Origin of the sequence: Flavobacterium sp. ABG (assembly GCF_001027725.1) — a bacterium.
Classification (GTDB): Bacteria; Bacteroidota; Bacteroidia; order Flavobacteriales; family Flavobacteriaceae; genus Flavobacterium; species Flavobacterium cupriresistens.
Genome location: NZ_LEKS01000016.1, coordinates 1 through 57,671 on the forward strand (window position 1 = coordinate 1; position 57,671 = coordinate 57,671).

Genomic DNA, 57,671 nt, shown 5'->3' on the forward strand with positions numbered 1-57,671 from the left:
CCTAAAACGGCTTTTCGGATTAATTTATCACTCCAGGTTACTTTTTCTACCAACCAAGGTCTGTTGATTCGCGTTAGTTTTGAAGACGCTTCTTTGTCTAAAACAAAAACAGCATTATTGTGTTCCTGTAAAAACGAAGCCGGAATCTGATTGGTCACCTCATCTTCAACTGATTTTTTGATCACATTAGATTTTCCTTCACCCCAAGCCATCAAAATAACTTGTTTGGCTTCCATGATTTTTTTAACTCCAAGTGTAATTGCAGTTCTAGGCGTATTACTTAAACCGGAAAAATCTTTACTTGCGGCAACTCTTGTAATATGATCTAGAGCTACCAAACGCGTTTTTGAGTTTTGAAGTGAACCCGATTCATTAAAACCAATATGTCCGTTTCCTCCAATTCCAAGAATCTGTAAATCGATTCCACCTAAGGCTTCAATTTTAGCTTCGTAATCGTGGCAGTAATCTGCAATTTGTTCTTTGGTTAAAAGTCCATCGGGAACATGGAAGTTTTCAGGTAAAATATCGACATGGTCAAACAGTAATTCTTTCATAAAACGAACATAACTGTTGATAGAATTAGGTTCCATTGGATAATATTCATCCAAATTAAAACTAATTACGTTTTTAAAACTCAAACCTTCCTCTTTATGAAGACGTACTAACTCTGCATACAATCCTTTTGGTGAAGAACCGGTTGCCAGACCTAAAATACAAGGTTTATTTTCTTTTTGTTTGGATTGAATTAAAGCTGCAATTTCCTGAGCAACCGCTTTAGAAGCCTCATTAGAATTTTCAAAAACTACTGTATTGATGTTTTCAAATCGTTTTTCGAAGCCTGTTGCTTTGTCTACTATACTTTTTATCATTTTATATTTTTTGGATCAAGGAATAATAAACTAGTTTTCATTAGATGGTTTTCCTATAGTAGCCAGAATTCCTCCATCAACATAAACAATATGACCATTAACAAAATCACTTGCCTTTGAACTTAAAAATATTGCAGCACCTTGCAGATCATCAGGATTTCCCCAGCGTCCTGCAGGTGTTCGCTGCATGATAAATTCATTAAATGGATGTCCGTTTACTCTAATCGGAGCCGTTTGGCTGGTAGCAAAATAGCCGGGACCAATTCCGTTGATTTGAATATTGTGTTTGGCCCATTCTGTAGCCATATTTTTGGTCAGCATTTTTAAACCTCCTTTAGCAGCTGCATATGCGCTAACGGAATCTCTCCCAAGTTCACTCATCATAGAGCACATGTTTATAATTTTACCACCTCCTCGGGTTATCATTCCTTTGGCAATATTTTTAGAAACTATAAACGGTCCGGTTAAATCTACTTTAATAACAGCTTCAAAATCGGAAACTTCCATATCAATTATTGGAGTTCTTTTGATAATTCCGGCATTGTTTATTAAGATATCGATTGGACCAACTTCCGTTTCGATTTTATTAATAGCGTCTATAACCGCCTTTTCATCGGTTACATCAAATAGATACCCATAGGCTTCGATACCTTCTGCTTTATATTCGGCAATTGCATGATCAACCGCTGCTTGCGAAGAATGATCGTTTACAACAATTTTTGCACCGGCCTGTCCAAGACCTTTGGCCATTGCCATTCCCAAGCCATGAACTCCTCCCGTAATGAGAGCTGTCTTTCCTGTTAAATCAAATAAATTAAATGACATTTTTTATATTTTATAGTTAGTAATTATTGTTTGTTTTGGCGAATAGTAATGGTCAACGGATTTTTTAATTGTTCTTGAAAATTATTTAAGTAGTCAAACCATTGCTTCGAATTAGTGATTTCTTGCGCCTTATCCCAACAGGCACCGGTATAATAGACAATTGGACTGTTATTTGTAACGGTGGTTTTGGCTAATATTTGGGTTTTATCGATCCACATGGTGGCGGTTGGATTGCTTAATATGGAACCTACCCCTGTAGTACCATCCTGAGCAAAAGTAGGTTCCCAATAGGCAAGAATACCTTGTTGTTCGTTTAAAGAAATTACACCCGCCTCAGCTCTTTTTATGATTCCTATTACAACAGGAATTGGTTTATTATCTTCAAAAGTGTAGACGTTTTCTATTCGGTTAAGCTGTGATCCGGCATCTATGGAAATGGTTTTTGTAACTTTAATTTTAATTTTGCCCGCATCCCAAGTATCGTAAATAAGTTGAAAAGTGGAGCGTAAAGGACCATTGTCTAAAACTTTGTATTGGTGGTAATTTGCCGAATAACGAATCGTATCGTTTATGTAGGGCGCCATATTGCCTGCGCCTAAGGAATAGCCGACATGATAATAATCCATTCCGTTGCCGCTGTCTACATGATAATTTCCTGTTTTATAGCGTTCATTAAGAATCATTTTTTTGGTTCGTTTTACCCAAACATCAAATCCATAGGCATCTTCATTTGATTTTTCTATTGCTTTTCCATAAGCGCGAAAAGCAATTTTATCGTTCTCCCATGCAAAGTCGTCTTTGCGTTCCGGCACATAACGGGCATAGGTTTTGGTTTCAAATAAATTGGGTTTGCCTTTTTGGAGCATAAGATTTAGAGATGATTTTGGCTTCACATCGATTTGAATCAATACATTTTGAATTGAAGATTTACCAAGATGTTCCAACTGGTATGGAACCTGTTTTTTTGTATTTTGATTAATAATCACAAAATTTGCGGTGTCTATTTCGGGAAATGCAGTTGTAATGTTTTCCCATTTAATGGCGGTCACAGCTTCTTGTCTTGCTATAGCCGAATTGTTTTGAATCGTAATAATTGCCTTTGTTTGCCCAAAAAAGAGCGTAGGAAAAAGGAAGATCAGGCCTATCAATTGAATGGATTTCATATGGTTTGTTTTTATTTATTTTTAAGTTTTTTAAATGAAAATCACTTCTTTAGTAGTTCAAATAGAGCACGAGAGAGGGTACTCGTTTCCAAATGATTTGCCATTTGGACGAGATTAAACTTCGATAAATTTGAATTTATAATTAAACGCTTCGTTGCCGGAAAGTGTTTAATGACGAAGGGAATAGTATATTATTTTTTTATGTTTTTAGTCACTTTCATTTATGTCATCTGTTTTTGCTAAATATTCGCTTGGCATGCATCCATAGTGCTGTTTAAAGGCTGTCGAAAAGTAAGAAGGAGAATTAAAACCACACATGTAGGTAACCTGAGCAATGGTATAACGCCTGCTTTCCATTAATTCTACCGCTTTTTTGAAACGGATTCTTTTTATAAAATCGATTGCTGACTCTCCTGTAATAGCTTTGAATTTAAGATACAGGTTGGAACGGCTCATCCCTATTTCCCTGCTGAACTGATCTACCGAAAATTCTGAATTGGCCAGATGTTCTTCGACGATGTTGATCGCTTGTTTTAGAAATTCTTCATCAAGAGGGTTAAAGGCAATGTTTTCCGGAATCATTTCTTTACCAATTGAATAGTGTTCTTTCAACCTTTTACGGGAACGAAGCAGGTTTGTTATTTTTGCGGCTAATAAAGGAGTTGAAAAAGGTTTTGTTACATAATCATCTGCGCCCATTTCTAATCCTTTGATTTGTTGACTGGTTTCGGTACGTGCTGTTAATAAAATCAATGGAATATGAGAGGTATTGATGTTCTGTTTTACTCTCTTGCAAAAATGCAGACCATCAAGTTCATGCATCATAATATCACTTATAATCAAATCAAAAGGATGTATTTCCAGTAATTCTAAGGCGGCTTGACCATTTGAGGCTGTACTTACTTCATAGATTGTACTAAAATAGTCCCGCAGATAATCTAAGATTTCGTCGTTATCATCAACAATCAATAATTTTATAAGCTGTCCGCTTTCCTTGATTTCATTTTCCTCCGGAAAAGTATCATCTTCACCATCAACTTCACTATCATTGGTTATTGATAATTGATATAAGGAATCCTCCGCCTGCGAGTCGTTTTTATAAATGAAATCTGCTGTAGGTATAGAAACTGTAAAAGTACTGCCTTTGTCTTCTGCACTTTCGACCGTAATTTTACCGTGATGCAGTTCTACCAGACGTTTGGTAAAAGCCAAGCCAACGCCGGAACCCAGATTCATTTCGCGATTGTTTACCTGATAAAAGCGATCAAAAACTTTAGATAAATCCTGCTCACTTATACCAACACCGGTATCGGTAACTTTTATGGCTATACTATCAGTAACTTTTAAAAGTTCTATCTGTATAGTTTGGTTGCTTTTGGTGTATTTGAAGGCATTAGACAAGAGGTTAAATAAAATTTTCTCCATTGCATCCTTATCAAAGAAAAAGGTAAGGTTGGTTTCGTTGGTATGAAAAGTATAATGAATGTGGTTTTTTTCTGAAAGTGGTTTGAAGGACTGATAAATTTCATGGGTAAAACTTACAATATCACTTTTGCTTACTTTAAGTTGTTTTGTCCCCATTTCGGTTTTTCTAAACTCAAAAAGTTGATCTACTAAATTGTACAATCGTTTTGCATTGATAAACATCAATTCGTGTTTCTTTTTTGTGATTTTATCGGTAAAAGGCATCTTTAATAATTCTTCTAAAGGAGCCAAAATCAAGGTTAAAGGTGTTCTAAGTTCGTGTGATACATTGGTGAAAAAATCCATTTTAACCTGATTAATGTAATTGGCTTTTTCCTTATCAATGCGCTCTAATTTTAACTGCTGTAAGGCTTTTATCCTTTCTTTTAATATTCGAAAAGCGATATAAGCGGCTGCGGATAATACTAATAACAGTAATAAAGAAAACCAGAATGTTTTATACCAAGGTGGTAATATTTTAATTTTTAAAGTTCTAATCGAACTCATTTCTCCATTTGGACCAACGGCTTTAATTTGTAATTTATAATCGCCGGCAGGTAAGTTGCTATAGCTGATTTTTAATTCTTCCGTTCGTTGCCAATCTTTATCCTGACCTTCTAACTTGTAATAATAGTAAGTACGATTAGAAGAGATATAATTAAAAGTATTGAAAAAGATGCTGAATTGCTTGTATTCAGGTCCAATTTCCAGCACATTTACCTGATCGATATGCTTTTCCAGAATGTCAGTTTCATCTGCTACTGCAACAACTTTATTTAAAACTTCCAGGGCGGTAAAACTAAGTTTAAGAGGAAGCGGACGTTGTTTGATCTTTTTAGGATAGAAGTAGGAAATCCCCTTTATACCTCCAAAGAGCATCATTCCATCTTTGGCTTTGCAAAATGAATATTCATTAAATTGTTTGTTTTGCAGTCCATCACTTTCGTCAAAATTTTGAACAGTGCCCTTATCCGGATTGAATTTTACCAGTCCGCGATTGGTAGAAATCCAAAGATTTCCATCATCATCTGAAAGTATTCCGTAGATTGTTTCTTCGGTAAAATCTTTTCTTGTTTTAAAACTGGTGAAGGTTTCTTGTGCTTCATTGTATAATAAAAGTCCTTCCCGGGTTCCAATCCAGATTCGGTGTTTTTGATCTTCAGTAATACAATTTATAATATCATCACTGGGTTTGCCGTGTCCTACAACTCCAAACAAAAAATTATCGGGATAAAATAGGGTCACTCCATTTGTGGTACCAATCCAGATGCGATGTTTGCTGTCTTCAAAAAGGAAATTAATATTGTCTGAAACAAGTCGTTTTCCTGCTTTATCAAGAAGGATATGGGTAAATGATTTTTTTTCTATATGAAATTGATCCAGTCCGGATTTTGTACCTACCCAAATACGATTTTTAGAGTCTTTAAGAATGCTGTACACCAAATCTCCTGCAATAGAATTTGGATTGTTCTCATCATGACGAAAACGCTCTACCATCCCGCTGTTGGGATTAAGTAAATTTAAGCCTCCATTATGCGTACCGGCTAGTACATTTCCGTTATCATCAAATGCAATTGCTTTAATGTTATTAGAACTTAAACTTTTTGGATTGTTTTCACTGTTAGAAAAATAGGTAATGGTATTGGTCGTTTTATTCCAATAATTTATTCCTTTATCGTTGGTTCCAATCCAAAAGTTGCCTTTTGGATCTTGTTTAATGACACCTATAACTTCGTCATTTAAAGAAGGTTTACCTGAGTTTTGACTTAAAAGATTAAAATTAATATCATTTTTATGGTAGTAGTTTAATCCCGCATAATACGTTCCGAGCCAGATACCGTTTTGTTTGTCTTTGAAAAAACAGCGCACAGAATTCTGGCTAATCGTAAAAGGCTGTGCTATTTGATGGTAATAATTTTTAAAAGTAGAATTGTTGGGATTAAAAATAGTAAGGCCTTTAAAAGTGCCCAGCCAAATATTTCCTTCTGTATCTTTGCCAACACATCTAATATTGTTATCTGCGGCACTGTTTGGGTTGGTCGTATGCAGTAACGAACTAATCTGTTTGGTCTGCGTGTTGTATGTTAATACTCCGTCACCTTCCGTTGCAATCCAGAGTTTGTTTTTATCAATGTATACATCATTTATATAAGGCTTTTTTTTGCCTAAATCAATTTTTACCAATTGATGCACTGCAGGTTTCAGTTTAAACAGACCAACATCTGTACCTAAAATAATTTGCTGCTGCCAAATCCCGACATAGTTGATTTTTTTTATCTCATGAGAAGAAGCATTGAATTTTACAGGTGTGAAATTTTTGCTTTGTGGACTTAATAAAAAAACATCTCCGGCATTAGAAACTGCCCATATTTGATGTAAATGATCTTCTGCTATAGAAGAAATAAACCATTCTCCTAAGCTGCCGGGAAGTTTATAATTTACAAAGCTGTCTGTGTTATAGTTGTAGATGCTGACTCCTTTATTTCCTCCAATCCATAATTGTCCTTTGTGGTCTAGGAATAAACTGCGGATATAATAGGACTGCAGACTGTTCTTTTGACTTTTTAAAGGGCGATATACTTTAAATCGTTTACTATCGTAGCGATTTAACCCATCTTGAGTTCCAACCCAAATAAATCCCAGTTTATCCTGCTGTATGGCAAATACAGAGCTTTGTGACAAACCTTTGTCTACGGAGATATTACGGAAATTACGATCCGGTAATTGTGCATAATTCTTAGATGTAAAAAGAACAATGCACAGTATAGCGAGGATGGTAAGTTTTTTTCTCATAAGGGGTATTTGTCGGTTCCGTTTTTTTAAAATAGCGCTCTATTGCGAGTCTGTCTAAAAGTCAATTTGGAAAACTAATTTACAGAAAAATAAGAGTGGTTTCTAATCTAATTTTTTATCGTATTTGACCACATCCGGCAGTTCATCAACGGCTTCTGTGATATCCCATTTTTTGCTGTCCATTTCTAATAATACAGAGCTGCCGGCAATTTTTGGGATATAGTTTTTGCCTTCAAAATTAATCGGAACATTGCCATAACTGAATAGGGATTGTATCGTTTTATTGGAAACTTGAAAGGCACTGGCTTGATCTCCGTCTAATTGCGCTTGTATTTCCCAGTTTCCTACTTGAAAATGTGCTAATCCATTATTACTATTGAGCCTTTTTATAATTTCCGTTTTTCCGTCTTTAATTTGAATGATCGTTAGAAATCTAAATTTTTGTTTTGCTTCTGAGGTGATTCCGGCGTGCCATTGTTCTTTAAAATCCTTTATCTGGCCTTCATCATTGGTTACCTTATTCCAATTGACAGCCGGCTCAAAAAATTTGTTGTGCACTTGCATTTTCAAGGGACTGTTTGCGATTACTTTAGCGCTTACATTTCCTAAGTCACTATTGACAATAAAGTTTTGTTCTGCCGCATTTTCAGTATTTTGCGCTTCGATTGTATAATAAGGACACTGAAACTGTGTGGTCCATTTGACAGGAGTTTTTGCTTCTAATTCATCATACAAAACAATATAACCTCCTTCTAACTGTAGCATATGTCGACGGTAAACGGTAACTCCGGATTCGCCATAACCATTTGTTTTATTAGGGACTACATTAATTTGTTTAAAACGATTTAACCAAAAATCACTTTTAATTTCGCCATAAGCATTACCGGCATCTCCCAGTGCATATTGGATATGTTTTCCCGAAATAGCCCTTGGAATCCAACCGTAACCTTCTTCTCCGATTTTTTGATTTAAACTGTCGGCCAATATAGTATTATAAGCCTTAGAAGTACGATAATCCAGAAGATTGTGTTTATCACTAAAGTTGCTGTAATACCCGGTGCCTCCAAAAATTACTTTTCCTTTAAAATTAATGGTAAAAGCATTTTGAGAAGCATGTCCGTGTCCCGAAGAACCAAACGGACTGCTAATAAGATAACTGCTCAGTGTTTTATTAGCATCCTTCAGATTTTCATGCATTGCAACCACCCCGATATCGGCAAACTTTCGCGTTTTAGGCAAGTCGGCAGGTGAGGAAACGGCTAAGGTTTTGTTTGGTTTATAATTCAATAAACGGAAAAGCAAATAATCATCGGATCCTTTAAAGTAATCCGGATGTTCTTTTTTTATTTGTTCAACATACCAATTTAAATAAGGATTATTCATTTTATAAGTAAGTGCTTCAGCAAACCAGGCTTCTCCTTTTACGATATAAGGAATGTTCTCCCACATATCTCCCGTTGCTGTACTTGCAGCGTCGGTGGGATGTGTGTATAACAGATAATACGGCAGGTTTTCCATCCATGGTAATTTAAAATAATCAACACCACTAAAATCACCAAACATCTGTGATAAGTAAATGATGGATTTAAAATTCACTCTAAAATACCCGTTTCCTTCGTGCCAGCCGCCATCTGTGGTGCCTAATACAGGAAAACGTGCCGACCAGACTTCGTACATATAGGTGAGCCATTCTTTGGCTTCCGGAACATCATTAATTACTGCAACGGTGGCTATCGCTAAGTTGCGAAGCGTAATCTGCCAAACATGATTGTCGCTGACATGCAGCTCAAAACGATTTGGTAAATGACTGTAAACCCGTTTAGCTCTAATGGTAATTATATTTTTAAAAATTTCTTTTTCCTGCGGGTTCAGAAAGTCATAACCTGCATCATAAAACCATCCTAAGGCCTCGAGCACGGCACCGCTGGTAAAATCATCACCTGTCGCCAATCCATTTGGGTTCATATTGGCAATATTCAGGGCTCTGCGTTTGGCATCAAGAATAAAACGTTTGTCTTTAGTCAATTGATAAGCAATACATAAGTTTCTAACGGGAGTACCTACTGCATCACCAAAACCATGATACATTCGCTCGACAATAATCTTTTTTTCTAATTTATTTTTACCGGTGGTATCAATGACACGTTGGGGTTTTTCGGTAGGAAGAGGAGCCAGCATTAGTTTTTCTGCGAAAGCAATAAATTTCTTAGCCTCCGGATTTTCTAAATTATTCTTATAAAAATCCGCTCCGATGCGATTCATATCCCATAAAAGGGGATGTGCTCCTTGGTTTCTTTTTAAAACGGCGCTTATTGGAGGCGATACTTTTTCGTTAGCATATTTAGGATCAATTACGAAATCATAAACCGGTGACCAGGTCCATTGGTTGCTTCCTTTTAATGCATAAGCGTATTTCCAGTACCATTTTCCGGGTTTTAAAGGCTGGTGTAAAGGATAAACTGCCCAAGCTTGTTCTGAACCGGTAAGCAAATCTTTGGTGAAATTCTTATCACTGGCCAGCATTACTTTGTAACGGACTTTACCAATATTTGGATCTTCAGGCACTTCGCTTCCGCTTTCCATTGGTTTTACCATTGTTTGGCCATTAGTAGCAGGCCAAAGTAAAGCCGGAGCATTGGTTGGCACCGTTATTCCATTTACGGGATAAGGCCATTCTCTGACTCTGGAATGCAATTTTTCAGCATTCAATTTAATTATAGCCGGTTGCTGTTGACCGAAAGTATGTAAGGTAAGAAGTAAAAGCGATACTATAATTATTCCTTTTTTTATCATTTTTTCTACTAGTTTATTTTCTAAATCTTTTATAATCCGGAAACGAATTGGTCTCCATTGTTTTTGCACCATTGTCTCAAATAGCGGCGCATTGCGATAAGTTCTTTTTTGTAGACTTTATCTACTGCCAGATTTGTTATTTCTCCCTGGTCTTTGGTTAAATCAAAAAGTTGTTCTTTGATAGCTCCTTTATTATAAACAATGTATTTGAAATTTTTAGTGATTACGGCACGGCCACTAATACCCAAAAGTTCTTCATTATCGGCAAAATCAGTTTCTATTACCAAAGTATCACGAAGATTTAGGCTAGGATTTGCTATTTTTTTACTCAGGTCAACACCTTTCAAATAGGCAGGTTTTTTAACGCCTGTAAAACCGCAAATTGTTGGAATAATATCGGTGCCATTACAAACTAACATTTCATCGGTGCGTGGTTTCCATTCGCCAATTTTTGAAATAATAAAAGGTATTTTGGCCGCTTCTTCGTATAAAATTTGTTTTTGATTCCAGCTGTGGCCTGCGTAACCATCACCATGGTCGGCTGTAAAAACGATAATGGTATTTTTTTCAATATTATATTTTTTCAAGGAAGCCAGCACCATTTCAATATAAACATCAACTTTTTCAACCAAGCGGTTGTATGCCCAGCGATATTGACGCCATTGGTCGCCATTCCAATTAACGGTAGGATAGGTGCGAAAACTTACTTTTTGCTGTTCGCGTACAATTTTAGGTTCAAAGTCCGGAATTTTCCAGTTTTCCGGAAGTGCAGGACACAAATCTGGCGGTGGTGCTTTTTCCAACAGATCCATTTTTAAATCCTCGTCTCGTGCCCATTCACAAATATCATGTGGATTTAAAAAAGATGCGACTAATAAAAAAGGAGTGTTTTTATTTTCTTTTATAAAACGAGCACAGAAAGAAGGCGTTGCGGCATCATTATAATCTTGAAAATCGGTATTCTCGATATATTCAAATCCATGTTGGCTTTTTTTGGCAGTTGGAACTGGTAAATGCCATTTGCCTACATAACCTGTTTTGTAACCTCCATTTTGAAAAATTTTACCCATCATTAACAAATCCTCAGGCCATTGTCCGTCTTTTTCAGGTGCATTACCTATAAAACCGGTTTCATGAGGCATTTTTCCACTCATAATTGCACTCCGTGAGGGAGAACATAAGGGCTGCGCGCAATAGGCTTTGGTAAAACGAACTCCATTTTGTGCTAGTTTATCCATAGCCGGAGTATGCAAATCTTTGTTACCGACAATGCTCATTGCATCAGCGGTTTGCTGATCTGTCATTATAATTAGAATATTCGGACGCTCTGTTGTTTGTCCATTAATGATTAATGGAATGCTTAAAAATAACAATAGACATACAACCAGACTGTTTTTTTGAAATAACATAATATCTCTTTATAAGATTATTTATTTGATTTGAGAGCACTCAAACACAAAACGAATTTAATTAGCAATAGGTTAATAACGTTTTGAATTTGTACAAAATGATATTAAATTTAGCTAAAATCTTTTATGAATAGTAGCTATGGTTTTGAATAGATTTTATAGTTCTTTGGAATATTAATGCAGCACATTAAGCACTGCATTAACGTCCAAAAAAAGAACAATTCTAAAAACGATTGCTCTATTTCTGTTTTATCGTATTGAAAATGCAAGTGCCGGAACATTTTTTCCAACCAGATCTTTGGGCAAGGAGACTTCTATCTTATCTCCCGTTTGTTTCCATTTTAAGGTTTTACCTGTTGAAAGCAATTTTAAGGTGCTTTTAGTAGGTATAATTCCTTTCCATTGAAGACTAACGGGAACTGAAGTATCTTCCTTTAGGCAAGCAATAGCATATTTAACTTTGCCATCTTTGGATTGTGTAAACCAAATATTTTCATCGTTATAAATAGCTGAGGTTCGCGTTGCATAAATCGCTTCTCCATTTTGTTTGAGCCATTGTCCCACTTTCTCTAAACATGTAGTCACTTCTTCAGGAAATTCTCCTTCCGGTGTAGGACCAACATTCAACAAAAAATTCCCTCCTTTAGCGACAACTTCTGTCAATTTATGAATGATATAGGTAGCGGATTTTATTTTATCGTTTTTTCTATACCCCCAGCCTTTACCAAGTGTCATGCAGGTCTCCCAAGGGTCATTAATTTGTTCTTTTGGGATAGATTGTTCCGGTGTTCTGTAATTTTCATAGGGTCCGTGTACCGTTCTGTCCACCATCAAAATGCCAGGCTGTGCCTCACGTGACATACGGGTTATTTCAGGCATATTTATATCTTGGCTGAAATCAGGGTATAAAGAAAAACCTTCGGGTCTTTTTTTACCTTGTTCCAATGGGCGAACCCAGCCGCCATCCAGCCATAAAACATCGATCGCTCCATAATGATGCATTAGTTCGCTAATTTGGTTATAGGTGAAATCCTGAAATTTTTTCCAGCGCCAAGGGTTTTTATTTCCATCATAATTTACATTTCTGTCCGTTGTGGCGTAACGAGGCCACCAAAAATATTCGGAATGCCAATCGGGTTTAGAAAAATAGGCCCCGATCATCATTCCTTTTTTGCGATACGCTTCAAAAATAAATTTGGTTACATCTGCTTTTGGATTTTTGGCAAAAGGTCCTTTAGTTATTCCATAATCGGACTCTTTGGTATCAAACATATTAAAACCATCGTGGTGTTTGGTGGTAAAAACAACGTATTTCATTCCAGCCTTCTGAGAAATTTCTGCCCACTTATCGGGATCAAATTTTGTAGGATTCATTTTTTCAGATAAACTCCAATACCACTTTTTATAATCTTCATAAACGACATTACTGTCTCGTACAAATCGTGGTTCGTTGCACAAGAGCCATGATTCACGAATTCCTTCTACACTGTAAATTCCCCAATGCATCATGATACCAAACTTTTGATCCCGCCATTTTTCTAATTTTTTTAATACCAGAGGGTCAGTTGGGTATTCATACACTTTCGAAGCCTCATAAATATCTGCAGGTCTTTGCGGTTGCTGCGCAAATGATACTATAGAAAGAAGCGCTATAAAAAAGGTTAGAATGTTTACTTTCATGGTTTAAAATTTTAATACCCCGGATTTTGACGTGTTATATTTTTATTTACGTCAGTTTCATTTTGTGGATAAGGATAGAGTTCGTGTTTTCCTTTTACAAAATTGGTAACCGCCGGATAGAAATAGTTGGAGCGAATGGCTTTAACTGCGGTACTGGTTTCTGTTATTTTATCGGATAAAATTCCCCATCTAATCAGATCAGATCGATGCATTCCTTCACCGGAAAGTTCCCAAGCTCTTTCCTGTTGTAATGCTTTTAAGAAATTATCTTTATTTAATCCGGCAGGAAGATGTATTTGTGTTGTTGTGGGTTTTGTCAAAAGTGTCGCTGTAGCTGTGGCTCCTGAGCCTTTTCCGTCAGTACTTGTAATGGTTATTGTGGGTGCCGATGTATAACCATCGCCTGAACGAAGCATTGCAATGGTACCTATTGTTCCGTTAGCAAGTGCGACTACTGCTGCAGCTGCATCTGTACCTCCGCCGCCAGTGATTTGAATTAGAACATTACCAGCCGCTGAATATCCTGTTCCTTTGTTGCCTAAGGTGATATTTATTCCGCTTCCTGTAATGTCTGCGCCAAAGCCTCTTCTTCTCACTTGATTAATAGCATCATAGGCAATCGCATTTGGACCTTCGTTTAATTCGTTTTCTATTTCGGCACGCATTAAAAGCAGATCCGAATAACGCATAACCACCCAATTGATGTGTGTATACGAACGTTCGAGTGTTGAATTAGTTTGATACTCACGACTCCACTTGGCTGTTGTCCACGATTCGTCTTGTCTTGCGGTTAACAGCGGGTTTTTGTTTCCAAGGGCGTTAATAGAGTAGGTTGCAATTGAAACATCTCTTCGTTGGTCGGCCGCGTTAAAACTGGTGTAAAATGGTTTTGGCACTAAACATCTTCCGGGAGTTGTTGCATATAAACTACTTGCAGCGGTCAATGGAGCATTAAAATAACCAACCCATGAGGCATTACCAATAGTTCCTGAGGGATTAAAAAAAGCAATTTGAAAAATGTTTTCAGTTGGCTCTAAAACATGCTGACATTGATTTTTAAATACTTTTGAGTAGGATGGATTTAACTTATATGGATTTTGAGCCATAATATCATTAATCTCTTTCTGAGCTATTAAATAGAAATCTTTGTAATTACCCGGTCTGGACATCGTTCCATTTGCACTTAATGAATAACCTCCGGCAAAAAGAGCGACTCTCGCCAATAGGGCTTTTGCGGCCCATTTATTTACGCGTTCATCTTTCGGTGTTTCTTCAGGTAATAGAGCAGCAGCTTCCTGCATGTCCTGAATAATTTGAGCATATATTTCTTTTCGGTCTACAAGAGCTCCTCTTAGATCATCACCTGTTTGTGAACTTTTAATTTTAAATGGCACATCACCCCATAAACGGACTAATTCAGAATAATAAAAACCACGCAAAAACTTAGCCTCGCCAATATAGCGGTTCAATTGATTTTTTTGATTTTGTGTACCATTAGTATATAAATCCATTTGAGGAATTTTTTCTACAACTACATTTGCGCGGTCAATTCCCTGATAGAATTTAGACCAAACTGTATATAATGCATTTGTTTGTGAAATTCCCTGATAATGAGCGATGGTTCTCCAGTCGTCTGAACCTAAGCCGCTTATTTGTAAAATATCTGTATCCGCATCAAAGACAAAAGGGATATACCAGCCATAAGTATCTCTTGAAGACATTGATTCGTAAACACCCAATGTAGCCATATTAGCCTGATCTGTATTAGAGAAAAAATTGGCACTTGTAAAATAAGAATACGGAGTTACTTCTAATTCGTTATCACAAGAATTTAAGAGGAATAATAAGCAGGCTATTCCAGCTGCGATGCTTATTTTTTTATGGGAAAATAACTTATTTTTCATTTTCTGAATTTTTAAATTAAAGTGAAATACTTAGTCCTGTGATAAAAGATTTGCTTCTAGGGTAAGCACTAAAATCTACTCCTCTGGTTATCGCATTATTACTCACACTTACTTCAGGATCATAGCCTGTATATTTAGTAAATACATATAAATTGTATGCCGTAAAATAAATTCGGAAGTTGGAAATTTTAGACGCATTTAACCATTTTTTGGGTAATGTATATCCTAAACTTACGTTGTTGATTCTCAAAAAGGAACCGTCTTCGATAATATCACTGTACAAACGTCCTGTCGTATTACCATTATAAACAGGATTGGTTTTTCCTTGGTTTAAAGCAGCAAGCTCGTTTGGATTTGTAACAACATTTCCGTCTGAATTTATAGACATCCATCTGTTTGAATACATATCTAAAGTGTTTAAATTCTCTAAATTAAGTCTTGAGTTATTTAATACATTGGCATTATAGATATCATTTCCGACACAGAAATCAAGGAAAACGCTAAAATCAATTCCTTTGTAGCTAAAAGTATTGTTTAGACCTCCGGTATATTTAGGATTTGAATTACCAATGGCAGTTCGGTCTAAATCATTTATAATTCCGTCCGGTGTTCCATTCGGACCGCTGATATCTTTAAATTTGATAAATCCGGGTTGTACCACAATATTATCTTTTACCACACCTGATTTTAGAGCATAAGTATTGGTTGCCTGATTGTAGTCAAAATCGTTTACCTGATATAATCCGTCTCTGACATAACCGTACATAATACCGACCGGTTTACCAACTTGTAAGATGTAGTCATTAGTGGTTGTATAACTATTGGTAATAAGTGAAGTTTCACCTTGGCTTAATTCCAAGACTTTGGTTTTATTAAAGGCAATATTAAAACTGGAACTCCAATTAAAATGATCTGTTTTAATATTTGTCGTATTTAACGTAAATTCTAGTCCACGGCTGGAAGTCGCTCCAATATTTTGAAATTGCTGGCTGAAACCGGAACTTGCAGGGACGCGGGTATTGTACAACAAATCTTGAGATTTATTATCGTAAAGTTCTGTCGTAAGACTGACGCGTTGTTTAAAAAAACCTAAGTCTAAACCAATGTTGGTTGATTTTGTTGCTTCCCATTTCAAGAACGGATTAGGGAGGTTGTCTTGGTAAGCAGTTGCGGTCTGCTGATTGTTGAGCGGATAAGATCCGGAATCAAAAATACCTAATGCAGCATAATTTGCAATACGATTATTTCCTGCTTCACCATAACTTACACGCAGTTTCAAATCCGAAAACTGAGGGATGCTTCTCATAAAATCTTCTTCAATAATTCGCCATGCTAAAGAGATTGACGGAAAAAAGCCCCATTGGTTTTCAGTACCAAATTTCGAAGATCCATCTGCTCTTAAACTGGCAGATAAAAGATATCTGTTTTTGTAAGAATAATTTGTTTTTCCGAAAAAAGACAGTAGTTTATCATCTTCAGCGTAGGTGGTAGGAATTCCTGCAATCGTTCCTAATTGCAATTTGTCCCAGCTTAAGTTAACGTCCGGAAATACTGAAGCTGAAGCAGACATTCCTTCGGCATAATTATAAATATATTCTTGTCCTGCGGTGACATCTAATTTATGCTTTTCGCCAAATTTAGTACTGTAGGTTAGAACGTTATTATAATTCAGACGTGTAGCAGTATTGTGTGTCACAGAACCATTAGCTCCACCGCTTCTGATTGCTTGAATACCTTCGGCACCGTTAAATAATTTGTACTTATAACTATTGTCAGAATAATTGATTAATCCGGTGTAGGTCAAATGTGGCGTGATATTGTATAAGAGCTGAAAACTCATATTTAGCGTTTTTTTGATGGTTTCTCTTTGCTGATTTTCTATAGTAAGCACCGGACTTTGAAAAACGGGAGAATCTTGATTGTCTAATGGGTCAACTACAAGGGTTTTTAAATCTTCATCGACACCATTTTTTCCAATTGTTGGTCTGTATTGTAATAAAGCCTGCAGCATACTTAATCGGGCATTTCCGCCTTCTCCTGTAGACAGGCCTGTAATTTTTTGATTTGAAAAATTTACAATAGAATTAATGGTGAATTTCTTGCCTACTTTATTGGTCACAGAAAGCTTCGCGATGTTTTTTATAGACTCACTTCCCAGCATAATACCCTGATCGTTATTATTCGAATAAAAGACATTGTATTTAGTATCATTTTCGCCACCACTAATACTCAATTTATGATATTGGCTTACCACAGCTTTACCAAAAACTTCCTCTTGCCAATCGACACCTTGTCTGTTTTTGTATAAACCTTCCAACTCTTCAAAAGTGCCGTAATTATTTGTGAATTTTTGCAATCTTGCCGGATCGGCTAATGCTCCTTCGTACATTAATTTCACATAATCGTAAGGTTTCATTACGTCCAGCTTATTTGCTAATGTTTTTATTCCGCCATAAGTATCATAGCTTAAGGTAAGTTTTCCTCCTTTAGCTTGTTTTGTAGTAACCAAAACAACTCCATTTGCTCCCTGAGCTCCATAAATTGAAGTGGATGCTGCATCTTTTAAGACATCTACAGATTCTATATCCATTGGATCTAAAAAAGCCAATCCGGTAGTCTGAGCTACGCCGTCAACTACGTACAAAGGTTCATTACTTTGTGTAATAGAGGTTCCTCCTCTGATTTTTAGCGAAGGCTCTCCACCCGGTCTTCCGTCAGACATGGTGACCTGCATTCCGGCAATACGCCCTTGTAAAGCCTGTGCCACGTTTTGTACAGGGATTTTAGCCAGTTCATTACCTTTAATTGAGGAAACAGCTCCCGTAAGATCTTTTCTCGATTTTGTGCCGTAACCTACTACGACTACTTCATCCAGATTATTTGTGTCATCTTGAAGTCTGATATTGATACTGGTTTGGTTTTTAACCGGCTCTTCTTTTGTTTTGGTTCCGATGTAAGAAAAGACCAGTATGGCATTAGAATGTACGTTAATGGAATAAATCCCATCCATTGATGTCGTGGTACTGTTTGTTGTTCCTTTTTCAGAAACAGTCGCTCCCGGCATAGGCATCTTCTGCGAATCGGTTACCAGACCTTTTACAGTAATAACATCCTGTCCGTACATAACCTTACATGTGGTAAGCAGTAAAAATAAAAATATAGTCCTTTTCATAATCTATTGTAAAACAGGAATTAAATTGAAATTTTATCCCTAATTAATATTGTTTGGTTGATTCCCGTCTTTTTGAATAGTTTAAATTCTACTGTCTCAGATTCATTTAATTTACCTGATAAGTTGAAGCTACTAATTTCAAAAAGGGTATAAAATACTGTTGCTTCTTTTTTAGAGTTTGGTTTTCCTAAAAACAGCTGTATTGGTTTTTTCTTTAAGCAGAAAAGGATAACGATTTAGTAACTTAAAAAAAGAGTTGTGATGTTTTACTTCCGGGTGTAAAAACGGTTGGTGTGTTAGTTGATTCATTTTTTTTTGGTTTAGTCATGTTAAAAGTTTGATTTGATAAAAACAAATATAGAAATCGAGTACAAACGGTTGTTTTGAAAATAACTAAAAAGCTATTGAATTTGATTAATGTGTATGTGTAATGGTTGATTTTTAACGAAACAACCCGTATTTAGGAGTGTTCTTGAGGTTTTTAAAACAGCGTTTTTATCTTACTTTTTCAAATCGTATAACCATGTAAGCGTTAAATCAAAGGTATTGTAAGGTTAACTTTAATACTGTTTGGGTTTAATTATAATCTGGAATTTAATGGGTTGACTTTACCGATTAGGATCTTGTATTTATTTCAAATAATGGAAAAATTTTAAAAAATAAAATCATAAAAAAAAACACCTAAATAATTTCAGGTGTTTTACAGAGCACATTTTAATAAGGTGAAAAAATCAATCGATTAATTGGGCTGTTATTTTGCTTTTCTTGCCATTTACAGTAATGTTTAAGTCAATATTTCCTTTCTCAAAATCATTGTTTCTATTTGGCTTTACCCTTATTTCGGGAGCTCTATTGCCTTCATAAGGGAAAATGATCGTTGCAAATAGTTCATTCTTGTTTTCGTTTTTAATCTTTTCGAATACAAAGGCGGGTCTTTTTACTTCTTTCGCATATATATAGGAAACTTTTCCGTCTTCTTCAGTAAGTGTTACATGATCTGAATGTATTGCTTGTATCAAAAGATTATTGCCATCGGCATAAGTGGTATAAATCTTATTTTTGGCAGTATCAAAAACGGGTTTACTGTCTTCCTTTAATTGAAAATGGACGCCCAAATTCCCGGTTGCTTTACCAATGGCACGATCTATAATTACGAAATATTTTTTATCAATAAAGAAAACGGTACGCTGGTGATTTAAATCAGTATAACTAGGATTCGTATAGGTTAAAATATCTAAGTTTTTAGAGGTTTTCCACTTATTTTGTTGGGCTTTGGTAATGATCATATTCTCATTGTTCAAAGTCAAAGTACTGTGCACTTTGGTCTGGCGATACCAATTTCTCTTTTTGGTTATTTCTGCGTCACCGCTATAGAGATAGGAACCGCTGTCCGGTGTGAAATTCCTTCCTTTTACCCATAATTCGAATGTTCCATTATCGGGCTGAGCATGAAATTCAGCAGGAGGACCGGCTTTTAAAATCAAGACCGTCGATTGATCGTTCCATCCATTTCTAAAAGTATAAAAACCGGCATTTGGCAATTCACTTGATAAATAGTCAGGTACTTTACCTTTAGCGCCATTAGTAGCAAAATATTTCATTAATTCATTTTCCGGAAATATTTTTGACCAGTCTGTAAATTGTTTCATTCGTAAACGTTTTTCTACGGGCCAGGAATCACCAAACATTGGGTTGTTATAATCCGGGAAAGAGATATTTGCGACTGCCGTGATCATTTTTTCAATCGTTTCGCTGTAAGTGTTTGGAAATTCTTTCTCAACTCCAGCCATTTTAGCTGAATTATAAGCTTTCAAGAAAATATCAATGCAGGCAATATGATAGGTAGGGGATAGTTCCCATTGCACACCGTCAGGAAGTACTTGAAGTTTTATTTCACGATTTAAAACCTCGATACCACTTTTGCGCCACTCTTCTGCCTTTTTTAATTCCGGAAAAAAAGCTCCGGCGCCCAGAACACGTTGAGCTTCAAATAGTAGGTGGTTCCCTTCTTTACTATAATTTTCAGGAATATAAGAGGTTTGTTTGGCAAAGCTGTTTAGAAATTCCATTAAAAATGCCGGCGTGAAATTAGGTGATGCGACAAATAAATTAAACGTTCCGGGAAGACTTTGTATACGCTCAGAAACTTCTAAAGGACGCCACGCAATGTGATTGTTTTCGATAGAACGTCCTAAATAGTTTTTCTTTTCCCAATCACGAAACTGAAAAATCCACTCTTTGGCATATTTTTCCTCTCCACTGGCGCGGTAGGCGATACCCATACTTTGCCACCAGGTTACACGGTGCAGCTGCCAGCGAATTTCGTTATCTTTTATAGGCCAGTAATCCCAATTGATGTCTTTTCCATAATCAAAAAATCCATATCCTTTTTGCGGTTTAAATTGGTGTAGTAGGGCATTGTCTGCCTTTTCCTGATCTGCTTTTCCAATTTCTTTTCCTTTAAATTTAGCTTCATCGCCCAAATTAAAATCTGAGAGTTTACTATTTTTGCGAGTGCGATAATAGGTCAATAATTCATTCGCAGCATCAGTATACTTACCGGCCTCAAACAGTTTATTTACTTTTTCCAGTCCCGGAAAAGTAAGATTAACATTGTCGAAACTCGTTTTTGTAATTTCCTTTTCCTGAGCATTACCGAAAGAAATTGTCAATATTGCGAAAGTAAAAAGGATTGTTTTTATTAGATTTTTCATGCGGAATTTTGACTATTGTTTGATTAGCTTAACTGTTTTTTTATTCTGACCTTCTGTTATTTCCGCAAAGTATAAACCCGTTTTTAGCTCATGACCAACGGTGAACGTTTCACCACTTTTTGCATTTAAAAGTTTTATTTTTCTTCCTAACACATCAAAGATACTTACAGAATAAGTTTGATTGGGTTTTCCTGTAATGCTTAAATTAAATTCAGATTTCGATGGATTAGGAATTGCGGTTACGATGAACTCATTGGTTTCCTGCTCTGCGAGAGTTATTTCTTCTTTTGGGGTTTTACTGTAATCACTTTCACAACTACCAAGATAACAGCCGTGTGCTAAATGAGCTGAAACTGCATTTGAGGAAATGCAAAGTGTTTTATCGTGATTAGGGCTGCTCGTATGGCATAGGCTTACTTTTTTACCAGCACAAAGAATATTGGTTACAGTGATTTCTTTTGTTACGGTGAAGGAACATCCAAAGGCATCTGTAACAGTAACGGTATAAGGATGTACCCCTTCGACCGAAGGATTCACTAAAATACTGGCTGTTGTGGCACCATTATTCCATGTATAAGTATACGGCGCTTTTCCGTTTAGAGTAGTTGCAGTCAGGGTTAACGAGGATGGACCGTAACCTAAATAAATAGTGTTTGGTTTACCTCCCGGACTTACCGCATAAATATCGGGAATGTTTGCCGATAACTCACTGTTAATTGTAATTGTAGTAGTAGCGGTGCTGCTATTTCCGGCATGGTCGGTAACGGTCCATGTAATTGAGGATACTCCCACATTAAAATTACCATCGACATTTAGGCCATTTCCATCTCTATTGGTTGCGCCTGTAATGTGATAAAAAATAGATTTAATGTCGCAATTATCAACTGCTGTGACAGCCGGAAGTATATAATGATTCCCAGGGTCATAACATAGTGTAACAGCAGGGATAGAATTTATTGCAGGTGATTCGACATCGAGAACAGTAATTTTCTGAGTCGTTATGGCGGTATTACCATTCGTATCTACAGCGGTCCAAGTTACGATTGTTGTTCCTGAAGGAAAAAAATATGGAGCGTCACTAGTCACGCTTGCAACGGCACAATTATCTGAAACTTGAGGTTTTACTACTGTTAAAACTGCTCCACATTGATTTGGGTCATTATTTACTGTTATTTCTACAGGTTCTGAAAAAATAGGTTTTTCTAAATCTACTACCTTAATCTTAAATGTAGTGGAAGCGCTATTGCAGTCATCTGTTGCTGTCCAGGTTACAGTAGTCTCACCGGTATTAAATATTTTATTTGCTAAAGATCCGGTGCCAGTAGCTGTAGTGGCTCCGGTAAGCGAATAACTGTAAGTAGTTGCACTGCAATTGTTAATGGCTGTGATGTCTAATTCACTTTCTTTAGCGGTGTAGGTTCCTAAACCCTGATCGGTATTCTTCGTTATATCAGATTTATTAGGAATAGCAAGAATGGCTTTCGTTTGACCATTGAAAGTAAAATCATCAATACCTATTAAAGAAGTTCCGCTTGTTTTATCTGATCCGTACCAGTATAAACGTAGGGTAATGGGCGTTTTTACATTCGATAATGGAGACAGATCATAGGTAAGTGAAGTCGCTGAGGTGCCGGGAAAATTTTGAGGAGCTGTAATATCAGTGGTAAAACCATCTAAACTGGATCTCATAACATAGGTGCCCGGGTCTGTTGTATTTCCTTTCCTAGCCGTAAATGTAAGATTAGAAAAAATCACCTTATATCCATTGGCTGGTTGCAGTTTGAACTCAAAATATTGGTCCGGGTTAAAAGAAGTGGCAGGATCTGAAGAGGTTGTTTTATTTGTCCATCCGTTTATTAAAACCCTTCCGCTTAATGCTCCGGCAGTATTTAGACCTCCATTAGTACCATAGAAAAAAACAGGCATAGTACTGCCATCATTGAGAATGTTCAGATTTACAGTATTACCTGTAGTAATAGATGAGGTAAAATCGATAGGACCAATTAAAGCATTATTCCAGAGTTGGACTGGTGCACTGGCATTATTTAATTCAAAAATTCTAATATCATCGTGATAGGCGATACGAGTGAGCACATTGTCGCTGGTGATTACATCTCCGTTGGCATCTTTTCCCGCTTCTCGATACACTCCCCATTTGATATACCCGACATTTCCATTTTCGACATTTCCTGTAAAAGTGACAAAATTATTTTTATCCAGCATTAAGTTGTAATCGGCTTGATCAGGGAGTTTGGTGTATATTTTTAGATATCCGGTAGCAGCTGTAGACCATTTTACATCAATGCGAAAACGAATCCACTGATTAATATAGGGACGAAAATCAGACACCAGATCGTTTTGTTCCGTATAATTACGAGTAACGATCGAGTTACGTCTGGTCAGTATCCTAACAGGCAGTAACTGTCCGTCTGACATCTTTAACTGAAAAATATTATCACCGTAGGCCGGATTGTTACTGTTCCATTGCTCCCAATCTTTTAGTAAAACACTAAATTCATAGCGACGCTCATCTCCAGGAGAATAGCGAAATTGTTTTTCGGAAACGGCATCAGATTCGCTTCGATAGGATCCGTCAGAATAATAATCGGAATTGCCAAGGACAACTTTGTGAGCAACGGCATAATTACCTGTCGCGCCATTCGGAACCATATAAACGGCATCTGAAGCTAATGCATGAGTGGCTGTTACACCTGTAATACCTGAATTAGTAGTGCCGTTTTCGTAATCTACATTCAGAATCGTATTGGTGATACTTGGTGGTGGTGCCGCTGCTAAAAAATTAGTATAACTTATATCGTCGATACACAACACAGGTGCTGATGAGCCTGCGCCTATGTTCAGTAAATTCATTCCATTTAGAACCGTACCTTGTGTTAGCAGACCATTTCCGGAGTCAGCATTGGTGAGGATTTTAGTATTGTCGAGCCAGACATCAAAAGTTCCGGCCGGGAGGTTATGTGCCATTGGAGTTGCACCATTGTAAGTTGTATAGGAAGCTTCACTATTACTGTTATTCATGAAAAACTTCAATGTATAAACTTGATTTTTATTGATAGTGGTTTGCGTAAGCCCCGTTGTGGTATAGTTAGGACTGGCAGCCGCTGTAAGCCAGTCAAGATTTACACCGGCAGCAGTTGGAGATAGTCTTAAAGCAGCAAATGTTTGTGAGATATTTATGCCGCTTCCATTAGTGAAATTACTTCCATTACCGAAATAGAACAGGAATCTGCCATTTGTTCCGGATAAGACATTTATTTTGCATTGAAAAGTACCCACTGCTGTACCGGAAAAGGGAGCTAGTCCTAATTTAGCACCAGTTGTAGTAGTTCCACCGGTCATTTTAAGTTCAGCTCCGGTTCCTCCTGCATAACCATTAGTAGTTAGTTCTACAAAACCTTCCGCTGAAGTTGAAGCTCTTACATTCGCATCGCCTCCGCCGGCCGTTGGTGCAGGTAAATAAGTTGAACTATAAGTGCCGGAGACATAAGGCGATGCGGAAGTACTGCCAAAATCATAGGTCCAACTGGAATTTTGCGCATTTGATTCTAAAAAGGTAAACACACAAAGTAAAGCAAGTAATTTTTTTTTCATAATTATTGATTTTGATGTTTCTAAATAAAGCGTAATTATCAGGACTGCGTTTATATGTATTCTTTTAAGTAAACGGTATCTTATTCTGAGCGTATCCGATGTGCTGAGAATAAAATTTTGGCAAAATTCGATCTAGTTTAAAATATTTTTATAAGACTTATTTACTGCTGAAATATTTTAGGCAAGAACAGATTATAGAGAGAATCAATAGGCTTTTAATGGTTTCGTTCTTAATAAAAAGGGTTTAGATTTTTTTGATCGAAGCGTATCTTTTTAGAGCTTCCAGATAATAATAATCGGCGTAATCAAGAGGGGTGTCAATTTCTGAATTGTATAAAAATGCACCCACGCTATGTTTCAATATAAAATAGCCATTTTCTCCCGGTTTTGCTAAATAAGCATCGGATGATAAGGATTTTAGAATGTCTTCTGCATAATCAAAATATATTTTTCCATCTTTTACCTGTGTGCTTAAATCCAATAAACCAGAAGCAATGACGGCTGCTGCAGAAGCATCTCTTGGGGCTGGTACATCTGTATCCATTGCGTTGTGAACATCAAAATCCCAAACAGGTACTTTGTCTTTTGGCATGCGAGGATGATTCATGATAAAAGAGGCAATGTTTTTGGCTTGTTTTAAAAATTGAGGATTTTTAGTGTTTGCATAACACATTGTATAACCATATAGCCCCCATGCCTGACCGCGAGCCCAAGCTGAGTCGTCTGTTACACCTTGATGTGTCATTTTACGTAAAACTTTACCCGTTTGGGGATCATAATCTACAACATGATAGGAACTGTAATCTTTTCTGAAATGATTTTTCATCGTTGTTAAAGCATGGGTACTAGCTGCAGCAGCATACTTTGGATTCTTAAATTGATTTGCGCTCCAATATAAATACTCTAAATTCATCATGTTGTCTATAATTACAGGATAGTGTAACCAATCCCAAGAACGAATCGTTCCAACTTTAGGATTAAATCGAGCATACAGATTAGCAGCGCCATCTGCTAATACAGGCAGATAAACCCTATCTCCCGTAATTCTGTAGGCATTTCCATAAGAGCAGAAAAGCATAAAACCAACATCATGGGTGTTTTTTATATTTCGAATAGAATCAAGAGCAAGTGTAAATATTTTTGCTTTTTCTGCCAGTACTTTATCCCCGGTTAGCTCATACCCGTACCAGAGCGTACCGGGAAAAAAACCAGTTGTCCAATCGGTTAATCCTGCTAATCGTATTGTCCCATCAGGATTTATGGAACGTGGATTTTTACCAGGTTGATAAGTTTCGGCAGCTTTGTTTAATTGTGAATGAATTACTTCTGTTGTATTTTTAAACCATGCTGAAGAGGAGTCATCCCTCATTGGCTGAGCGGATAAACTTAACGTTAAAGTTGAAAAGGCTAAAAATAGATGGCAGATTTTTTTCATAGTTTATTCGTTTTATAGTATTCAGTTAAATTGAATCTTTGTAAAGCGAAATTAAACCGGAGTAAGAAAAAGGTATTTCAAATTTTATTATAAACGTTTTAAATTTGATTAAGAACCTTGTAAAAGAGGTGTTTTTTTAAGGAATGCAGCACGAAATAGTTTTCTTCGTTTTTGTGAATTAAAGCTGACAGGTTTTTGAAACCTACCAGCTTTGGTTTTTGTTTTGAGATTTTATCTTGTCCGAAATGATAGGATGGAAAAAAATGTGTAGAATTAGTTTATGGAATTGATTGTATGACTAGTCCTAAATAAACGATACAGTTTTTAGGTAAAATAATTAGGCGGTTACAAGTTTTTCTCGTAGCTGTTTTTTGTTTTTATAAGTTCTCATTTTCGTTTTATTTGGCAATACATCTGATTTGGAGTGAGCATGTAATTTGAATAATGAAGCCTAAATTCATTATAAATACGGATAGTTTCTTTTACTATTTGGGTTGTAATTTTCCTGTTTTTGTGACATCCGTTAATCATAAATACCTGCTTTAAAATTATGTTAATCATTTTTGCTACTGCATTTTAATAAGGATCTGGGTTTTGTGTCATACTGCATAATACTGTGTTTTTTACCAGCTCTTTTTGATATTCATCAGCAATATTGTAGACCTCTATCAGAATGATGCATAGAAGGCAGTTTGTTTTGCATTCTCTGCTTAAGAGCCATCTTTAGTGCTTTTAAACAGCTTTGAGTATTTAGATTTTTAGCAACATAATATTCCATTTTCTTCTTTGAACACGCATCAGTTATCAAACTTAAATAACACAGATTATTTCTTTTTCCAATGTAGGTAAGATCAGAAACCCAAACTTGTTCAGGGGTAGTCATGTATAAGTAAATTAATAAATAGTAGTGATCAAACAAGTTTACCATAAAGGAGCATTATTTTATTCCATCAAAAGGACCACTTATCTATTTATTATCTTCATTTATTAAAAAAGACTTATAAGATAAATTTATTGGATGTAAAATTGTTTTAAAATGAACTAAAAATTTTAAAATAATATGATAGAGTTATACAGAGAACCTAGCCCGCAATTGATTAGAGTGCCATGGCAAGGAATTGTTTTAGATAGAGGTGTTTTAAAAAAAGCAATTAAAAGCTCAAAAGGAGATTTTTTGTTTTCGGAACAAGGGGCTGGTGTGCAGCCACTTGTGATAATTGGAAAACTTTCTGAGTTGGTGGATTTCTTTTATATGAATCAAAATGTTTTTATTTCAAACGAAATTAGGACTTTACCTGACATTTATATTGGGATATCTAAATTTATAGAAAAAGAGCGATACGATGGAACTTACCCTGTTAATATTGCAATTAATGCGTTGACCAGAAGTATTTTAGATTTTATACCGGGAAATAGTATTATTGATGTTTTATCTAATACAGTAACTTTTAGAAATATTTTGAGGGATTTAATAAATAGTAACCATGGAGAAAAACAAACTGACGTCTTGTATTTAAAAATTTCCTACTTGAATGACTTCCAAAATAATGGAAAAAAAATAGGATCTAAGAAAATATCTTTTGAAACCATATTCAGGTATTTACTTGGAATTAATGAAACTCCAGTTTAGCTTTTTTAAATTAAAATAACGCAATAACGCCAATTTCTATACTCCCCAATAAACATTTAATAAATAAAACTATGACACAAGAACAAGAAAAAGAATTGTTGCAAGCGATTTATGATAGAATATTTGATGCTGTTACTTATCAACCGGCAAGCGGATCAAACCCATTTACAGAAGCGGAAACTTTTATTCATTTTTCTAAAAATGCAGCAGTAGATGTTAAATCATTTGCCAATCCCAGAACTCCATCAAATCCTTTGGGAGACTTAAAGGCATCCGAAGAATTTTCAAGAATGGTAGATCAAATTTCTCCATTGGCTATAGAATGGCAAAATTCAAATAATCCACTTTCAAAAAATTATGAGGATATAATTCTTAGCGCTAACTCCAACAGTGCTGTGGATACTAAACAAGCAGAAATTTATGATAAAGCCTATAATTATCTTCATCCTTTAAGAGAGGAAAAAAATCCATTTACAGGCGAGGTAGTAATCAACAGAACAAATGGTGAAGATTATGTAAATTATGAGTCAAATATGAACGATTATGTTTCTTCAATAATAATTTATAGAAATACGTATAATCTATATTTGGATGATTTAGGATCTAAAGATGATACAATTAGGTTTTCAGCTGATAGAAATTGGCAAGCGAAAGCCCCTATATTAGAAAACAATATTAAGGTCGCGTTTAGAAAATTGGCTGTTGGTAACGCTAAGTATGTTGAACAAGCATTAGCAATTTTAAATACTACGATTAATGATGGAATTAGACAAACTATTCAACGAGCTAGAGAAGCAATTAGTGATGATCAAAAATTTAGTTCTTCTCTGGGATTTTCAGATAAATGGTTGTTTAGCTATCCTTCACCTGCAAATTGGACTGATGAAAATAATCCAAATTTTACAGAATTAAAAATAAGTGGTGGTAATACTAAATTGAGATCAAAATCAACAGAACATAGTTTTAGTGTAGATACTAATGTTAATTATGGTCTTATTAAGGTAAAAGCCAACGCTGAAGGTAGTTTCGAACATTCAACTAGCAGTGCTGACAAAGATAGTGTAGAAATTTCGGCAATGATTGCAAAAGTAAATATACAACGTCCTTGGTTTTCTGAATCTCTATTTCGTTTAAATTATTGGTCCAGCAATCTGTTCAAGAAGGGTGAAATATCTAATGGCAAAATTGACTCAACAAATGCATCGAATTACATACCAATGTATCCCGTTGCATTCATTGTAGCAAGAGATATTACAATAAAAGCAGATTTTAGTCACGAAGAAGAAGAACATTTTAAAGAATCGATTAAAACTAGTATTTCGGTTGGTTATGGTCCATTTTCGGTTGGTGGAAGTTATGGTTATGGAAGAACAGAAGATAGTTTTGATTCTGATTTTCAAAATGGAGAAATAAAAATTCCAGGTATGCAAATAATTGGTTGGGTAAGTAAAATTGTTCCTTTCTCTCCAAAACTAGATTCAAATAATTAGATGTTTTATTCAAAAGGGAGTTTCCTATTCAATTAACTCCCATTTTGTTCAAATTGTGTTTTGAGCGGAAAAAGGTACATTTTTTATACCATTTTCGATTTAAATAATTAATCTATGGGAAATATATCATCTTTGATTGCTTCTGAATTGTTAAAAAAAATAAATCTAGAACGTGCAAAAGATAAAAAAGCAGTTTTAAAGAATCTTAATAATGAAACTATCGGCCAAACCATTTTACAACTAAATTCGATTCCTTTTGTAATTGAAATTAATCAGTATAAAAATGCTCATTCTAGTGCAAATCCGACAGGAGATTATAGGGCTGCTTATCAGTTTGCACTATTGTCCGATACTATTCCATTACTGTTTCCTACTTATGTAGACAGTCTTAATTCTGTATCTAAAATTTGGGGGAATATTGTTAATAATGCTAATGCATTTTCAAAATATTCACAAGCAGTGTTTGAAAGTGCGCGTAATTCTTATAATTTTTCAAAACTTTCAGGTTTTGGAGGAATTCCAGAAGATTGGTATAATGTGCAAGCTAAACCGTCTGATTGGGTTGAGTTACTTGACAGCGGCTCTAACTTAGTCGAAATAGAGATTGATTTAGCTAATGCTGTCGCTAATTCCGAAGACTTTTTAATTTTGAGTGGGAATGACTCTAATTTATCATGGAAAATATTCGATTCCCATAAAAATTATGCAGAAATACCACTAAATGTAAATTCTAAAATCACAAGAATTTATTTAAAACTTCTTCGCGTTGATTTCTATCGCTCATGGTTAAACTTTGAAATCTTAAATAACAACTCTTGGAAAATTGATGGTTTAGATAAGGGGTATTTTTCAAATGGAAGTTTAATTGGTAATAAAGGTAGTTTTCCATTAATTCCGCAATCTGTTTTAATAGGATCGAGAATTGAAGTTGAAGGAAACTTTGATCCTACGGATAGAGAAATTCTTTCTAGTAATAGAAAAACCTCAGAGAACGTTGTTTGTATGGGAACATTTGTACTAAATAATATAATAGAGAGCCCAAAAAGCGACAATGTTGAAAAAGACACAATGATATTAACGTCTGATGTAAAACAAGTTATAGGCTACATTAGTCGTTTAATTCCAGAAAGTCCACCTTTATCAGGTGAATAGCAAAATATTAATTATCAATATATGATAAGTAAAATTATTTTAATAAATGAGCAACAAAGAAAACCACCTAACTAACCAGAATGATGATAAATTAGTTACATCGTCAGATGTTCAAAATGAACTTGGTATTTCAACGGAGGTCATCACCGAATTAAATAAACATATTAATAGTATGATTTCTTTTGCAACTTATAATGGTATAACAATTAATCCCCAAGTTAATATCTTAGTCCAAAATAGTAGCATAAACGATTTACTAGAAGCATACAATTTACTATGTACAAATATTTCTCCTGTTACTCCTAAGTCTATAAGATTCTACAAAGAAATAGCTAATGATTGGAAGAATACAAGTTTTCTTAGTCGAATACCTTTTTCAAAAAATTTATTAATTATATCTTTTCTTTTTCTCATATCTTTTATAGGGATAAGCTGTTCCTCAATGGTCAATATGAAATCACTGGATAGAGGAGTATTGGACAATCATGGGGTCTCTCTTTTATTTAATTTGGGGTATTTAATTTCTATTTCTGGTTTAGGAGTTATGTTTTATTTACTCAGAAGCATAAATTCTTCCATTAGAAAAGTTACAATCATTCCAGAAGATTCAGCTTATTATCCTGTAGTCATTATTTTAGGATTAATGTCTGGTTTATTAATGTCTGAAATTCTTATATTTCCATTTCTAAATGGGAAAACTTCAGATTTGTTGTACAATAAAAGTTTGCTTGCATTATTGGGCGGGTTTTCATCAGATGCAATTTTTAGTATTTTGTACAGTGCAATTAATCAAATGAAAAGAAAATTAGTATTTGAAAATAAATAGCTTAAACGACTCAGAGGTAAAATCTAAAATAAACAAACACAATATGTTATAAAGGGTTTGTCTATAAGATTGAATTAATTTTTCATCTTGTATATAAAATTACCGAGTTATATATTTGGCTTCTGTGTTATTTGATTCTGATAAACATGCATTTCACTTATCATTCTTTCTATTGTTTTGTGAAATATGTATCTTTAAAAATAGATCTATTAATCCTAAAGATAAATTCATCAAAATAACATTGAATATGTTTTTTACTAACGTGAGTTGGAACTGTTGTTATCAAAAAAATTATTTGATGAATAACACATGAATTTCTTTTAAATTCGTTCCATTTTTGCTTTCTTTTTGTTCAATATTTTTTGTAATTGATTCATTGGTTTATGGAATCAATTTTACTATAAAAAGAAAAAACCTTCAACAGAAGTTGAAGGTTTCAAAAGTTCAGCGGAGGAAGAGGGATTTTAACTATTGCTTCTTATCCCTCTTTTATACTGCATTTCTAAATGTTTTTTTATTCAGTTAATTATCCGCTTTTGAATATAAAAAACATATGTTTTTGAAATTATACGCTTTTGCATAAAAATAGAAAATATATTTTTTGATGATAGTATTAAGATACTATAAATGCAGCAGTCATTAATTCTTGTTCTGCTCTTGAGATTCCAATTTTTTTAGCAATTTCTTTCCAGCAACTCACAGCTTCAATAACTTCGTTTATGATTTTATCCATTTGGTTGTCATCTAGACGAAAATATTCTCCAACACTTTTGGCAAGATTAAAATCAAGCTCGTTATTATGAGTATCTATATTTAAGGCAAGTCCATCCTTATCTATTGAGGGGTTAATATCATAAGCTGGAGAAAGTATCCATCCTTCGTTAGTTAATATGAAACCATGGTTCCTTAGGTGATCATCAGTGTTAGAAACGGCAATATTAAAAACTATCCTGCGCCATAGCTGCTGTAAGTTTTCATTAATATTTACTCCGTAGTTTTGAATAAAATCAGCGATGTCAAGATAGCTTGGCATATTATCTCGAATTGTATCTTCACTATTAGAAGTCATTGTCATTGCCGACGCAAAATGTATTCTTTGTTCTTTTTCCCGATCGAATCGTTTTGTGAAAAAAGTATTGTAATTGCCGGCTATCTTTTCAATCTTGCTTGGCGCCATATTTATTCCAGCTTTAAGAGCTAGTTCATAGGCAAGCATCTCCCATGCTGCCTTATCAATTGTATCATTTTTTGAAGGAAACTTTGCTATCCAAAGTTCCTTATTATCATCAAGAATATTAGCTTTTGGCCTGGCCCCTCCAAGAGAAGAGCCTGGAGCCATTAATATTGAAAGCCATTTTTGGATCTCTTTATCATCATCATTCTCCAGCATTTTTGCAGCGTTCTGCAGTTCACGGACGGAAGACCACGGTGGAGTAGGGCTGGCATTATTATTGTCTAAAAATGGTCCGTCGAGCTCAGTCTTAAAACGCAGTGCTCCCATGCGGCTTTCATCATAAACACCTAGGAGATAATCTATATCATAAAGTGTTTGTGCTTTTTCTCCGTTCCCTTTAGCCTGCTGGTTGGCGCGTCTTTTCATCAATGTTCGCCCCCATGTATCAGGCATACTATCGAGGAAAATGCCAAAGTTTTCTTTATTATTTGGGAATTGTGGGCCTGAATAAAACTGAATATCCGGATCAAAAAGTATCTGTTCTTTAGAATTAATCCACATTTTATCGTATTCGAAGCTGAATGATTTCTTGCCTTTGGCAAAATGTGCTGACAGTATGCCTGTTAACTCAGGTTTTTGCATACCCTTCCAATGCGCGTAAACATATATATCAAATTTGTTCTGTGCCATCTCTTCTAATTATAATAACTCTAAGTCCTGCAACTTTCTTCCAAAAACATCATCCGCTGCAAGTTTAAGAAAATCTTCCTGAAGCCCTAAGGCACGAAGTACATTAAAATAAGCACCAATAGCTACACCTGCATTTCCCTGTTCGATAAGGTACAATGTTGATCTTGCAATATCTGCACGCTCAGCTAATTGAACAGTAGTAAGTTTACGTCTTTTTCTTGCCAGTTTAATATTTTCTCCCATTTGTTCCATCATCTCCTGATATTTAGGATAAATGATTTGTTTCTTTCTGTTCATACGTTCAATATTATATTACTGATGTTACTGATGTTACTGATGTTACTGATGTTACTGATGTTACTGATGTTACTGATGTTACTGATGTTACTGATGTTACTGATGTTACTGATGATTGTTATTCCATACAAAATTAACTATTTTGTATGGAATAACAATCATTTGTTGGTTGTTTTATGTTCTTGTTCTTGTTCTTCCCGTTCTCCTTGTTCGATTGTTTTTATAGTACAATGCTATTTCTATATTTTTTTAAACTCAGTATAAGATTAAAAAATATAGAAAACTTAAGTACTCATAAATGAATCTCGGAATGCTTTATTATCATCTGAAAAATGCAGTAGTTCTTATAGTGAAAGTAAGCTTGCAATTCTTTTCTATGTCTTGATCGATGAAGGTATTTTATTTTTTGATTCAACTGATGCAAAAAAACAGAATCAGTTTTCAGGAATTTATTGGTTTATGGAATCAATTTTACTATAAAAAGAAAAAACCTTCAACAAAAGTTGAAGGTTTTAAAAATTCAGCGGAGAAAGAGGGATTCGAACCCCCGGACCTGTTACAGTCAACAGTTTTCAAGACTGCCGCATTCGACCGCTCTGCCATTTCTCCAGTATGTCGCTATCATTTGCTGATTGCGAGTGCAAATATAAGACGCTTTTTCGATTATAAAAACTTTTTTTGAACCAATTATTTAGAATAACTGCATTTTATTATTGCTTGGATTCCTTATATATTGGTTTGCTGTGATCTAGCGCTAAACGGAACAACTTTTATATCTCATAATAGTATTTTCGGGACACTATAGAAAGCAATAACAGGTAATTTTACAATTTATTATTTTTAATTAGTCTAAATTAGGTTATATTTGCAACTTTTAATCGCCTTTCTGTTATATATTTTATAGCTGCCGCCACAAATACAATGCAATGACTTCTTATAATAGTCTCACAATACTACTTAGTAAAAGGATTAAATTCATCATTCTTTTAGTGCTCTTCTTAGTTTCTAATATAGCTTTTACTCAAAATATTGATAAAGTAACTCCTCAGCTTATTGTTAAGGATGCGGAAAGTAAATTACCTATAAAAGGAGTTCTGGTAACTGTGGAAGGAGTATTTCAGCAATATGAGATACAGTCAGATGATTTTGGTGTTGTCTTTCTAAAATCCATTCCAAATGGTAAATTCAAGATAAAACTGTCCCATAAAGGTTATGCCGTTCTTGAAAAAACACTGGAATTTACAGCGGGTCAGCATTTGACTTTGGAATTGATTCCTTTAAGTATTGAGTTAAACGAAGTCGTTATTACAGCAGTGGAATCACGCGGTATGACCAGTACTTCCATTATTGACAAAAAAGCAATGCAGCATTTGCAACCGTCAAGTTTCACAGACTTATTGGAATTGTTACCTGGTGGACGATCAAAGGATCCTGTATTTAATGCTTCAAATCATATCAAATTAAGAGAAGTTGGAACAGCTGATTCTAATTATGATATTTCCTCTCTCGGAACTTCTTTTGTAGTTGACGGAATTCCCATTAACACAGATTCGAACTTGCAATTTACAACCGGACCTACTGTGCAGATTACACCAGGTTCCGGTTATGCCAATACGCGCAGAAATATAACATCAAAAGGAGTAGATATGCGTTCTATTTCGACAGATCAAATTGAGAAAGTAGAAATTGTGAGAGGGATTCCTTCTGTGGAATATGGTGATTTAACGAGCGGACTTATTAAAATTCAACGAAAAAGAGGCCGTAGTAATTGGGAATCAAGGTTTAAAGCAGACGAATTCAGTAAATTATATTATGTTGGAAAAGGTTTTGAATCGCAAGAAAAACGATTCGTTTTAAATGTTGGTCTTGATTATTTAGATGCAAAACCGGATCCTAGAAATAGTTTTGAGAATTACAAAAGAATCACAACATCAATTCGGACACAAAAAACATGGGAGAACGATTCTCAGTTGTTTCAATGGGATTCGAGTTTAGATTACAGCGGTTCAATGGATAATGAAAAAACCGATCCGGATATTGGTTATGCAAAAGTAGACCGCTATAGTTCAGATTTTAATCGGTTTTCGTTTGCGAATTCTTTGGATATAAATTTTAAAACATCGCGTTTCTTGAAATCAATTCATACCTCCGCATCAGTTGGGCAGCAATTTGATAAGATTAGGCAGACCAAGTGGGTACAGGTTTCTAGTGCAACTGCAATTCCGAATAATACGGAACAAGGAGAATCAGATGGTATTTTTTTAACGCCGCAGTACATTTCAAATCTTGAAGTAGACGGAAAACCATTCGATGCTTTTTTAAAAGTAATGGGTGATTTTGAAGTTCCTTTATTTGGAATACAACAGACTTTAAAAATGGGTTCAGAATGGACGTATGCTAAAAATAACGGGAAAGGCCAGGTTTATGATACCAATCATCCGCCATCGCCTGAAATGACAACACGTCCAAGATCTTACAAAGATATTCCGGCAAGCACAGATATTTCTTTTTTTGCCGAAGATGCCGTTAAAATTCCGATTGCAGCTCATGAATTGAATGTTGCGGCAGGGCTTAGGGCTACGTCATTATTAAATATATCATCCGCTTATGCAATTCAAGGTAAGTATTATTTTGATCCGCGAATCAATGCTCAATGGGTATTTCCGTCTTTCAAAATAGGGAATCGGGCCCTGAGAGCTGAATTAACTGCCGGAATCGGACAGTATACTAAGTTTCCAACTTTGGCTCAGCTTTATCCTGATTTTGTTTATAATGATTTAGTACAATTGAACTATTATCATAATACACCCGAATACAGAAGAATCAATTTAATGACTTATAAAACGTCTGCTGTTAATTACGATTTGGCACCGGCGGTGAATAAAAAATGGGAGGTTAGGGCTGATTTTTCGTATGACAATAATCGGTTTTCGGCTACTTTTTTTAAGGAAAACTTAAACTCCGGATTCCGAAACAGCTCCCGATATCAGGCTCTTTCATATAAAAAATACGATAGTAGTTCTATTGATCCAAATACATTAACCTCACAGCCTGATCTTGCTCAAATGAGTTTTGTGATGGATACTTTATTAACGGCCTACAACAGTACGAATAATGGTAGTAAGTTGCTGAAGAGTGGGGTTGAGTTTCAATTTTCGTCAAAACGTTTTACTTCGATTAATACAAGATTTACCGTAAATGGTGCCTGGTTTAAAACGACTTACACCAATAGTAGCCCTGTTTATAAAAGCGGCCAGAAAGAGATCATTATCGACGGAAAGAGACTTCCTTACATAGGTCTTTATCAGTGGGATGACGGTTCTGAAAAACAACAGTTAAATGCAAACTTGATTGTGGATACCTATGTTCCTTCACTCGGGCTTGAGTTTTCGAGCTCCTTTCAATTTATGTGTTTTAGAAGTGATCAGGCTTTACCAATGAACGGGACTCCTGTTGCTTATATTGATCCTTCGGGAAAACAGCATCCTTATCTCGAGGGGGATAAATCAGATCCGATTTTACAATGGTTGGATATCAAATACAATGATGCCTTATTTCAAAAAAGAACCATCCCTATGTCGATGAATATGAACCTGAAAGTATCGAAAGATTTTTATAAGAGAATTAGAATTTCCATGTTTGTTAACCGACTTTTCAGCTACTATCAAAATTATGAAATCAATGGTCAGAAGATAGAGCGAAGAGGGCTAACGTCTCCTTATTTCGGAATGGAATTAAACTTGAATTTTTAACAACAAATAATAAACAATCATGAAAATTAAATTACTCCCCGTTTATCTAACAATAGCCGTAATGGCCCTATTACAATCCTGTTCAAAAGAGGATGATACTTATAGCGATAAACAAACCAATATAGCTTTAACGCTTGTTAATCCTGAGGATTTAAGCGGTGTTTCATTTTCTGATCTTTCGATTTCTTTTAAAGAATTGAATACCGGTAAAGTAACTCAAAGCACTTCATTTGTCAATAATAAACTTGCTATCACATTGAGTGAAGGGTCTTACGAAATTGCTGTTGATGGAAAAATTCGTTATGCAGCGGACGGAAGTACTGCCGAAGCCTCTGTTAGCGGTTACAATAAATCGGTTGTTATTACCGGTCAGACAGCGGCGGTTTCTTTAAATCTTTTCTTGAAAACAACACAATCTGATTTTATCATCGAAGAAGTATTTTTTACAGGAACCAAAACTCCTGAAGGGAAACAATATTGGGGAGACAAATACTTTAAGATTTACAACAATACAGACAAAGTATTATACGCCGATGGATTAATGATTGCACAGTCAGAATTTATGACGACTGACAAACAAGCTTATACTCCAAATATTATGGCACAGTCATTTGCGGTATCCAATATCGCTATCGTTCCGGGTAAGGGGACAACTTATCCAATTGCTCCGGGTGAATTTTTTATTATTGCTGAAGATGCGATCAATCATAAAGAATACAATTCCGCTTCGATTGATATGAGAACTGCTGCTTTCGAGTTTTATACAGAAGATGCAGATGATGTAGATAATCCGGCTGTTCCAAATATGGAGAATTTATTCTCTTCAATGGTTATTCATAACAGAGGTTTTAAAAGTTTTGTAATCGCACGTTTACCCATAACTAAAGACGCTTTTCTGGCTAATAATACGTACGACTATGAGTATAATTTGGTAATTGGTGGTGAAAGTTATCCAATGGGAGAGAGTGTTTATTCGATACCAAATACCTGGATTATCGATGCTGTAAATTTAAGTGTTCAATCAGAATTTCAATGGATTGTTACTGCTCCGACTTTAGATATGGGATGGACCTATTGCGGAAAAGTTGATGCAGATCAAAGCCGTTATGGTAAAAGTGTTCGTCGTAAAGTGCTTTCAAGTGCTTCAAACGGAAAAAAAATATTGAAGGATACCAATAATTCTACCTTAGATTTTAGCCCAGAGGTTAAACCTTCTTTAATGAATTAATACAATAATCATGAGTTTTCGTTCCCTTTTTCTATTTGTTCTTTTTGGTTCAGGTATTATGTACGCGCAAGACAGCACTTCGGTACTGATTCGTATTCGTGAAAATTTAGCTCCCCCAAGCAATTTTTCTAATGTATTTTCCAGTAATCCGGCGAACCAACAATTTGCGTACCGATATTCTTTGTCTGAATTCGGTGCTAGTTATAGCACGGCCTCTCAGCAAGCCAATTTAGAACAGCTAGGAAATGGTATTCGTCAGTTTCTTATTAAGGCACAATCGTATTATAAGATTGATTCTGAAAACACCGTTTTTGGAAATGCGTCCTATAAGAATGGCCGACGTAAAAATGTCCAATGGAACGAAAGCTCAGATTATCAAATCATATATCCTTATGTAACGGCCGATTCTATTGGAGGGGATCTTTCGTATGAAGAATATTCTTTTAAAGGAGGTTATGCTAAAGCTTTCCGAAAAATGACTCTTGGAATTGCGGCAGAATACCGCGCCTTACTGGAATACCGTGATATAGATCCCAGACCCAAAAACACAGTTTCGGACCTAAAAGTAGCCGCCGGGATTTCAGGAAATATAGGAGATCATTATGCGATTGGAACGTCTTTTAATGTCCAAAAATACACGCAGTCTAATAATTTGAAATTCTTTAGCGAGTTAGGTGCTCCGGCAGTGTATCATATGACCGGGCTTGGCGTATACAATAATTTGCTTACGGGAAATAAATTGAGTTCTTTTTATGATGGAAAGGGATATGGAGCAAATGTACAGTTCTTCCCGAAAGATCGAAATGGTTTTGCGCTATCAATAGGATACAATCATTTTGATTATGAGAAGATAATGACCGAATTTCAAAATCTCATTGCATCGGGTATTGCAGAGCAGCGTTTTGAAGGAGAGGCTTCTTATTTGAAAAAAACAGAAGAGCAGGTTTGGGGTGCAAAAATTGGTGTTTCGTATACAGATCGTGCAGGAACGGAAAATATATTTGACAACCAAACCACAACATCCTATGTCAAAATATCGGAATATACGAAATATACAAATGAAGTTGCATCGGTTGTGTTTTCGGGATTGTATTATGTTCCGAATCCTGAAGTATCATGGTCTGTTGCACCAAGTTTTAATTTGAAAAATACGGCAGAAAAATACATCGATCCGCTCAGAACTATCGATATTCAGCAAGGTATAGGTAAATTGGATTTTTCAATATCAAAACTTTTAGCACAATCCCTAATCAGTGTATCAAGTTCCTTTGAATACAGTTGGGCTTTGGATGCAAAAATGAAATTAACGGATCGCACAAAAACAAATCAGATTTTTGAAATGCTGGATCATAATTTCGCTTATTTATCGGCTGCTTACACCAAAATAAACGGTACAGTACGATGGGATTATAAATATCAGGCAGATCTTAACTTTTTTATCAAAGCAGATCTGGATTATTATAATTATTCTAAAAACATAAACAATACTTATGGTCAAATGTCATTGGGTTTGACATTTTAACCGGTAGTTCAAATTTTCTATTACTTTATAATGAAGTCTATTTCACTAAAACTATTTTTATTTATTTTCTCTATTGGTATTGTGTACTCGCTCTTGAGTTTCGGTGTCAGACTTAGTGAAACAATTACGAGTTCAAACTGGCGTGAACTTTATAGTAAACCGGTAAAGGAATGGCCAAAACCGAATGTAGACAAGGATGTTCTTTGGCAGGAATTTGAATCGCTGGCTGTTGATACCAATTATTACGAAACCAGAGACGATCCTAAAGTGGTTTTAGGTCAGATGCTTTTTTTTGATCCAAAACTCTCCGGTTCCAATCAAATTTCTTGTAGTAGTTGTCATGATCCTGAGTTGGCTTGGGGCGATGCAAGAGAAGTATCACTCGGTAATGATCATTTGCGAGGGAAAAGAAATACGCCTTCTTTGTACAACATTGGAGCCAGAAAATCTTTCTTTTGGGATGGTAGGGCTACTACTTTAGAAGAGCAGGCGCAAGGCCCGATTACAGCCCATCATGAGATGAATATGGAATCTAAAAGTCTGGCTAAAAAGCTGGCAAAAGTTAAGGGTTATGCTGTTTTATTCCAAAAGGCTTACGGCAGTAGTACGATTACCTACGACAAAATTCTGCATTCACTGGCCGATTTTCAAAAAACAATACAAAGTAAAAGAAGCCGTTTTGATGCTTTTATAGATGGCGACTACAGTCAGTTATCGGATCAGGAAATCGAGGGACTACATCTTTTTCGTACCAAGGCACGTTGTATGAATTGTCATTCGGGAAAATATTTTACGGATGAATCCTTTCATAATATAGGACTTACGTATTACAAAAGGGAATATGAAGATTTAGGACTCTTTACTATCACCAAAAAAGCGGAAGATGTTGGGAAATTCAGAACCCCTTCTCTGCGGGATGTCATGTATACGGGCCCGTGGATGCATAACGGTTTGTTTGATAATATCACCGGAGTTGTGAATATGTACAATAGCGGAATGCACATGATTGATCCCGACGAAAATGAAAAAGCCGCAGATCCCTTTTTCCCAAAAACCGATGTGTTGATGCAGCCCCTGAATCTGACGGATGATGAAATCGTTTCCCTGGTTTCGTTTATTAAAACCTTATCAGGCAGACAATACAAAATGGAACGCCCCGAAATACCGAGATAAAGAAATAGATTAAAAAGTTATGGTTTTTTTTCACGCAGATTTGGCAGATTGAGCAGATTTTTTTTAGCCTTGTTTTTTGCAAAATCTGCCAAATCTGCTGAATCTGCGTGCTATTTTATTTTAGCATTATTTACAGGCCTATGAGCAAAGAAAGCCACAGATTAAAGGATTAAAAGGATTTACAAAATCTGTGTAAATCGTTTTAATCAGTGGCAAAAAAATAATTCGTGCCAATTGGTGAAATTCTTGGTAAAATTATGAAGGAGGTCATGAAAACGAGGAATTTAAATAGCTTGTTTTTAATAACTTAAAAAGAGTTAGATAGAATTAAATGGCTTTTTTTTCTTTAGACTGGGGAATATTGGTGTTTGATTTTCCTAATTAACATATTTGCGAATAGCTCAAAAAACGGCAATTTTGCCTGTTTGTGTTTGGCCTGAATTGGTTACTATTTTGTAGATATAAATTCCTGAAGCCGTATTTTTCATATTGAAGCTATTGGTTTTAGAAAGTAATGAGGAAGTAAAAGTATTTTGTCCACTCATATTGTACAAATAAAAAGTAGCGGTTTCCTCTTTTTTGGCTTCAATATTTAATTCTTCATTTTTTCTTAGCAGCGTGGGGTAGACAAAAAACGAATCATTGCCTAGATAATTAGTGTCAAGAATTAGAGAGCTTATTACCGTATTGTTTTCTAAAATTATATTTATTTTATACTTATTGCTGCCTTTTATTGGAGCGTCATCTAAAAAAGAGAATGTTTTCGAGTTGATATCATCTAGTGTACTAATAATACTTTCGGCAGTATTATTTAGTTTTACCAACTCTATTCTTTTGATATTGTACAAACTAAAAAGACTGGCACTAACTTTAACTTTGTCCTCTTCAAATACTTCCGCCAAAGTCAATTCGAAATAACAATTGGAGTTTTTAGCATACTGCAGGGTTGACTCACTTTTTATTCCTTCGCTATTGTCAAATACAGGAATAATGGTGTGGATTTTTTCATCTGTATAAACATAACTGGTTTTTGTTGTTTGTTCTTTAAATTCCAAATGATCACCTGCCAGTTGGTAAATATTAAATGTAGCAACATCGGCAGGTTTGTCCCAATTAATTTCGGTTGTGCCATCACAAACCAGACTGGTACTGATATTTAAATCATAAGAGATTGTAAAGGTATCCGAAATGTAGTCGGTAGTGTTAATGGTCATTTTTAATTTTGCTTTTGAGAATTTTTGCTCTGTTGGAGTAAAAGTAAATTGTTCACTAGCCAGATTTATACCATTTGCGATCATTTCCCAAGTCTGTCCATTATCGTAAGTAATTGACAATTGACCAAGATTACCGGAAAAAGACGAATTCCATTTGAATGGGGAAATAGTTTTGCCATCATAAGGAAAATTATCATTATTGACAGGGTAATTCCATTCAAATTGATTTTGTAATTCATATTCGTAGGCAATGCTATAATCCTGAGACGCATTTGAAATGTATGCACCATTAACAGTAATAGTGTAGGAGTCTGCTGCGGGGTTTTCAACAGTCACTTGTTCTACGTTATTAAGTTTGTCTTTTCCTCTTGTAGCGAGTTGTTGAGGAGCATCGGGATTAAGAATCCAGGGTAAAAAAGTAGTGTTGTCGGCCGAAATAACTGCCAAGTCTAAATCATTTACCAAACTGATGTTACTATTGATGGCAGCTGCTAAATCGTTCCAGACTAGAGTGATTTTTAAGTTTTTTGCATTTAACGGAAGCGTAACAGTATGCGAATTGGTCTGAGCCGATGTTAAATTCCCCGAAATAATTCTATTTTCGCTGATCGTTTTTAGACATTTATCAGCATTGATATTGCCGTAACCATAGGTGAAATCCGGACCAATGTTGCCTAAATCTTTTGCACTGTTAATTAAGATTGCTTTTGTTTGTGTATTCGTCAGAGCGGTATTGTTTATGGCTTTATAATGTTGTTTCATAAGCGTAATAATTCCTGTCGCCACTGCTGTAGAATTTGAAGTTCCTTGTGTGCTAAAGGCTACGAGTTCCGGTTTTATTCGGCCATCATAAGCCGGGCCTTTTGAAGAAAACGACATAATTATCTCGTTTTGATCAATACAACCTAACATGATACTATTTTTGGATTGCTTGAAATTACCCGTAATAGATTTATACCCTTCGAGCCCACTATTACCGGAGGAAAAACAATGCGTCAAATCAGTATTTGCGAATAATTGAGCGTCATAAGCATTAGCGAGTGAACCATAAAAATTCTCAATCACGGTACCATACGAGTGATTTTGAGTGGTAACACCTTGTAAAGTAGTTATTTCATCAGGATAGATATTCAAAAAATCTGACGATTGTATCTTCGCTTTTTGAGCGACTCCTTTTCCTAAAGCAGAACTATTTCCCAATCCCGAAACGATAGTGGCCATGGCAGTTGCGTGGCTTGATACTGTGGCAGATTGTGTTGAGGAAGGAATATGTTTACTTAATAGATCAACATCATTTACATCAAAAAAATCATCTTTGATTCCTACAATTTGATTTTCGCCAGTTAATAGAGGGAAATTAGTATTGGCTTTATTGATAGAATTGATGCTGAAATTCTGATCTGTTATTTTAGATTCGCCTTTTGGTTGTAACGATTCTTGCGAAATGGAAGACACACTGTTTAAATCTATAATCTCCTCAATAATTTTTTTGGAATCACTTTTTATGATGACCAGATTGTTATCCAGTATTTTGACATCAGAAATGTGCCTTGATTTCAAATCAGCAAGCAGCGATTCGATAGTATCAGTCGCTATAATGTACGGTTTGTCTTTTTTATGATTTGAAAAATTGGAAGGCAATTTCCATAAATTAGTAACTGGAAGTGTTTTTTTTAAAGACGGATTAGATTTTAAATTTTCATTTTCAACAATACAAAAAGCGCTATCCAGTTTTTTTACAATCTTGTATTTGTTCTGCTGTGCATTTTCTAAAGTTGTAAAGTAATATTTCTCAAATTTTATTTCCTTTTCTTTTTTGATGTAGTGTTTCCATTTCTCAGGACTTTGAGCGAAACAAATTGTTGTTATCATAAAAAGGAGGAAGGTAATTTGTGTCTTCATTTACTGTAGTTGTTTGGGGAGTTTTAGTCATTTTTATCCATGTTAGACAAAAAATCGACTAGTGTGACCGCTCATCACCTCTTAATTTAGATAAAGCAAAAATAAAATTGGTTCTTAATGATTTCTATTTGAAATGTTTATCTCTTGTTGATAAGTCAAAGTTATTAAAATATTTGTAAAATTTTTATGAGTTTTTATTTCGTCAAGAATCTTTCAAATTTGTAAGAGTAAAATACTGTTTTTAGTACCCTTTTTTCATTTTAAATGGAATAAAAAATTGCAAAATCATTTTTGGGACTCAATTTAACAAAATTGAAGATGGATGCCAGTGTGTACTATTTTTTATTGTAACGCGCTGATTTATATTTAATTATTGGTTTTACTGGGCTTGCGGGAATAATCAGATAAATATTATTAAAAATAATAACAAAATAATTTAACAAAAAGTATTAATTTTGTTAAATTATTGTTTTTATGAGTATTTTAATAGTAAAATTATATAGATTTGGCAGTAAATAGTACGAATATTTTGTAAAAACCCCTATAATATTAGCTTATTTTACTAACCAAAACCCCTTTTAAATGAAAAAAATAAAAACAATTTTAGCCTTATCGTTTATAGCGTTAACGCTGTTCTCTTGTAACAAAGAAGATGAGACAAAACAAGCAAATCAAGAATCTCTTAAAGTAACACCAGAAGTGTTGAAAAAAATTAGTGCACTTGCATTAAATAATACAGATGTTCAAGCGATTAAGAATACGAAGTTAGATGGTACAACTGAAGATGCATTCTTGGTCGAAGGAGATATTGTTATAACACAAGATCAATTAAACAAAATGGATATTCACGGTGGTATTACAACAGAACAATACCGCACGACTAATTTAGTATCTGCTCCAAGAACTATTAAAGTTGTTGGATTGTCAGGAACAGGCACAACTGCTCTGACTACAAACATGCGCGCTGGATTACAAGCGGCTATAAACAGATACAATAATTTAGGATTGTCTATTAACTTTACACTAACTTTTAGCTCAAGTACTTCAGGTGCAAACATTGTTGTAAGAAGACAAGTTGGAGGTGCCGGTGGAGTAGCTGGTTTCCCTTCAGGAGGAGCACCTTTTAATTCTGTTACTTTATATTCAGGATTAGAAAGTTATTCAACAAATGTTAATGCACACGTAGCTGCGCACGAAATTGGTCACTGTATTGGTTTACGTCATACGGACTATTTTAGCCGTCAAAGCTGTGGACAGAATTCAAATGAAGGAACAGCTGGTGTTGGAGCAATTCATATTCCGGGAACTCCTACAGGATATGATTCAACTTCTTATATGAGAGCATGTTTCGGTTCAAATGAGACTGGAGCTTTCAATAGTAACGACGTTACAGCTCTGAATTATTTATATTAAAAATTAAATTAGGGCTCTTTTTACAGAATATAAAAGGCTGTTTCATTAATTTGAAACAGCCTTTTTTTTGTATCTGTTTCTAAAATTGGAATCAGTTTCAAAAGTCGAGGAGTAATTTGTGTAAATCTGCTCTGTTATTAGATTTAACAGCTCTTGAGGTTTGTTTTGTTGTCGATTTTCAAAGTGTTATTTCTCGCAAAGACGCAGGGTCGCCAAGTTTTTATTCTGATTTTTTAACTTTGTGTCTCTGCGTCTTTGCGAGATTTTTTTATCCACAACTTTTGAATTTGATCATAAAATAGCTCGTTGTTTTTTATTTAGAATCAGGTTCCGTTGTTGGTAGCTGCAATGCAGTAGCTTATATCATTTTGGCTAAATTTCCAAGTTGTTTTAATTTTAATTTCAAATCTTCAGTCCACGGCAACCCCATACAAAGGCGCATACAATTTTGAAATTGATTTTGTAAAGAAAACATCCTTCCCGGTGCAATACTTATTTTATTATTTAAGGCATGATTATAAAGTTTTGTAGTGTCAATTTCTTGGGGAAACTCAATCCATAAGGTAAGACCGCCTTGTGGCCTGCTTATCTTTGTCCCTAAGGGAAAATATTCAGCGATGGCAAGCGCATAATGTTGATAATTTTGCTGTAAAGTCTTTCGCAAACGACGAAGATGATTATCATGTCTGCCTGTCATTAAAAAATTCCCAACCGCTTCGTGGATTATAGCGGAGGAGGATATGGAGTGTATAAGTTTTAATTTTATTATTTGGTCTTTGTATTTACCCGGTGCAACCCAACCGGCACGATAACCGGGTGCCAGGGTTTTAGAAACAGAACTACACCATAAAACATTACCGGTTGTATCAAAAGATTTGCAACATTTAGGCCTTTCAGTACCAAAATAAAGGTCACCGTAAGTATCGTCTTCAATAAGCGGAATGTTATATTTTTCAAGAAGGGTTACGATTCTTTTTTTGTTCTCATCAGACATACAATACCCCAAAGGAGTATTGAAATTTGGAACTAGCAAGCAAATGTTTATTTCAGGTAATAACTGTTCAAATGCATCAATATCTATTCCCGAAACAGGATGTGTTGCAACCTCTAATACTTTCAAACCCATACTCACCGCAAGCTGCAATATGCCAGGGTAACAAGGACTTTCCAATGCGATGGTGTCACCGGGTTTAGTCAATGCCATCAGACATAAAGCTATCGAATTCATACAGCCGTTGGTGGTTATTAAATCGGTTTCTTTTAATGCTCCGCCCCAAGCCAGTGAGCGGACAGCAATCATTCTTCTCAGTTTTAGATTGCCCAGCAAAGATTCATATTCGGTTCCGCCATCTTTTAATGACCTTGTTGCAAGTACAATTTCTTTTTTCAATTTTGCTAAAGGAAGAAGATTGCCAGAAGGTACGCCGATTGAAAAAAGAGTTAATTCATGGTTACCCATATTCGAGTAAACACGATCAATAAGTTCATTAGGCTCTCTGTTATCAGCAACAAGACTAGGTTTACTTGTTTCAGGCAATGGTAATTTTAAATAATGTAACGGACTTACAAAATAGCCCGACTGCGGTTTCGACTGTATTAGCGACTGAGATTCTAATTCAATAAAAACTTTTTTAGAAGTATTAATACTTATTCCATGTTCTTTACTCAGTATTCTTACCGACGGTAATTTCTCACCGGCCTTCAAAACTCCGGTCTTAATTTTGTTGGCAATATTTTGAGCGATTCGGCTATATAAAAAATCTTCTTTCATAATGCAAATCTAACTGTGTCTATTGATATATCAAAAACTGTGACTGTTTTTATTGTTGCTGTTTGTCGAACTTTGCTTCACAATAGTACAAAACAAAAGAAAAACGGATGCAAAAAATAAAATATAATAAATCGCAAGGATGGTTTAATGGTTTCATCGGTGTAGTATTGTTTAGCGGGTCGTTACCGGCAACAAGAATAGCGGTTTTGGAATTTAATCCAATATTCTTAACAACTGCGAGAGCTACAATTGCGGGAATATTGGCTCTTGTTGTTTTGTTATTTTTTAAGGCAAAAATACCAACGAAGAAACAGATTTTACCTCTGGCTATTATCGCCGTTGGCGTTGTGGTAGGGTTTCCTTTATTGGCTGCATTGGCGTTACAACATATTACTTCAGCGCATTCATTGGTTTTTATAGGGCTACTGCCTATTGCAACAGCTGTTTTTGGTATTATTCGTGGCGGTGAACGTCCACTGCCTATATTCTGGCTTTTCTCCATCATGGGCAGTTTGCTTGTTGTAGGTTATGCAGCAGCTCAAGGACTTACAACTTCTCTTTTAGGTGATTTGCTTATGGTTGCCGCTATTATTCTTTGTGCATTGGGGTATGCAGAGGGAGCTAAACTCACAAAAGCACTAGGGGGATGGCAGGTAATATCTTGGGCATTACTACTTTCATTGCCTGTTATGGTGCCGTTACTGTTTTTTTATGTACCGCCATCGTATGCGGGGATTAGCGGGAGTGCCTGGTTAAGTCTGGGCTACGTATCGGTATTTAGTATGTTTGTTGGCTTCGTTTTTTGGTATCGCGGTTTGGCTCAGGGAGGTACCGCGACGGTAGGGCAATTGCAGTTATTACAACCTTTTTTGGGTCTGACATTGGCCGCTTCATTGCTTAACGAAAAAGTAAGCATGAGTATGCTGGGAGTTACGTTGGGGGTAATCTTGTGTGTTGCAGGCACCAAGAAATTTGTAAAATAAAAGTAGAAACATTTTTTTAAATAAATAAACAGGAATATGAAAATTGCAATAGTAGGGTACAAAAAACAAGAAAAATTTGCTCAAGGGGTCACTAATGACGAGGATGCGGAATTAATTGATTTCTTAGTAAAAAAGGGATTGAATGTGGTACCAGCCATATGGAATGATGAAAATGTTGATTGGACCGGTTTTGATGTGGCGGTTATTAAATCACCTTGGGACTATCATAACCATTTGTCTGAATTTTTAAATTGGTTGGATGAAATTACCAAATTAAATGTAAAAGTGCTTAATCCGGTAGAAATTATCAAATGGAACAGTCATAAAGGTTATCTTAAGGATATAGCTAAGAAAGGACTTCCAGTAATTCCTGCCGAATATATAGAAAAGGGACATGTATTCAATGATCATTTTTTTAGTCTGTTTAATACCGATAAATTAGTTGTAAAACCTTGTGTAAGTGCAGGAGCACAAAATACGCTAATAGTAGATCAAAAAAACTATGATGAGAGGTTATTTGAAATTAATGAACTCTTGAAAGAACAAGATTATATCGTACAACCGTTTGTTGATGAAATCAAAAATGGAGAATGGTCATTCCTTTTTTTTAATGGTAAATACAGTCATTCTTCACTAAAAACACCTAAAAAGGGAGATTTTAGAGTTCAACATTATCATGGTGGTAACATCAGTTATCCAATACCTAATGCAGTACATATAGAACAAGCAGCAGCATATGTGAATAGCCTCCCGCAGCATGTACTCTACGCAAGAGTGGACGGAGTTATAAGAAATAATAATTTCGAATTAATGGAAATAGAGTTAATAGAACCTTATCTGTTTCTTAATGCAGATGAAAAACTATTAGAAAATTATTATCAAGCTTTGATTGCTTTGATTTCATGAAAACCGGTTCTTAGAGCATAAAGAATAAAGCGCTGTCGCAGCTGCAAGTTAACCTCATTCCTTTTGAATCTTTGATTTAAGCTTTTTAGCTGGGTAGATGCGACAGAGCTAATCTTGATACACCATAAATTAACGGCTCAATAGTTTAGTTTCTGGACAACAATTACTCCTTTTTATAGTTGAATAGTTAACTCAAGTTATGGGTTAACTATTCTTTTTGAGTCAGATAGTATTTGATTTTAGCCCACTATGAGTAAGTTAAGGATTGTCGAAAAAAGTCTCACGCAGATTTCGCAGATTTTAGCGGATTGAAATAAAAAAAATCCGCAGAATCCGCAGAATCCGCAGAATCTGCGTGAAAACATATCATTAAGTTAAGGATTATCAAAAAAAAGCCTCACGCAGATTTCGCAGATTTTAGCAGATTGAAATAAAAAAAATCTGCAGAATCCGCAGAATCTGCAGAATCTTCGTGAAAACATATCACTAAGTTAAGGACTATCAAAAAAAGTCTAAAACAGATTTTAGCGGATTGAAATAAAAAAAAATCCGCGGAATCAGTAAAATCCGCACAATCCGCGTAAAAAAACATCTTAACTTAATCACATTGTGCCAAAGCAGAAGGCTATTCAAAATGAACCTTTTAATATTGAAAAATATTCACATTATCGTAATTCAGAAAATAAGCTGAAATCCGTTTGATTTTGAGGGATAAGAGAATTAGCAACGTGAACAAATTAGTCCTGATAATCTTTAGGGCAAGTCTTAAAATGTTTTTTAAAGGCATTGGAAAAATGAGTAGCATTTTTATACCCAATCCGATCTGCGATTTCATAAACCGGCAAAGAAGTTTTAGTGACAAGATCTTTGGCCAGAATCATTTTTTTTGATTTGATGTATTTCGCTACTGATTTTCCCGTAAATCTTGAAAATTCTTTGTTTAAAATGAAATTACTAATTCCGGTGCTTTTGTTTAGTTCGTCTAAAGTATGATTGAGATGTAAGTTTTTGTCGATGTATTTTTTAATATCATAGACATATTTTAGATAGAGGTTTTGGTTTTGTGTGGTCGATTCATCTCTTGTAAAACTTTCAATTAAACTCGACAATAAAGAAATGCACTTTGATTCAATGTACAGATGGAAACACAGCTTTTTTTTGGTGATTGTTCCTAATTCTATAATCGACCTTATAATTTCTTGAGGGATCGTATTATTAAATATAGTTTGTGCATTATTGTATAAGAAAACAGGATTGTACTTTTTCATATATTCTTCCGAAAAGACGATTTGTACAATATAAATAGACTCTTCTTTTCCAAATTTAGCAATTGCATTAGAATCATTTGTCATTTGAAGATATTGCATAAAAGGTCTGTACAACGTTTCTGTTTTATTGTTTTTAAACCTAAACAAACAGTAACCATTTACAATATAGGTGGCTAAAAGAGAATTCATACTACAGTTGAATTCGATATCTACACATTTGTTTAATTTAATATCTATAATGTGCAGAAAAATGCCATTGGTTTCAAAAGTGTACATTTTCCCACATCCATAAGATGGATTTACAGACGATGATGTTGTGTTTATCGACTGTAATTTAGATTGTTTCAGATCAATCCCTATTTTATTGTTTAATTCTTGTACTAGTGAGATAGTTTTCTGATTAGAGACCATTTCTTTTTAGCTATTTATTTAAAATCTATTCCCATTCTAGAGCACAAAGTTATTGTTTTTATTTAGAATGAATAAAAATAAATATCGAATTGAGAAAGCTTAGGCATAATAGAGGTAGTCTTGCTAGTATCACAATTATTTAACTTTTTAATTTTTGATAGCGCCAAAATAATCTTCTAAATTAAACGTGAGTAGCTGTATCCGGCTGCTTTTTTTATTCAATTGCGTTTCGATCGAGATAATTTAATGATTTCAGGATGGTGTTATTTCGCGTCTTTTTTTTTAATAAACACGTTCTTTTTTAAATATTTATAGGTGATAACTTTGCAATTATTAATTAGATTAAATAAAAATAAAGTAATGATACGTAAAGTTTTTTTAAAATTAATTATTGCCCAAGCGCTGATTCTGGGTTCGTGCTCTAATGATGAAACAGAAGAAAAAATAATAGAAACACCAAAAGGGCAAGTAGAAACCTATACGGTAACCAATCTGTTAAGTAATTCCGGATCTGATTCTTACACCGATATTGCAGATCCTATATATTATAATCTCGATGAAAATAAGGTTGTTGACAAAGCTTTAGTTCAAACGTCACAATGGGATATAGAATTGTCGGGAGCTTTTAATACCTCTATAAAAGCAAACAACAAGCTGGATAAGAAATCCTCAGGCTATCAGGGAGCTGGTACATCACAAATATTCTTGTACAAAAGCGCTAAGATCGAAGCAGACTATTTTGATCCAATTGAAATGATGCCCAAACGTGCACCGGAAAGAAGTTTATTTGACAAGGCGTTGGAGGAATTAACAGAAATACCAGCCGAAAAAGAAATGACAGCAATGTCTGAAATCGGATTGAACCTGTTTATGGGAGGACAAGAAGGCTGGTGCTTTTACGACATGGGAGGTGGGTTGTTTCCGAACGCAGGTCGTGATAAGGAGCATGTTATCTATGCACTTCCAAGAATTATTGTGATAAAAACCAATAAAGGAAATTACGTAAAACTAAGTATACAAAGCATCTATAAAAACAATCCTGAGGATCCGAACCGTAGCCATAAGCCGGGGCATATCAGTTTTAAATATACCATTCAGAAAAACGGAACAAAAAAATTCACCAAATAAATAAAATAATTGAATATGAAAAAGTTTGCACTTTTACTTGCATTAGGAACCCTTTTATTATCATGCTCCAGCGACGAGGACACCATACCAGCGGAGTCTTATCAAAAAAGTATTGCCTCTTTTAAAGTAATAAATACCCCTGAACAAATAACTGCTGTAGTAAGCGAAGTCGATAAAAAGATCGTTTTAACTCTGCCGTATTATTTAGGAGCTACTGCGATTGAACTTGATATTCAATTGGCGACAGGATATACGTTAGTTGATAGACCCGAAAATAAATTGATACAAGACGTAAGTGATTATTTATTAAACAAAAAAGAAGCGCTTGTTTACACCTTAAAAAATGAAAAAGGAGAATTAAAAAAATACACCTTAGAGATTGTAACCTATCAACCGGATATTGTGGTAAAAGAATTGTACAACGAAGGCGCGAAGGTTAAAGAATATCCAAGAACTGCAACTTTAGATTGGGGAGACGGACCTACAGTAATAGAAAATAGCATCCGAATTGCCTCTGATCAAATCATAAAAAGAGTAAACGGAATCGAAATAACAAAAGTGTTTTTTATAGATGCGACAGGAAAAGAGACAGAGTTAAAAAAGATATCCACCAGCAAAACGGGTATAAATGCTTATTTCCCTGAGAATATGGCTGTAGGAGAATATCAGGTGCGAGTGGAGAATTACTCCAGATCAGTTTTGCTAAAAAGACCGGTTAAGTTAATCAAAATGCAAGGAGAAAAATAATTAAGAATTTAATAATAAAGTATATACAATGAAACTATTTTTTAAAATACAAACCATTAGCTTAATTCTAATGATGGTTTTGAGTTCTTGTTCCAATGATGAAAATTCTGATGGGCTACCATACAATAATATAAATGAGTTTAAAGTAGAACATGAAGGAAAACAGATTTACGGTAAGATTGAGGGCGCAACAATTGAATTAAATTGGCCTTACAATGCACAACTTCCTGCGACATTAAAACCATCTATTGTACTGTCAGAGAAAGCATCAGTGCTGCCGTTGTCCGGAGCAGAAATCGACCCGGTTAAAGTAACAACCTATAAAGTAAAAGCGGAAGACGGTTCTGAGAAAACCTACACCTTAAAAATTAACTATCTCCAGCCAATAATTAATGTAGAAGGTGTAGAAACTCCGATAGAAGCAAGTTTTAGACATGACTATACGATTTTTGGTGAAGGTTTTTCTAAAAACAAAAACGAAAATAAAGTTTCTCTAGTTGCCGAAGATGGTTCGAAAGAGTACCCTTTAAGTATCGATGAAGCCCAAGTGTTAAACGACAACGGTTACGCTGACAGGCTAAAAATAGTAATGCCTAAAAAAGAAGATATGCCGGCAGGGAGCTACAAATTAAAAGTAGTTTATGGAAACCGTTCGGTTACGACCAAAAAGGTATATTTTAATGTAAAAGATTTAAAACTACCATATATAACCATACCGGAAAGTATGATTTCAGAAATCGAAGGCGTAAGATGTATTGTTCTTAACAGTAATGAAAAGCACGAGCTAAAAGGAGAGAATTTTGAAGCATTCGGAGGAGCCTCACAAATTTTCTTTACCTGGAGAACTCCAACCAGTCAAGGATCTGACTCTTCTGAACTTACGGTTGTAAACAGCAACAGCATCCAATTTGAAAAATCGGATTGGGTTGATGCTAACAAATTGTATCAAAGAGCCTACATTGACTACAGAGGCGAAAAAAACGTTAGAATTTCAGTTTACCTTAGAGATAACGCCGGCAATCTGGTTGGTGTGTATTTTAAGTAAAATTGTTAGATTGATAAATTAGAATCCCTTACTGTTGTGAAAAATGGTAAGGGGTTTTGTTTTGATTTGTTTCTGAAAATTGTAATACTGGAAGAACTGAATAATCTTCTGGAATGTGATCGTAATATTTACTGTTTTAGCGGTAATTTATGGCTGTTTTGCTGAGGTAGCTTTGATTTTACTTCGTATTTATGGTTTTTTACTGCTAAGGCGGTAAAAATGGATTAATAAAGTGATTTTTGGGCCGTAGATAGTTAAAAATGATTAAATTTACTGCTTAAACAGTAATTATGAGTGATTTTGATCTGGGTCTAGTTATTAAAGAGCATCGCAAAGCTGCAGGGCTTACGCAGCTGCAATTAGCAGATTTAGCAGGTGTAGGTAAAACTACTGTATTTGATATCGAAAAGAATAAAGAATCTGTAAGATGGAACAGTCTGCAGGCGGTTCTGAATGTTTTGAATATCGAGGTTCAATTTATAAGTCCCTTAAAAAAGTAATAGATGAGAAAAGCGGTAGTTTATGTTCATGGCGTAAGGGCAGGTGAGCTTATGGAGGAAGAAAGCGGAAGATATGTATTTACCTATGATGATGATTATTCTTTAGACCCCGTGTCACTTACTATGCCTGTTAACCACAAAAAATATTCTTTTCTGGACTTTCCTCCATTTTTTGAAGGACTGCTCCCGGAAGGTATAATGCTGGAAGGACTTTTAAAAATAAATAAGATAGATAGTAAAGATTACTTTTCACAACTTATGGCTACAGGAAATGATTTGGTGGGAGCAGTAACTGTAAAAACGGCAGATGATGAATAGATGTCCAATTACTTATAAACCGTGCGGGGATGATTTATACAGCATCGAAGGATTGAAATTATTAGCTCCTAAATTGGCAGCACTGCAAAATCTGCCTTTTTCTGCTTCAGAACAGCGCCAGGAAGCGGTCAATAGAGCAGCTAAATTATCTATTCAGGGTGTTCAACCTAAATTGAGCGCAGTAGTATCGGTTAAAAACCAACAGTTTGAAATTGTAGATCAGTATGGTAATTTCATAATAAAACCTCAAAGTGATATATTTCCGGAATTACCCGAAAATGAAGACCTGACCATGCGCATGGCAAAAGTATTCGGAATTGAAGTTCCGCTTCACGGGCTGATATATTCAAAAGACAATTCAAAATCGTATTTTATAAAGAGATTTGACCGCTATGGTAAAGGAAGAAAATATGCAACGGAAGATTTCGCACAGTTAACAGGAAGTTCAAGAGATACCAAATATAATTTTACAATGGAGAAGATTGTAAAAGTGATAGATGATTTCTGTACTTTCCCTTCAATTGAAAAAGCAGAATTTTTTAAGAGAATACTATTCTGTTTTATCACAGGTAACGAAGACATGCATCTCAAAAACTTTTCTTTGATTACAAAAGCAGGGAAAACGACCTTAACTCCCGCCTATGATTTTCTGAATTCTTCAATTGCTATTAAAAATCCTCAGGAAGAAATGGCATTAGCGCTAAAAGGGAAAAAAAGTAATTTTAAAGCGGGTGATTTTATTGATTATTTTGGAAAAGAGAGGTTAGAATTAAGTAACAAAGTTATCGATCAGACACTAAAGAAGATGTTTGATAGTGTTGAAAAATGGAATGGGTTGATTGAGATTTCTTTTTTGTCTGAAGAGATGAAGGAGAAGTATTTTATGTTGATCAAAGAGCGGGAGGGGAGGTTTTAGAAGTTAAGATTATTGAATTTCTTCCTTTTTTTGTTGTGTTTTAATTTGTATTCTTTCTTATATTAGCTCTGAAAAAAGCCAATTATATGGTGATTCATTGTTTATCATCATACTACCATCATCAAAAAAAATATAATGTCAATACCAAAATTCGACGAAATAAGAATTTCTGCTTTAAAATTATTGTTAGATGGAAGATCTATGAAACTTAAAGATTTCATTGAGCCACTTGCAATTGAATTTTCGCTTACTGAAGAAGAAGTAAATGAAATGTATCCGTCAGGAAATGGGCATATTTTTTATGATCGAATTTCCTGGGCCTTGAGTTATATGAATATGGCAGGTCTATTGGATAAACCTGCAAGGGGGATATATAAAATTAGTACTAAAGGGATTGCTATGATGCAGACTCCGGAAAAAATTAATGAATTTGTTGACAGTGAAGTAGCGAAAAGAGATAAAACAAAAAAGGAGAACAAAAATCCTAAAGTAGCATTAGTTGAGCTTAATGACGGATCAACCCCTCAGGAAAAATTATACGCTTCTTTTTCTAATATTCGTAATTCAATTTATGATGAGATATTAACAACTATTTTAAGTAAAACTCCAACAGCTTTTGAGAAATTAGTTGTACAGTTACTTCAAAAAATGGGTTATGGTGGTGAGGTGAAAAATTCAGGAATCGTGACTCAGCGGTCTAATGATGGCGGAATTGATGGTATCATTAAAGAAGATATATTAGGATTTGGGAGAATAAATATTCAAGCCAAAAGATATAAGTTAGATACCGTAATTGGAAGAGAAGAAATACAAAAATTTGTTGGCGCCTTGGCAGTTGCACAATCTAATAAAGGCGTTTTTATTACGACATCCTATTTCTCAAAAGGAGCCATTGAGTATGTGGAAAACTTGTATGGCAATACAACGGTTGTATTAATCGATGGAAAAAATCTGGCAAGTCATATCTATAACTATGGGTTAGGTATGCAAGTAGAGCAAACAATCGAGATTAAAAAAATGGATTCTGATTTTTGGGATTCAATGCAGGATCAATAGCTTATGTTTTTTTTCATTAACTTGTTGAAGATACAGAAATCTTGTACCTTCTTGTTGAACAATTCGGAATTTCCGAACAGTTGGTATTGATTGTAATTCCCGGTTCCCTTAAGAGTTCTACTGAAAAGATGGCAAATGTCTCAGACTTTGCGCAATTTTTTTATGTGCTAATAAATTGTAAACCTTCTAAAAGTCTGCTGACTTTTTTTATTAACTTGTTGAAGATACAGAAATAAACTAATTTAGATTTAAAATATATTCCCGAAAAAAATCTTTACTAAATCAATTTAAAGTAAGAGACTTTTAGAGTTTTATGCTTTTAAGATCATTTAGAAAAAGCGCAAAGTCAGAGACATTTGCTAGCAAACTTAGTAGAGCTGGGGCTTGTTTTAAAAATGCTTATTTATATTTTAATAAATTCTCTAAATAAGAACTATTTCAATATTACTTATTGATTAGTTTTTCAAGTCTTTGCATCATTTCATCTTTCTCTTTCAACATGCGCTCAAACAAGGAAATTTTCTCTTCATGAAGTTTTTTAATCTCCTCAATCGGATTGTTATTAAAAACTTCAATTCTGTTATTGAACATTGCATTATCTGAGAAATTACACGAAATTAAGTTCACCGCCTGTTCCTCATCAAAATTCTGAAAAGCTTCCACGGGAATTTTTAGAGAATTAGAGATTTGATTAAGGATTTCCTCTTCAATTATATCTTTTTGCTCCAGCATCGAGATTTTCTTTTGGTTCCAGTCATTTCCCAGATCAAAAGCTAATGCTTCCTGTTTGATGCCAAGCATTTCTCTGAAGCGTTTTACGTTTCTTCCCTGATGTATTTTCTGTTCCATAGTAAAGATCAATTTTCTAAAGGCTCAAAGATAAAGCCATTTCTATTAAAAAGTATGAGTTTCAAAGATAAAAAAATATCCTGTAAAACATCTGTTTTGTCAGATATTATATCCGTTTTTCGAATAGATTATCCACACTAAAGAACGGTACTTCTTTGAATCTGAAAAATATTTCTCGCAGGGGCGCCAAGTTTTTGTTGTTTGTTTTTTTACTTCGCGGCTTTGTGACTTTGCGAGATTTTTGTTTCTACACAGCTTTTATATGCTTAATTTTTGCTAGTCCACAGGTTTTCGTATTGATCCGGTACTTCGGATTCTGTATAGATTGAAAAGAAAACAAAAGCCACAAAAAAAACCTTCAACAAAAGTTGAAGGTTTTAATACATTAGGAGAAAACGGGACAAATAAAGCGGGACAAAGACCGGTTTTTATTTCAGGAAATGGCTCTGACCTCAGCAATGATGAGGTTTTGAAAGG

Annotated in this window: 39 protein-coding genes, 1 tRNA gene and 1 pseudogene (1 of these 41 running past the window's edge); 19 read left to right on the top strand and 22 right to left on the bottom strand. The window is 35.0% G+C overall.

Features of this window, described 5'->3' with window-relative positions; translation table 11 throughout:
- The 13 genes from nagB to AB674_RS23240 all read right to left on the bottom strand — a co-directional run.
- Nucleotides 1-869, bottom strand: an 869-nt coding sequence (gene nagB / locus AB674_RS15705; RefSeq protein WP_047778138.1) for a glucosamine-6-phosphate deaminase, incomplete at its 3' end; no start/stop codon positions are given.
- Nucleotides 870-899: 30 nt separating this feature from the next.
- Nucleotides 900-1,694 carry a gluconate 5-dehydrogenase gene (locus tag AB674_RS15710; RefSeq protein ID WP_047778140.1) on the bottom strand — a complete coding sequence of 265 codons (795 nt, stop codon included), beginning with the start codon at nucleotides 1,692-1,694 and terminating at the stop codon, nucleotides 900-902.
- 23 nt (nucleotides 1,695-1,717) lie between these two features.
- Nucleotides 1,718-2,857, bottom strand: a complete 1,140-nt coding sequence (locus AB674_RS15715; RefSeq protein ID WP_053004299.1) for a DUF4861 family protein — start codon at nucleotides 2,855-2,857, stop codon at nucleotides 1,718-1,720.
- 207 nt (nucleotides 2,858-3,064) lie between these two features.
- A complete protein-coding gene (locus AB674_RS15720; RefSeq protein WP_047778142.1) occupies nucleotides 3,065-7,114 on the bottom strand; it encodes a two-component regulator propeller domain-containing protein in 4,050 nt (1,349 codons plus the stop codon).
- Nucleotides 7,115-7,216: 102 nt separating this feature from the next.
- Entirely contained in the window at nucleotides 7,217-9,907 is a 2,691-nt protein-coding gene (locus AB674_RS15725; protein ID WP_047778293.1) for a DUF4962 domain-containing protein, read from the bottom strand.
- 29 nt (nucleotides 9,908-9,936) lie between these two features.
- A complete protein-coding gene (locus tag AB674_RS15730) occupies nucleotides 9,937-11,316 on the bottom strand; it encodes a sulfatase (protein ID WP_053004300.1) in 1,380 nt (459 codons plus the stop codon).
- A gap of 249 nt (nucleotides 11,317-11,565) precedes the next feature.
- A complete protein-coding gene (locus AB674_RS15735; RefSeq protein ID WP_047778143.1) occupies nucleotides 11,566-12,996 on the bottom strand; it encodes an alpha-L-fucosidase in 1,431 nt (476 codons plus the stop codon).
- Between the two features lie 11 nt (nucleotides 12,997-13,007).
- Entirely contained in the window at nucleotides 13,008-14,900 is a 1,893-nt protein-coding gene (locus tag AB674_RS15740; protein WP_047778146.1) for a RagB/SusD family nutrient uptake outer membrane protein, read from the bottom strand.
- Nucleotides 14,901-14,916: 16 nt separating this feature from the next.
- The gene (locus tag AB674_RS15745) at nucleotides 14,917-18,072 is read right to left on the bottom strand and encodes a SusC/RagA family TonB-linked outer membrane protein (protein WP_047778148.1); all 3,156 of its coding nucleotides are present in this window, start codon (nucleotides 18,070-18,072) and stop codon (nucleotides 14,917-14,919) included.
- Between the two features lie 731 nt (nucleotides 18,073-18,803).
- Nucleotides 18,804-20,786, bottom strand: a complete 1,983-nt coding sequence (gene hepC, locus AB674_RS15750; protein WP_053004301.1) for a heparin-sulfate lyase HepC — start codon at nucleotides 20,784-20,786, stop codon at nucleotides 18,804-18,806.
- A 12-nt stretch (nucleotides 20,787-20,798) separates the two neighbouring features.
- Nucleotides 20,799-24,398 carry a heparin lyase I family protein gene (locus AB674_RS21960; protein WP_053004302.1) on the bottom strand — a complete coding sequence of 1,200 codons (3,600 nt, stop codon included), beginning with the start codon at nucleotides 24,396-24,398 and terminating at the stop codon, nucleotides 20,799-20,801.
- Nucleotides 24,399-24,642: 244 nt separating this feature from the next.
- Nucleotides 24,643-25,833, bottom strand: coding sequence for a glycoside hydrolase family 88 protein (locus AB674_RS15760; RefSeq protein WP_047778150.1), 1,191 nt, complete (start codon nucleotides 25,831-25,833; stop codon nucleotides 24,643-24,645).
- Between the two features lie 646 nt (nucleotides 25,834-26,479).
- Nucleotides 26,480-26,761 carry a DDE-type integrase/transposase/recombinase gene (locus tag AB674_RS23240; protein ID WP_082210664.1) on the bottom strand — a complete coding sequence of 94 codons (282 nt, stop codon included), beginning with the start codon at nucleotides 26,759-26,761 and terminating at the stop codon, nucleotides 26,480-26,482.
- Between the two features lie 132 nt (nucleotides 26,762-26,893).
- Between AB674_RS23240 and AB674_RS15770 the strand changes: the two genes are divergently transcribed.
- The 4 genes from AB674_RS15770 (at nucleotide 26,894) to AB674_RS15785 (ending at nucleotide 30,931) form a co-directional block, all read left to right on the top strand.
- Nucleotides 26,894-27,463, top strand: a complete 570-nt coding sequence (locus tag AB674_RS15770) for a hypothetical protein (protein ID WP_047778152.1) — start codon at nucleotides 26,894-26,896, stop codon at nucleotides 27,461-27,463.
- A gap of 71 nt (nucleotides 27,464-27,534) precedes the next feature.
- Nucleotides 27,535-28,953 (top strand): hypothetical protein, encoded by a 1,419-nt coding sequence (locus AB674_RS15775; RefSeq protein ID WP_047778153.1) that lies wholly within the window; start codon nucleotides 27,535-27,537, stop codon nucleotides 28,951-28,953.
- Nucleotides 28,954-29,067: 114 nt separating this feature from the next.
- Nucleotides 29,068-30,105: a hypothetical protein gene (locus tag AB674_RS15780; protein ID WP_047778155.1), complete on the top strand. Its 1,038-nt coding sequence runs from the start codon at nucleotides 29,068-29,070 to the stop codon at nucleotides 30,103-30,105.
- Nucleotides 30,106-30,151: 46 nt separating this feature from the next.
- Nucleotides 30,152-30,931 (top strand): hypothetical protein, encoded by a 780-nt coding sequence (locus AB674_RS15785; protein WP_053004304.1) that lies wholly within the window; start codon nucleotides 30,152-30,154, stop codon nucleotides 30,929-30,931.
- A 107-nt stretch (nucleotides 30,932-31,038) separates the two neighbouring features.
- Here AB674_RS15785 and AB674_RS23085 read toward each other — a convergent pair.
- The 5 genes and pseudogenes from AB674_RS23085 to AB674_RS15800 all read right to left on the bottom strand — a co-directional run.
- Nucleotides 31,039-31,291 (bottom strand): annotated as a pseudogene (locus tag AB674_RS23085) (IS1595 family transposase); the annotation flags it as partial.
- A 253-nt stretch (nucleotides 31,292-31,544) separates the two neighbouring features.
- Nucleotides 31,545-32,795 (bottom strand): type II toxin-antitoxin system HipA family toxin, encoded by a 1,251-nt coding sequence (locus AB674_RS15790; RefSeq protein WP_047778160.1) that lies wholly within the window; start codon nucleotides 32,793-32,795, stop codon nucleotides 31,545-31,547.
- 9 nt (nucleotides 32,796-32,804) lie between these two features.
- The gene (locus tag AB674_RS15795) at nucleotides 32,805-33,092 is read right to left on the bottom strand and encodes a helix-turn-helix transcriptional regulator (protein ID WP_047778161.1); all 288 of its coding nucleotides are present in this window, start codon (nucleotides 33,090-33,092) and stop codon (nucleotides 32,805-32,807) included.
- The gene (locus AB674_RS23175) at nucleotides 33,089-33,223 is read right to left on the bottom strand and encodes a hypothetical protein (protein WP_262487207.1); all 135 of its coding nucleotides are present in this window, start codon (nucleotides 33,221-33,223) and stop codon (nucleotides 33,089-33,091) included. Before AB674_RS23175 ends, AB674_RS15795 begins: the two co-directional genes overlap by 4 nt.
- Nucleotides 33,224-33,616: 393 nt before the next feature.
- A tRNA-Ser gene (locus AB674_RS15800) sits at nucleotides 33,617-33,701 on the bottom strand.
- Between the two features lie 317 nt (nucleotides 33,702-34,018).
- On the opposite strand from AB674_RS15800, the gene AB674_RS15805 reads away from it, so the two are divergent.
- Genes AB674_RS15805 through AB674_RS15820 form a run of 4 tightly spaced genes read left to right on the top strand, consistent with a single transcriptional unit; the run spans nucleotide 34,019 to nucleotide 40,767 of the window.
- Nucleotides 34,019-36,844 carry a TonB-dependent receptor plug domain-containing protein gene (locus tag AB674_RS15805; protein WP_047778162.1) on the top strand — a complete coding sequence of 942 codons (2,826 nt, stop codon included), beginning with the start codon at nucleotides 34,019-34,021 and terminating at the stop codon, nucleotides 36,842-36,844.
- Between the two features lie 19 nt (nucleotides 36,845-36,863).
- Nucleotides 36,864-38,072: a DUF4876 domain-containing protein gene (locus tag AB674_RS15810; RefSeq protein ID WP_047778163.1), complete on the top strand. Its 1,209-nt coding sequence runs from the start codon at nucleotides 36,864-36,866 to the stop codon at nucleotides 38,070-38,072.
- A 10-nt stretch (nucleotides 38,073-38,082) separates the two neighbouring features.
- Nucleotides 38,083-39,594, top strand: a complete 1,512-nt coding sequence (locus tag AB674_RS15815) for a DUF6850 family outer membrane beta-barrel protein (protein WP_131701553.1) — start codon at nucleotides 38,083-38,085, stop codon at nucleotides 39,592-39,594.
- A 30-nt stretch (nucleotides 39,595-39,624) separates the two neighbouring features.
- Nucleotides 39,625-40,767 (top strand): cytochrome-c peroxidase, encoded by a 1,143-nt coding sequence (locus AB674_RS15820; RefSeq protein WP_053004305.1) that lies wholly within the window; start codon nucleotides 39,625-39,627, stop codon nucleotides 40,765-40,767.
- A 401-nt stretch (nucleotides 40,768-41,168) separates the two neighbouring features.
- Here AB674_RS15820 and AB674_RS15825 read toward each other — a convergent pair whose 3' ends face one another.
- Nucleotides 41,169-43,883 (bottom strand): S8 family serine peptidase, encoded by a 2,715-nt coding sequence (locus tag AB674_RS15825; protein ID WP_047778165.1) that lies wholly within the window; start codon nucleotides 43,881-43,883, stop codon nucleotides 41,169-41,171.
- A gap of 582 nt (nucleotides 43,884-44,465) precedes the next feature.
- On the opposite strand from AB674_RS15825, the gene AB674_RS15830 reads away from it, so the two are divergent.
- Nucleotides 44,466-45,296, top strand: coding sequence for a M57 family metalloprotease (locus tag AB674_RS15830; protein WP_047778167.1), 831 nt, complete (start codon nucleotides 44,466-44,468; stop codon nucleotides 45,294-45,296).
- 358 nt (nucleotides 45,297-45,654) lie between these two features.
- Here AB674_RS15830 and AB674_RS15835 read toward each other — a convergent pair whose 3' ends face one another.
- Nucleotides 45,655-47,067 carry a PLP-dependent aminotransferase family protein gene (locus tag AB674_RS15835; RefSeq protein WP_047778169.1) on the bottom strand — a complete coding sequence of 471 codons (1,413 nt, stop codon included), beginning with the start codon at nucleotides 47,065-47,067 and terminating at the stop codon, nucleotides 45,655-45,657.
- A 107-nt stretch (nucleotides 47,068-47,174) separates the two neighbouring features.
- Here AB674_RS15835 and AB674_RS15840 point away from each other — a divergent pair, with 107 nt between their 5' ends.
- Nucleotides 47,175-48,050 (top strand): DMT family transporter, encoded by an 876-nt coding sequence (locus tag AB674_RS15840; RefSeq protein WP_047778170.1) that lies wholly within the window; start codon nucleotides 47,175-47,177, stop codon nucleotides 48,048-48,050.
- 36 nt (nucleotides 48,051-48,086) lie between these two features.
- Nucleotides 48,087-48,956: a RimK family alpha-L-glutamate ligase gene (locus tag AB674_RS15845; RefSeq protein ID WP_047778172.1), complete on the top strand. Its 870-nt coding sequence runs from the start codon at nucleotides 48,087-48,089 to the stop codon at nucleotides 48,954-48,956.
- Between the two features lie 737 nt (nucleotides 48,957-49,693).
- Here AB674_RS15845 and AB674_RS21970 read toward each other — a convergent pair.
- Nucleotides 49,694-50,635, bottom strand: coding sequence for a helix-turn-helix domain-containing protein (locus tag AB674_RS21970; protein WP_053004306.1), 942 nt, complete (start codon nucleotides 50,633-50,635; stop codon nucleotides 49,694-49,696).
- A 360-nt stretch (nucleotides 50,636-50,995) separates the two neighbouring features.
- On the opposite strand from AB674_RS21970, the gene AB674_RS15860 reads away from it, so the two are divergent.
- The 7 genes from AB674_RS15860 (at nucleotide 50,996) to AB674_RS15890 (ending at nucleotide 56,345) form a co-directional block, all read left to right on the top strand.
- Nucleotides 50,996-51,763: an HmuY family protein gene (locus AB674_RS15860; RefSeq protein ID WP_047778175.1), complete on the top strand. Its 768-nt coding sequence runs from the start codon at nucleotides 50,996-50,998 to the stop codon at nucleotides 51,761-51,763.
- Between the two features lie 15 nt (nucleotides 51,764-51,778).
- Entirely contained in the window at nucleotides 51,779-52,510 is a 732-nt protein-coding gene (locus AB674_RS15865; protein ID WP_047778181.1) for a hypothetical protein, read from the top strand.
- A gap of 28 nt (nucleotides 52,511-52,538) precedes the next feature.
- A complete protein-coding gene (locus AB674_RS15870; protein WP_131701554.1) occupies nucleotides 52,539-53,555 on the top strand; it encodes a hypothetical protein in 1,017 nt (338 codons plus the stop codon).
- Between the two features lie 290 nt (nucleotides 53,556-53,845).
- Nucleotides 53,846-54,055, top strand: a complete 210-nt coding sequence (locus AB674_RS15875; protein WP_047778184.1) for a helix-turn-helix domain-containing protein — start codon at nucleotides 53,846-53,848, stop codon at nucleotides 54,053-54,055.
- Between the two features lie 3 nt (nucleotides 54,056-54,058).
- Nucleotides 54,059-54,373 carry a HipA N-terminal domain-containing protein gene (locus AB674_RS15880; RefSeq protein WP_047778186.1) on the top strand — a complete coding sequence of 105 codons (315 nt, stop codon included), beginning with the start codon at nucleotides 54,059-54,061 and terminating at the stop codon, nucleotides 54,371-54,373.
- A complete protein-coding gene (locus tag AB674_RS15885; RefSeq protein ID WP_316931892.1) occupies nucleotides 54,363-55,289 on the top strand; it encodes a HipA domain-containing protein in 927 nt (308 codons plus the stop codon). Before AB674_RS15880 ends, AB674_RS15885 begins: the two co-directional genes overlap by 11 nt.
- A gap of 135 nt (nucleotides 55,290-55,424) precedes the next feature.
- Entirely contained in the window at nucleotides 55,425-56,345 is a 921-nt protein-coding gene (locus AB674_RS15890) for a restriction endonuclease (RefSeq protein WP_047778189.1), read from the top strand.
- Nucleotides 56,346-56,789: 444 nt separating this feature from the next.
- Here AB674_RS15890 and AB674_RS15895 read toward each other — a convergent pair whose 3' ends face one another.
- On the bottom strand, nucleotides 56,790-57,194 hold the full coding sequence (locus tag AB674_RS15895) for a helix-turn-helix transcriptional regulator (protein WP_047778191.1): 405 nt from the start codon (nucleotides 57,192-57,194) through the stop codon (nucleotides 56,790-56,792).
- Between the two features lie 325 nt (nucleotides 57,195-57,519).
- Between AB674_RS15895 and AB674_RS15900 the strand changes: the two genes are divergently transcribed.
- A protein-coding gene (locus AB674_RS15900; protein WP_047778193.1) for a protein rep crosses the window boundary here: on the top strand, nucleotides 57,520-57,671 show its beginning. Its footprint extends 907 nt past the window's final position; the window shows 152 of its 1,059 coding nt (coding positions 1-152); the start codon lies at nucleotides 57,520-57,522; the stop codon falls past the right edge of the window.

What these genes read in the sequence shown, in the direction of transcription:
- AB674_RS15710 (WP_047778140.1), bottom strand. Translation starts at nt 1,694, where the DNA reads ATGTCATTTAATTTATTTGATTTAACAGGAAAGACAGCTCTCATTACG.
- AB674_RS15715 (WP_053004299.1), bottom strand. Translation starts at nt 2,857, where the DNA reads ATGAAATCCATTCAATTGATAGGCCTGATCTTCCTTTTTCCTACGCTC.
- AB674_RS15720 (WP_047778142.1), bottom strand. Translation starts at nt 7,114, where the DNA reads ATGAGAAAAAAACTTACCATCCTCGCTATACTGTGCATTGTTCTTTTT.
- AB674_RS15725 (WP_047778293.1), bottom strand. Translation starts at nt 9,907, where the DNA reads ATGATAAAAAAAGGAATAATTATAGTATCGCTTTTACTTCTTACCTTA.
- AB674_RS15730 (WP_053004300.1), bottom strand. Translation starts at nt 11,316, where the DNA reads ATGTTATTTCAAAAAAACAGTCTGGTTGTATGTCTATTGTTATTTTTA.
- AB674_RS15735 (WP_047778143.1), bottom strand. Translation starts at nt 12,996, where the DNA reads ATGAAAGTAAACATTCTAACCTTTTTTATAGCGCTTCTTTCTATAGTA.
- AB674_RS15740 (WP_047778146.1), bottom strand. Translation starts at nt 14,900, where the DNA reads ATGAAAAATAAGTTATTTTCCCATAAAAAAATAAGCATCGCAGCTGGA.
- AB674_RS15745 (WP_047778148.1), bottom strand. Translation starts at nt 18,072, where the DNA reads ATGAAAAGGACTATATTTTTATTTTTACTGCTTACCACATGTAAGGTT.
- hepC (WP_053004301.1), bottom strand. Translation starts at nt 20,786, where the DNA reads ATGAAAAATCTAATAAAAACAATCCTTTTTACTTTCGCAATATTGACA.
- AB674_RS21960 (WP_053004302.1), bottom strand. Translation starts at nt 24,398, where the DNA reads ATGAAAAAAAAATTACTTGCTTTACTTTGTGTGTTTACCTTTTTAGAA.
- AB674_RS15760 (WP_047778150.1), bottom strand. Translation starts at nt 25,833, where the DNA reads ATGAAAAAAATCTGCCATCTATTTTTAGCCTTTTCAACTTTAACGTTA.
- AB674_RS23240 (WP_082210664.1), bottom strand. Translation starts at nt 26,761, where the DNA reads ATGGTAAACTTGTTTGATCACTACTATTTATTAATTTACTTATACATG.
- AB674_RS15770 (WP_047778152.1), top strand. Translation starts at nt 26,894, where the DNA reads ATGATAGAGTTATACAGAGAACCTAGCCCGCAATTGATTAGAGTGCCA.
- AB674_RS15775 (WP_047778153.1), top strand. Translation starts at nt 27,535, where the DNA reads ATGACACAAGAACAAGAAAAAGAATTGTTGCAAGCGATTTATGATAGA.
- AB674_RS15780 (WP_047778155.1), top strand. Translation starts at nt 29,068, where the DNA reads ATGGGAAATATATCATCTTTGATTGCTTCTGAATTGTTAAAAAAAATA.
- AB674_RS15785 (WP_053004304.1), top strand. Translation starts at nt 30,152, where the DNA reads ATGAGCAACAAAGAAAACCACCTAACTAACCAGAATGATGATAAATTA.
- AB674_RS15790 (WP_047778160.1), bottom strand. Translation starts at nt 32,795, where the DNA reads ATGGCACAGAACAAATTTGATATATATGTTTACGCGCATTGGAAGGGT.
- AB674_RS15795 (WP_047778161.1), bottom strand. Translation starts at nt 33,092, where the DNA reads ATGAACAGAAAGAAACAAATCATTTATCCTAAATATCAGGAGATGATG.
- AB674_RS15805 (WP_047778162.1), top strand. Translation starts at nt 34,019, where the DNA reads ATGACTTCTTATAATAGTCTCACAATACTACTTAGTAAAAGGATTAAA.
- AB674_RS15810 (WP_047778163.1), top strand. Translation starts at nt 36,864, where the DNA reads ATGAAAATTAAATTACTCCCCGTTTATCTAACAATAGCCGTAATGGCC.
- AB674_RS15815 (WP_131701553.1), top strand. Translation starts at nt 38,083, where the DNA reads ATGAGTTTTCGTTCCCTTTTTCTATTTGTTCTTTTTGGTTCAGGTATT.
- AB674_RS15820 (WP_053004305.1), top strand. Translation starts at nt 39,625, where the DNA reads ATGAAGTCTATTTCACTAAAACTATTTTTATTTATTTTCTCTATTGGT.
- AB674_RS15825 (WP_047778165.1), bottom strand. Translation starts at nt 43,883, where the DNA reads ATGAAGACACAAATTACCTTCCTCCTTTTTATGATAACAACAATTTGT.
- AB674_RS15830 (WP_047778167.1), top strand. Translation starts at nt 44,466, where the DNA reads ATGAAAAAAATAAAAACAATTTTAGCCTTATCGTTTATAGCGTTAACG.
- AB674_RS15835 (WP_047778169.1), bottom strand. Translation starts at nt 47,067, where the DNA reads ATGAAAGAAGATTTTTTATATAGCCGAATCGCTCAAAATATTGCCAAC.
- AB674_RS15840 (WP_047778170.1), top strand. Translation starts at nt 47,175, where the DNA reads ATGCAAAAAATAAAATATAATAAATCGCAAGGATGGTTTAATGGTTTC.
- AB674_RS15845 (WP_047778172.1), top strand. Translation starts at nt 48,087, where the DNA reads ATGAAAATTGCAATAGTAGGGTACAAAAAACAAGAAAAATTTGCTCAA.
- AB674_RS21970 (WP_053004306.1), bottom strand. Translation starts at nt 50,635, where the DNA reads ATGGTCTCTAATCAGAAAACTATCTCACTAGTACAAGAATTAAACAAT.
- AB674_RS15860 (WP_047778175.1), top strand. Translation starts at nt 50,996, where the DNA reads ATGATACGTAAAGTTTTTTTAAAATTAATTATTGCCCAAGCGCTGATT.
- AB674_RS15865 (WP_047778181.1), top strand. Translation starts at nt 51,779, where the DNA reads ATGAAAAAGTTTGCACTTTTACTTGCATTAGGAACCCTTTTATTATCA.
- AB674_RS15870 (WP_131701554.1), top strand. Translation starts at nt 52,539, where the DNA reads ATGAAACTATTTTTTAAAATACAAACCATTAGCTTAATTCTAATGATG.
- AB674_RS15875 (WP_047778184.1), top strand. Translation starts at nt 53,846, where the DNA reads ATGAGTGATTTTGATCTGGGTCTAGTTATTAAAGAGCATCGCAAAGCT.
- AB674_RS15880 (WP_047778186.1), top strand. Translation starts at nt 54,059, where the DNA reads ATGAGAAAAGCGGTAGTTTATGTTCATGGCGTAAGGGCAGGTGAGCTT.
- AB674_RS15885 (WP_316931892.1), top strand. Translation starts at nt 54,363, where the DNA reads ATGATGAATAGATGTCCAATTACTTATAAACCGTGCGGGGATGATTTA.
- AB674_RS15890 (WP_047778189.1), top strand. Translation starts at nt 55,425, where the DNA reads ATGTCAATACCAAAATTCGACGAAATAAGAATTTCTGCTTTAAAATTA.
- AB674_RS15895 (WP_047778191.1), bottom strand. Translation starts at nt 57,194, where the DNA reads ATGGAACAGAAAATACATCAGGGAAGAAACGTAAAACGCTTCAGAGAA.